Raw genomic sequence first — 54,382 nt, 5'->3', positions numbered from 1 at the left:
CGGGCCAGGACAGAGAGCCCGCGGTCGGTGTGTCCAGCCCGGCGAACAGGTGCAGCAGCGTCGACTTCCCCGAACCCGACGGCCCGGTCAGCGCCACCCGCATGCCGGGGGTGACCGTGCAGGTCGTCGGCCGCACCGCGGCGACCGCGATCCCGCCCCGGGTGAAGGTGCGGCTCACCGCGTCGGCGGAGACCAGCGGCGTCGTCGCGATGCTGTCGAGGATCGGGTCGTGGGTCCTGATCTGTCCGGCGCTCACGCGGCCACCCGGCCGTCGTCGAGACGCACGATCCGGTCCGCGGCCGCGGCGACCGCCGGGCTGTGGCTCGCCACGATCACCGCGACCCCGTTCCGGGCGGCAGCAGCCAGCAGGGCCAGCACCTCGGCCTCGGTGGCGGTGTCGAGCTCGCCGGTCGGTTCGTCGGCCAGCACCACGACCGGGTCCCCGGCCAGCGCCACCGCCAGGCCTGCACGCGCGGCCTCCCCACCGGAGAGCTCGTCGGGGTACGCCGCGCTCCGGGCGTCCAGCCCGACCCGATGCAGGAGATCGAGGTCGGCCGGGCCCGACGGCGAGGGAGCCACGGCGCGCACGAAGGCGAGGTTGGCGCCGACCGTGAGGTGCTCGAACAGGTTCGACGACTGGGTAAGGATCCCGATCCGCTGCGCCCGCATCCGGGCCCGCACCGGCTCGGGCCGGTGACTCAGCCGGTGTCCGGCCACCAGCACCGTGCCCCCGTCCGGCTCGTCGAGCCCGGCCAGACACGCGAGCAACGTCGACTTCCCCGAACCCGACGGGCCCACGACCACGACCAGCTCGCCGGCCGCTACGGCCAGCGAGACGCCCTGCAGGGCCAGGGTCTCCTCCTCGCCGGCCCGGAAGAACCGGTACAGCGACCGGGCCTCGATCGCGAGGGCACCACCCTCGGAGGGCCCCGCCGCGGAGGACGCGGCGGTCACAGCTGCCACCGCAGCGAGTCGGTGATGGTGCGCCACGGGTCGACGTTGTCGGAGCCGTTCGGTCCCGACAGCGTCAGGATCGCCTCCTGGCCGTTCCCCCAGAACGCGTAGCGCTCCACCGCCTCGGTCACGGACTTGCCGGTGACGGGGTCGGTGGGGGAGTTCGCCGTGTAGGTGGCCAGCACAGCGGGCCCCGCTCTGCGCTGCACGGCCTGCACGTCGCCCAGCGCAAACCCGGGTGCCGATCGCTGCAGCTGGGGAACGTCCTCGGCCCGCACCGAGGCGACGTCCGGCGCGGCAGCCAGCGGCCGCGTCTCGATCCGGACGCTGTTGAACTTGTCGGTGAACACCGTCGCCCCCGCGTCGCTCGACCGTGCCCATCCCTGTGGGACCGACACCGTGAACGGCGCCCCGGCCGGGGTGACGGGGACGAACACCTGGTTGTCCGGGATGTCGCCCGCCGCGACGACCTCCGGGGCGTTGGGATCCGGAGCGCCGGCGGGCGCCGACGAGTCGGCCGCCGGTGCCGGCCCTGCGCTCGGGGAGGCCGGTGGTGCACCACACGCGGCTGCCGCCAGGACGACCCCCACCGCGGCGACGCCCACCACGAACCGGTCCCGGGCTGCCGCGGCGCGCGTGTCGGGTCCCCGGCGCCCGCTCGGCCGGCCGGGCGAGCGGGCGTCGGACCCGTGCTCTCTGCTCATGACGACCACACTGGCGCGGCGACGATGAGCTGCCGATGAGTACGGGATGAGGACGGACCTGCGCGTCCCAGAGGCACCGTCGCACTCTTGCGGATCGACGGTCAGCCGAGTGCTGTGATCAGTGCCGTGAGCGCGGCCTTCTCGCTGCCCGGGTCCGGACTCGTCGCCCGGAGCTCGCGCAGCACGGTGTCGATCCTGCCGTCGATCTCGGTCCAGGCGGCCTTGTCCTTCGGCTTCAGGCGTGCCTGGGCGTCGTCCCAGCCGAGTTCGAGGTCATCGACGCGGGCCGTGGCGCCGGACTGGTCGCCGGCGTTCAGGCGATCCAGGGTGTCCTGCGTGATCACACGGAAGGCCGAGAGGTCTCCGAGGGGCGAGGGGGGTGCGGGCCGGCTTCCGCCGGCAGCCGGCGCGGCGACCGCCGTGGCCGCCGCGCCCTGGGGCGTCGCGTCCTGCTGCAGCGAGGACGTGCGCAGGAAGTAGCCGGTCGCCGCGACGCCGACGAGGAGCGCCACCACGACGACCGTCTGCCACAGGCCTCCGCGTTCCCGCGCCTCGTCGCCGTCGCCGTCGCCGTCGCCGTCGGAGGTGCTCGGGATGACGTCGGCCTTGGTCACCGCCAGGTAGGTGACGATGCCGACGATGCCGGCGACGAAGATCAGACTCGTCACCGTCGCGCCCAGACCGAGCCCGCCCTGGGTCGGCGGCTGGGAGAGGTAGTCACCGATCGATGCCCCGAGGGGACGGGTCAGGATGTAGATGATCCAGAACGAGAGGACGGAGTTGAGTCCGACCCGCCAGGCGACCGCGGTGACGACGATCAGTGACGTCACGATCACCCCGGTCACCAGGTAGCCGAGCCCCAGCACCTCGGCCATGAGGTCGCCGGTGGCGGTACCGAGCGCGAAGGTGAAGAGGATCGCGAGCCAGTAGAACGCCTCACGTCGCCTGGTGACGACGGAATGGATGGAGAGCGTCTTCTCGCTCAGGTACCACGCGAGGAAGGTGAGGCCGAGCAGAACACCGAAGATCAGGGTGCTCGCCTCGAGCGGCAGGCCGACGTTGTCGGTGAGGTTGTCGGTCACCAGGGTGCCGAAGACGCTCACGAGGGTCACCGTCAGCCAGTACCTGCTCGGTATGTAGCGGTTCGCGCTGAACTGGAAGAACAGGGCGACGACGAGCAGCACGCCCGTGACGACGGAGACGCCGGTCAGGCCGAGGTTCAGGTTGATGTTCAGGAAGTCGGCGGCCGATTCCCCGACGGTGGTGCAGAGCACCTTGATGACCCAGAAGTAGACGGTGACTTCCGGGACCTTGTTGAGGAGCTGGCGGCTCGGTGCGAGGGCATGTGGGGAGGTCATGACGCTATCCGGGTCCGATCGCTTCGGCAGCAGAGTGGGCGGATGCGCCGGCATCCGACTGAACGCGACCGCGGCCCCGAGAACACCGCCGTAACGGGGAGGATCCGGGGTGGAAGGGGCAGCCGCGGCACGACGGGCAGGACGCTAACGAGACTCGGGTTAGCGACCGGTCGGAGGAAGGTGAGCGGACGGCAAACTCTGTCGACGGGCGCTCAGCCCGAGTCCGACGGCGCGTCCTGCTGCGCCCCGGGGCGGGAGTTCCGGGGGTCGAGGAGGGGAGCGCTCTCCGGTTCGAGTCCTCGCGCAGGGTCGGCCGAGGGCCTGCGGCTCTCGCGGCGCCAGGTGTTGAACAGAGCGATCATCGACGCGACCCAGGCTGCCCCGAGGACGTAGCCGGCGAGCACGTCGGACACGTAGTGCACGCCCAACGCGACCCGGGAGAATCCGATCGCCAGCACCATCAGGGCAGCGACGACGATCGCGACGGGCCGCGCGGGACCGCGCAGAACCGGGAGGAACACCAGCAGCAACACCGAGTACCCGACCATGGCGGCCTGGGCGTGGCCGCTGGGGAAGCTCGCGCCGTTGGCGTGCACGACCGGGTCGGTCAGCACCGGCCGGGCGCGGTGTACGGCCACCTTCACGAGCTCGTTGAGCAACGGGTTCACCGCCACGGTGACGGCCACGAACACCGCGAGCCGGGTCAGCCGCCGCCACAGCAACCACCCCGTCACGGCGGTGAAGCCGAGCAGGTACACCCACCAGGACCCGATCGTGCTCAACGCCTCCATGGCCACGACGAAGGCGCGGTTGCCGACCGCCAGGCCGTGCAGACCGTCCCGCGCCGCCTCGTCGGCCTGCAGCAGCGGTGGCCACTTCTCCTCGACGAGGAACAGCAGCAGCCCGAACGGCACGGCGACCAGGCCGAGCGCGACGCCGGCGAGAACCGCCCCCACCCCGAACCGGGCCCCGCGCGTCGGTTCCTTCGTGTCCATGGGCTCAGTCACTTGCTCAGGTCCCCCGGAACGGCCCCGGCCAACCCCGCGACGCGAAGCAGTCGTCGGAGGATCACCGGTCGCGGGGGGAGCCCGCGTCGAGCACTCTGTCGAACCCCTCCGAGAAGGCGGCCCATTCTCGACGCCGCGTGTCCAACACGCGTTCGCCCAGCGGGGTCAACAGGTAGCGGCGGGTTCCGTCCTCCCAGCTGACCCGCATCAACCTGTTGTTCCTGAGTCGATGAAGCGCGTGATAGACGCTGTGCTCCGAGAGCGAGAAGATCCCACCGCTGAGCCGGCGGATGACATCGATCAGACGGGCCGCGTTCCCCGGACTGTGTCCCGCCGCCGCGAGGAGTAGGACGGCCATGTCCTCGCGGTGCCGGACCGGCACGGTGCGAAACCGCGGGCGAGGCGTCGCGGCAGGGACAGCGTGGCCTGGACGTTGCGGGTCCGCCGCGGCGGGTGCACGGGTTCTCGTCGATCTACGCACATCGTCCTCCATCGCTTCCGGCTCCTGCGAACGGGATTCCGGATCCGGGTCAGCGGCGCGCGGCCCTTCCGAATCCTGTTCTCCCTCCTCGACTTCCTCCCTGATATCCCGGCGGCTCCGGGCGGAACCGTGAAGTGAAGTGGTTGTCCGGTCCGACCGCAGTTCCGGCCACACCGTTGTGCGCACGGCAACGTACTCACCGCCGAGCACCGGTCGCCCCGTTTCGGAGCCTGAGGGCCACTAGCACCGATTACCGGCCGTCCTGCGAGAGCATTGTCCGGCAGATGTCCTAATGCCGTCTAGGCCGTGCGGCGTCGACAGTTCGCCAGGGGCGAGAATGGTCCCTCCCTCACCTGGCCGTACGGATTCTCGCAGACGGGGAGGAAGCTGCGGCAGATGGCGTATTTCGGCGTGGAACGGCGTACTCGGCAGGTCCCGGCAGCGGGATGCGGGTATTGATGACCCACCGGCGTCGCGTGAGGGCGCGACTCGAGCCGACGAGGAGGAACCCGGGTGGACCTCGACATCCGCTGGCGTCCGGAGCCGCGCCAGGATCTCGGCCGAGCGGGATGGTTGTCGTCCTCCGCCGGTGCGGGTGCCCGTTGACCGCCGCGGCGAACGACGCCACGGTCCGCGGTCTTCGCGCTCTGCCGCACGAGCCTCGGGCGGACCCGGTCGAGAGGCTCAAGACGAGCCTGAAGGAGCTGCTCCGCGCTCTGCTCCGACGTGCCGTGGGCGTGGCCCTCGAGCAGGTCGAGCACCTCGCGACGTCGTTCGACGCGATGGCGGCGTCGGGCGGGTTCGCGCTGAGCGGCGTTCTGGGAGGTATCCGGGCGCGCCTCGCCGGGAAGAACCCGCTGTGGGGTGCCCTGAAGGCGGCCGTCGGTTCGCTCAGCCCGGGCGTCCGGGTGGCCCTCGTCCTCGCTCTCGTCCTGGCCCTCGTCCTGCTCCCGGTGACCGTCGTCCTCCTGTTGATCGCGCTCATCGTCGTGATCATCGTCGCGGCGTCGAAGTCCTAGGACGGACCCCGAAGCGCGTCCTCCCAGGAGCCGGTTTCACGGGAGTTCGGCTCATCGAGGGCGGCTTCAGGGTTCCTGAGCGGCGCTGCTTCCTGCATTGTGGAGAAGGGTGAGGAGAGCTCTTCGCACCCATCACCCCCTTTGCTCTTCGGTGATCGGATCGGGGATGGGTGGGCGCCGACGTCCAGGTGGTGCTTCATGCATCGGCCGATCGGGCATTTTCTGCGAGCATTCAGGCCGAACAGGTGAATATTCGACCCCGGTCGCCCGGATGACGATGGTGAATCTGGACCGCCTGGCAGGATGATCTGCGCCGAACGGCGCAACTCTCCTGGATCTTCGCCGTTCCGGTGTGCGAACTAATGGCAGCGGGTAGAAGCTGACGACCCCGGTTCGCGTCCGACACCGGTCCCCACTACACGACGCATGATCGACGATCACGACGGTTCGACACGGAGCGGGCACTACACCAGGAGGCACCATGAAATGCGGCGCACGAGTAGCCATGGGAGTGGCCGGCGGCTATCTCCTGGGACGAACGAAGAAGATGAAGCTCGCCCTCATGCTCGGTGGCATGGCGGCCGGTCGCCGTGCGGGTGGGCCGGGTGAGCTCCTGGCCCAGGGCAGCAAGCTCCTCGAGCGTTCGCCCGAGCTGGCCGCGTTGACCGACCAGGTGCGCGGCCGTCTCCTCGACGCGGGCAAGGGGGCCGCCATGGCGGTCGCCGCACGGCAGGTCGAGTCCCTGACCGACAGGGTCGGCAAGCGGGTCGAGTCCCTCGGCGATCTCGGCGCGCCGAAGCGCCGCCCCGCCGAGGCCCCGGACGACGCCGAGGAGGCCGACGACGTCGCCGACGAGACCCACGACTCCTACGCGGACGAGGAGACCGGCGACGAGCCGGACGCCCGGGACGGGGCTGCCGACGCGGAGGACGCGGGTGCGGACGTGGAGGCGGAGGAGCCGCCGGCGGAGGAGTCGGCGCCTCCGCGTCGACGGCGCACCGCCAGGGCCGCGGGCAACGCCGGTGGCGCGGGTGGCGCGGGTGGCGCCGGTGGCAAGGCCACGGCCGGGCGGGCCGCTGCGGCGGGCACGAAGGCCGCACGTGGTGCGGCGTCGAAGGCCAAGGCGGGCCGGAGGACCAGCAATGCCTGACGGGACGACGAAGCTCGCCGACGCACTTCCGGCCGACGCCCTGAAGGGCGCGGGACAGCGACTTCTCGGGCTGGTGGTACAGCGGGCTGCGGACGCTGCGACGGAACGGGTGACGAGCTTGACCGACCGGCTCAACGACGTCTCCGAGAACGGCGGGCAGGGCCTTCGGGCCGCGCTCGGGGGTAGGTCGCAGGACGAGCGCGACGAGGACGACGACAGGGCCGAGGGCGACGAGGACGGCGACCGGGACGGCGGGGGCGGAGGCTTCCTCTCCCGTCTGAAGGAGAAGGTCAAGGGCGTCTTCGGGGGCGGCGGGGGCGACGGGGACGGCCCCGGCGGGGGCAGGGGCTCCAGCGGCAAGAAACTCAAGGTCACCAACATCGTCGAGCACCTCGACGTCGGCCTGCCGTTGCGGACGACGTACGACCTGTGGACGCGGTTCGGCGACTTCCCGACCTTCATGAAGAAGGTCGAGACCGTCGACACGATGTCGGACGAGAAGACCCAGTGGCAGGCGAAGATCTTCATCTCGCGTCGCCAGTGGGAGGCCACGATCCTCGAGCAGGTCCCGGACTCCCACATCGTGTGGCGCTCGAAGGGTGCCAAGGGACACGTCGACGGCGGGGTCAGCTTCACCGCGATCGGGCCGAACGCGACGAGGGTGCTCCTGGTGCTGGAGTACTGGCCCAAGGGTCTGTTCGAGTACACGGGCAACCTCTGGCGTGCCCAGGGCCGCCGTGCCCGGCTGGAGTTCAAGCACTTCCGCCGGCACGCGATGACGACCGTCCTGCTGCACCCGGAGGAGGTCGAGGGCTGGCGCGGCGAGATCCACGACGGCGAGGTCGTGAAGACGCACGAGGAGGCACTCGAGGAGGAGCAGCGCGCCGGCGAGGAGGGCGAGGAGGAGTCCTTCGACGAGACCGGCGACGAGTCCCGCGACATGGAGGCCGTCGAGGACGAGACGGCGGAGGAGGAGCGGCCGGAGGACGAGGACCTCGAGGACGTCGACGACGAGTACGACCTCGAGGACGTGTCCGGGGACGAGGACGAGGAGGACGAGGACCTGCCCGAGTACGAGAGCGACGAAGCGGTGGACGAGGCGGACGAGGAGCCCGCCGCCGAGGAGCCCACCGACGACGAGCTCGCCGACGAGGGTGAGCCGGCCGAGGAGGAGCCGGCCGAGGAGGACGAGGCACCGGCTCCCGCGCGCCGCGGTCGGGGGCGCAGGGAGCCGGCCGGTGCCGGCGGGCGACGGGGGCGCTGACCCATGACGGTAGCCACGCAGCAGGGCGGCGGCGGGTACGTCGAGCGAGGGGGAGGGGGCGGCGGTTCGAGCGGTCTCGCCGACGTCGTCGAGCTCATCCTCGACAAGGGCCTCGTCATCGACGTGTTCGTCCGGGTCTCGCTCGTCGGGATCGAGATCCTGACGATCGACGCGCGCATCGTCGTCGCGAGCGTCGACACGTTCCTCCGGTTCGCCGAGGCGACCAACCGCCTGGACCTGTACGGGAAGGGCAAGGGCGGGAAGGACCTGACCCAGCTCACCCAGGGGGTGATGGAGGGCGGCGCGAAGGGCAAGACCTCCGGCATGCTCGATGCCGCCGTGGACAAGTTCGAGGAGGTCATGAGCAGCCGGCGTGAGGAGCGCGAGGAAGCGCCGCGGCGGCGGCCGAGGCAGCGTTCCAGGGAGGAAGACGGGTGAGCGCCACGTATGTCTACGGCCTGATCGCGGCCGACGCCGACCTGCCCGAGGACCTGGTCGGGCTGGGCCCGTCCGGGTCGGTGAGCACCGTCGCCCACGGGAAGCTCGCCGCCATCGTCAGCGACGTGCCGATGGACCGTCCGCTCGGCACCCGGGACGATCTCCTGGCGCACGAGCGCGTCGTGGACTCGGTTGTCAACCACACGACGGTCCTCCCGATGCGCTTCCCCGCGGTCGTCGAGGAGGAGGGCCTGGTCGAGGAGCTGCTCGGGCCACACCAGGAGCACTTCCTCGCCATCCTCGACCGGCTCGACGGAAAGGTGCAGTACACCCTCAAGGCCCGCTACGAGCAGGACGTCCTGCTCCAGGAGATCCTCGAGGAGGACGAGCAGATCCGTCGGCTGCACGAGCAGGTCCGGGAACTGCCGGAGGACGCGGCCTACTACGACCGGGTCAAGCTCGGTGAGCTGATCGTCCGGGCCCTGGAGAAGCGGCGCGAGGTGGATGCCGCCGACATCGTGGAACGTCTCGAGCCGTTCGCCGCGGACGTCTCGACCACCACGCCGTCGCAGCCGGAGGACGTGGTGCTCGCCGCCTTCCTGGTCGAACGGGATGCGGTGCCGGCGTTCGACGAGGCCGTCGAGGACCTGGGCCGGGACACCCACGAGTGGTTGCGCCTGCGCCTCCTCGGACCGCTGGCCCCCTACGACTTCATCCCGCAGGAGTGACGGCGGTGGGAATCGTGTCCGGGCTGCTGGGCCTCCCGCTGGCGCCGGTCCGCGGGGTCCTGTGGCTGGCCCAGCAGATCCAGGAACAGGCCGAGGAGCAGTACTACGACCCCGCACGCATCCGGGCGCAGCTGGAACAGGTGGACGAGGCGCGCCGGTCCGGGGAGCTCTCCGAGGAGGAATGTGCCGAGATCGAGAACGAACTTCTGCAGCGCCTGATGACGCGCCGGGTCAGACCGGGCTAGGACGGCCGTGGCAGCGGACGACGAGCAACGGCGACCGGCGGAACGGCGCCGTCCCGAGCGTGCGGGATCCACCTCCCGCTCGGGTGCGGCGTCCCGTTCGGCTCGGGCACGCACCTCGCCCGACGACGGTGACGACCCGGCGGAGTCGTCCCGCGCGTCCAACGGAAGACCGGACCGGATCTCGGCCGCTGCTGCGGCCCGCCGGGCCGCCGAGCAGGTGGTGGCGCTCACGGGACGCGACTTCGAGAGCGTGATCTCGATCGAACGCACCGAGGACGGGTGGTGTGTCGGGGTGGAGGTGGTCGAGACGCACCGCATCCCGGACTCGGCGGACATCCTGGCGTCGTTCGAGGTGAACGTGGACCGCCGGGGCGAACTCACCGGCTACCGCCGGACCCGTCGGTACAGCCGCGGACAGCTCCAGCAGGGAGGACGATGACGTCCGGAGGAATCCCGGTACCCGGCCGCGCACGCCCGCCGGAGCACAGGCAGGAGTCGACGAACCTCGCCGACATCCTAGAACGCGTCCTGGACAAGGGCATCGTGATCGCGGGCGACATCCGCGTGAACTTGCTCGACATCGAGCTCCTGACGATCAAGATCCGGCTGCTCGTCGCGTCCGTGGACAAGGCGCGGGAGATGGGGATCGACTGGTGGGAGCACGATCCGAGCCTGAGCTCCGGACAACCCGACCTGCGCGAGGAGAACAAGCAGCTGCGCGCGCGGGTGGAGGCCCTCGAGGCCGGTCGGAACGGCCAGGAGGAGGCGGGGCAGGCCGACGAGCAGCCGGAGCCGGCCGCGTCGGAACGGAGGAGGCGATGACCCCGGGCACCCTGACCTACCTGTACGCGGTTCGAACCGCGACGGGCCCCGGGGCGAGCTCGGTGCCGGGAGTGGACGGCGAACGGCCACGGCTCGTCGTCGAGGGTGAGCTGGCCGCCGTCGTGGGGTCGGTCGACGCGTCGCGCTTCGACGAGGAGGCCCTGGCCCGCGACCTGGAGGACCTCGGCCGGCTGGAGTCGCTGGCCCGCGCGCACCACGCCGTGGTGGCGGAGGCCGCGCGCACGCAGCCGACCGCCCCGATCCGTCTGGCGACCCTCTACCGCGACGACGACGCGGTCCGGCACCTCCTCACGGACCGGGCCGCGGAGTTCACTGCGATCCTGGAGCGGATCGAGGGCCGATGGGAGTGGGGCGTCAAGGCCTACGTGAAGCCGACGACCCGGCCGGAGGAGCACGAAGCGGGCTCGCCCTCGACGTCGGACCGGCCGGGCACGTCCTACCTGCTGCGCCGCCGGGCGGACCGGGACCGCGGGGAGCGGGAACGCGAGCGGGCGCGCACCGCGGCCGACGACCTGCACCGGACGCTGCGCACCCACGCGGCCGCCGGCCGGCTGTTCCCGCTCCAGGACGCGCGGCTGAGCGGTCGCTCCGAGGAGATGGTGCTCAACGCGACCTACCTGGTGGACGCGGGGAAGGAGGACGGCTTCCGCAGCGCGGTGGACTCCGCCGACGGTGCGGCGGTGGAGCTGACGGGCCCGTGGCCACCGTTCTCCTTCGCCTCCCTGGAGAGCACATGACCCTCGTCCGGCCGGACGACGAGCTCTCCCTCGTCGACCTCCTCGACCGGCTGCTCGCCGGCGGGGTGATGATCACCGGGGACATCACCATCTCGCTGGCGGACGTCGACCTCGTGCACGTGTCCTTGCGAGCCCTCATCAGCTCGGTCCAGACACTGCTGGAACCCGGGAGCGCCGATGCCTGAGCTGCCCCGCCGCATCGAGGCACAGCCGGACACGGTCGGCCGTGACCTCGGTCGTCTCGTCCTGACGATCGTGGAACTGCTCCGCCAGCTCATGGAGCGGCAGGCGCTGCGCCGGGTGGAGGTGGGTGACCTGTCCGACGAGACCGTCGAACGCCTCGGCCTCGGCCTGATGCGGCTGGAGGAGGCCATGATCGAGCTGAGGGAGCATTTCGGCCTCGAGCCCGGTGACCTCGACATCGACCTCGGTCCGCTCGGGCATCTCCTGGGGCCGGAGGCAGGACAGCGCTGAGGGACCCGGTGCCCTCGCTCAGGCCGGGGTGGCGCGTGCCGGTGCTCCCGGAGCCACGCCCAGCGCGGCGAGCGCCTCGTCGATGCCGGCGTGCAGGTCGAACAGCTCGCGCAACCCCGCCCCCGCGATCGCCGCCAGCACCGCATCCGACGGGACGGGGCAGAGCCCGACGTCGAGCCGGCCCGCCCGCACAGCCGCCCGTACCAGCATCTCCACCCCGGCCGGGCTCATCTCGTCGACCCCGGACAGGTCGAGCACGACGCCCCACGGATGCCGGTCCAGCGTTTCGTCGAGGACGTCCCCCAGCTGTTCGGCCGCGGCGTCGTCGAGCGGACCCGGCGCGGCAGCCAGCAACGGGATTCCGGGCCGCAGGTCCGCGGCCCGGGCCGGGCCGGCGCTGGAGGCGGTGTTCATCGCTCCACCCAAGCGGGCGAGCTTTCCTCGGGTCGATCCGGTTCGCGCAGTGTTCGGGACGATCGACGCGGGCGATCCGGGGGGTTCATCGCTGTGACCGTCCCCGCAGCGTGGCCGAGGGGGCCACGCGGTGACGGGCCTGATACGTCGCGGCGAAGCGGCCGGTGTGGACGAACCCCCATCGCCGAGCGACCCGGCTGACGGTGGTCGCGGCGGGGCCGGCCTCCACCGCATCGACCACCCGCCGCAGCGTTCACCGCGAGGGAGTCGTAGTCGTCGCTGGTGGTCATGACGACCGTCCCGGTCGGCCGGAAGACCGCGGCCCTGCTCGGGTCGATGTCCACCGCGCCGTCGCGGTGCTCGGCGAACATCGTGCCGCGGGACGGGAGGTCGACGTAGACCGCGCCGACCTCCTCGATGCCGATCCGCATCGCCGAGGTGTACCAGGCGTGGCCCAGCGTGACCGTGTCGTGCGCGTGGCCGTCGAACCGGAACTCGTACGGCGAAGGCGCCGAGCACAGCGCGAGCGTGGTGGGGAAGTAGTTCCTCGCGATCGCGTCGCGGGCGTCGGTGAGGTCGAACTCGTGGAACGAGAACGGGACAGGGACTGACACCGGTGGGCCTCCTCGGGTCGCGCACCGCCCGCGGTCGGCACGATCGGGGCGCCGAGGTTACGCCGCGGAACTTCCGGAACGTCTCGCGCCGACCGGGCCGAGTCGTGCCGGACCGCCCGGCCCGGCAAACCCCGCCCCGGCCGGACGGTTGCGCTCGTCAGACCCACGCGTCACCTGCCGCTCGCCGTCGATCCTGGTTCCGGACGAGATCACCCGAGGGCGTCGGTCGACGCGGCGTTCGGTCGAGCGAGGGAGAGGGAGGAAGAACATGGCTGTGACCGTGGGATCGTTGGTGACCTGCGAGGCGAAACCGGGCAGGGAGGCCGCCGCGCCCGTCAGGCGCGCCCGCCTCGGCCGGCGGTTCCGGGCGCGCGGACCACCCGGGCGCGGCGTGGGTTCGGCCGGCTTCGGTCCCGGGTGCCCTCGGCAGGGTCACAGCACCTCGAGGGGTTGCCGTCGCCGCGGCGGGGGGAACGCCTCGTCCGGCAGTTCGAGGTCGGCCGGCTCGAGCCGCACGTCGAGCGCCGCGGCGTCGTCGCGGACGTGCGCGGTCGGCCCGGCCCTGGGAACGGCGATGACTCCGCCGGACCGCAACACCCAGGCCGGTGCGGCGCGGGCGGGGGTGATCCCGTGCCCGCGCGCGACCTCGGCCAGCACGGGGTGGCCCAGCGGCCTGCCCTGTTCCACGGGCGAGTACGCCATCACCGGCAGGCCACGGTCGCGGCACAGCGGAAGCAGGGCGTACTCGGGTCCGCGCCGCTGCAGGTTGTAGAGGATCTGGTCAATGGCCACGTTCCCAGTCCGAGCACAGGCACCGGCTCGCCCGACGGGAGCGGCAGCGTCCGCGGCGCGGTTCTGCTCACGGAACGCCCTTTCTCCGTGTCGTCCTCGGTCACCGCCGAGCGTGCCCCGGCTCCACGGGTGGTGCCTCGGCCTCGCGGAGCCATTGCCGGGTCATCGGACCGGCCCACCGGGACGCCTGACGGCGGTGGGGAAGGATGCCGGATCCGTCACTCAGGTTCCGAGGTGCGTGGCGCGGTCGTGAAGGCCCTGGGCGGCGGCAGCTTCGCCGGGTCCTCGGCTGCCGGCCTTGTCAGCGGAGGCGGGAAGGAGTAAACCGTCTCTCACGGGAACCGGCAGGCCAAGGCCGAAACGGAAGAGAAGGTTCGACCTCCCCGGCCGGAGCCCTTCGACTCGAGTATCGGGCACCCACGCGAAGCACGCCGCGAAAAGGTATCGGGCCCCTGGGGTCTGCGCCAGCGGGCGATCATCGCCTCCTGCCGCCGAGACCACTCACCACGGCGCCCTGTGCACGCTTGGTAACCCGATCTCGAGTCCTCGGGGGCCCGCTCCGCGGGGCGCGTGGGGCGGGCCTTCGGGCCAGTACGCGGGCCTGATGACGATGGTCTCCGTCTCGCTGCCGTAGGGCTCGAGGGTCCGTCGAGGATCCCGGAGGTCGTCCGGTTCCGCGGCGGCGGTGGCGGCGATGCGGTGACGACCTTCGACGGCGCCGGTGATGCGGGCGGCCACCCGGCGGTCGTCGGTCGTTCCGTTGCGGCGGTGCCGGCCGCCGAGGACCCGGGCGACGGGCCCGCAGCCCTCACCGAGGGGGAACCTGCGGAAGGTGCGCCACATCGTGAGGTCGTAGGCGATGGCCAGGCCGCCGCCCAGGAGCAGGGGTGCGCCGCAGGCGATGAGCGGTCCGCTGAGCATCAGGCTGGAGGTCAGCGGGCTGGCCGAGACGGCGACGCTGCGCGCGACGGTGGTCAGGCTGGCGGCCGCGGTGCGTTCCTCGGGCGTGACGATCGCTGCGGTGAAGGCCTGTCGAGCGGGGACGTCGATCTTCGACAGCGTCTGCCGGGCCAACAGCACCGCGGCAGCCAGCCCGAACGTCGGGGCCACCGGCACACACAACAGCAGGACGTTGGACAGGAAGTGGGGGACGAGCATCGCGGTCAGCAGACCGCGGCGTCTCGCCAGCGCCGGTGCGACGGCCTGGCTCAGCGCGGGCAGCAGGTTCGTCGCGAAGAACAGCAGGCCCAGCTCGGTGCTGGACACCCCGTACCGCTGCTGGAACCACAGGGCGAGGATGGCCTGCACCGCCAGCCCACCGGCGAACGCGTCGACCGCGAAGAGCCCGGCGAGGCGCACGACCGGTCCCGAGGGCAGCCGTTTCCGGTCGCGGGCCGGGTCTCCGGCGGCGTTCTCGGGCGGCGTGGCCTCCGGCTCCGCCGCCGGGGTCAGGCCGAGGAACAACACGGCGGTCAGAACTGCGACGACCGTGTAGAGCAGGAACGCCGCGTCGCCCGGCTCCGGGGAGGACAGCAACCCGAGACCGGCAGCCGCCAGCCCGCCCGCGGCACCGGACAGCAGCGCGGCCATGCTGTAGCCGGCGAAGAGGGCCGTGTGCCGCTCCGCCGGGCACGTCTGGGCCAGGATGGCCTGCTCCACGCCGCTGAACGGGCTGTTGTCGTTGGTCGACGGCGAGATCGTGCCGATGAACGCCGCAGCGAGGAGGAGTGGGAACGACTCGGAGAAGGCGAACACGAGCCCGGCCGTGCCCATCAGCCCGGCGGTGAAGATCAATGACGTCCGACGGCCGACGCGGTCCGCGAACAGGCCCATCAGGATGCTGGCCAGCACCGAACCGACCGCCGCCAGGGCCAGCAGCAGACCGACGAGATCCGGGGTGGCCCCGTCCGCGGTGAGCATCCCCGCCAACAGGACGCTGGTGCAGCCGTAGCCGAACGTGCGCAACGCACGAGCGGCGATCACCACACGCGCGTCGTGACTCAACCATCGCGGTCCGAGCATCGCCGGCACCGGGCGATCACCGTGCCCTTCGTAGGCAGTCGGGGCCACCTTCGACCGCATCCAGAAATGCCCGACGGCCCAGGAAGTCGAGGAACGGTCCGGACGCTAGCGGCCCGTTCGCCCCGGGCGTTCACCGCCCGTACCCCTGTTGTTACCCAACGTGTCAGACTCGGATCACGATCGAGCATGCCGAAGGGAAGGCGGATCGCTCTATCAGGACGATCGCGGCTCAGGACGGGAAGGCGCCGGCCTCGGATTTCTCGACGACGCCGATCGGCGGTCGGGAATCTGCGATTGGCCGGATATGTCCGGCGGGAGGCGATGACGAGCGCCCCGGCAAGGAGCGCGGAGACACCTTCGAGTGATTCGCGGGCAGGCAGCGGGCACGACGCTCGGCCGCTTCACGCGGAGGACTCGAGTACCTCCGGCGTCACGCCTGTCGCACGGGTGCGGCCGCGTTGGTCAGGGCGAGCTGGTCCGTCGTGCGACGCTGCAGCTCGTCCCGCTGCTCCGGGGTGAGGCGGTCGCACACCCAGTCCCAGTGCAGGGACACCATGTCCCCGGGCACCACCGCGGCCAGCAGCGATCGCCCGGCCTGCGCCCACCGCGCCCGCTCCTCGACGGGCTCGCCGAGGCCCAGCTCCCGGCCGGACCACGTCAGCGGGCGGGACCGGACCACCACCTCGTCGCCCTCGACCGCGAGCACCGTGCCGTCGCGGATCCGGCACCGGTCCAGGATGTGGAGCGCCGGGCCACCCGCGGTGTTCGTGGCACCTCGGCCGAGCAGCCCCACCCAGGGGTAGACGGTGAAGACCTGGAAGCTGTGGTGCGCGACCGCGGGAAGCCCGCCGGCGAGAACCTCCCAGTTCGCGCCCGTCTCGCCCGCGAACCTCACCCGGATGTCCTTCGCAAACTGCGCCGGGTCCACCCGGTCGAGCAGCTCGTTGCCCACCCAGTAGGCCTCCACCACCCGGGGGTCGAGCGGCGGCAGGGCGGCGGCGGCCGCGATGACCTCGAGGTAGGCGACGGCGCCGTCGAACGCCTGCACGCGCTCGATCATGCCCCCGGCGGCGGCCGCGGCGACGTCGAGGACCGCGTCGGCGTCGGCCGGACCGCAGTAGCCCAGCTCGTTGGGCGGGTAGGCGTAGCGGGCGAACAGCACCTCGCCCGCGGTGGCGGTCGTCGCCATTCAGCAGATCCGGGGGAGCTGCTCGCCGAGGGGCAGGTCGACCACCCGGGTGCCGCCCAGCCCCGTCCTCGCCACCACCATGCCGGGGTGGGCCTCGACGCAGCGGCCGATGGCCACGGCCTCCTTGCCGAGCTCGTGGGCCTGCATGGCGGCGAGCACCTGCTCCGCCTCGCCCGGGGGGACGAACGCGACGAGCTTGCCCTCGTTGGCCACGTAGAGCGGGTCGAGGCCGAGCAGGCTGCAGGCGTTGGCGACCCCTTCAGGCACGGGCAGGTCGCGTTCGACCAGCTCGACGCCCACGCGCGCGACGCGAGCGATCTCGTTGAGGGAGGCGGCCACGCCACCGCGGGTGGGGTCGCGCAGCACGTGCACGTCCGCTCCCGTGGCCAGCATCGCGGCGACCAGGCCGTTCAGCGCGGCACAGTCGCTCTCGACCGTGGTCCCGAACTGCAGCCCCTCCCGGCAGCTGAGGACGGCCACGCCGTGCACCCCGATCGGCCCGCTGACGATCACCACGTCGCCCACCGCGGCGCGGGTCGCCCGGATGTCGACGCCGTCGTCGAGGACACCCACCCCGGCGGTATTGACGTAGATCCCGTCACCGTGCCCCGCGTCGACGACCTTGGTGTCGCCGGTGACCAGCCGGACCCCGGCGACCGACGCCGCGGAACCCATGGCCGTGGCCACCCGCCCGATGTCGCGGAGCGGGGTGCCCTCCTCGAGGATGAACGCCGTCGAGAGGAAGAGCGGGCGCGCGCCGGACATGGCCAGGTCGTTGACCGTCCCGTTGACGGCGAGGTCGCCGATGCTGCCGCCGGGGAAGAACAACGGCTTGACGACGAACGAGTCGGTGGAGAACGCGAGCCGGCCGGGCCCGACGTCGAGCACGGCCGAGTCGCCCAGCTCGGCCTGCGCGGCGTCGCCGAAGGCCGGCAGGAAGAGGTGCTCGACGAGCTCGGCCGACAGCGTGCCACCGCCGCCGTGGCCCATCACCACCGTCGGCGAGTCGCGCAGCGGCACCGGGCACGTCCAGCTGTCCATGTCGATGGTCGGCCGCTCAGGCACCGGCCGCCTCCGTCAGCTCGAGGCGCCGGTAGGTGTAGTACGCGGCGCAGGCGCCCTCGGACGAGACCATGGTGGCGCCCAACGGGTTCCGCGGCGTGCACTCCCTGCCGAACGCGGCGCACTCGTGCGGTTTGATCAGACCCTGCAGCACCTCGCCGGAGCGGCAGATCGCCGACTCGGCGGTGTGGATCCCCCGGACGTCGAACCGGATCTCGGCGTCGAAATCCCGGTAGCGCTCCGAGAGCCGCCACCCGCTGTCCGGGATCATGCCGATGCCGCGCCACGCCCGGTCGGTGACCTCGAAGACGTCCTGCAGCATGGCCTTGGCCGGCGGGTTCCCCTCGGCGGGGACGGCGCGGGTGTAGGCGTTCTCCAGCTCGTGTCGCCCCGACTCGAGCTGGAGCACGGTGCGCCGGATGCCCTCGAGGATGTCCAGCGGCTCGAACCCGGTGACCACGATCGGCACGCCGTAGCGCTCGGCCAGCGGCGGGTACTCGGCCGTGCCCATGACGCTGCAGACGTGGCCCGCGGCCAGGAACCCCTGGACCCGGCAGGTGGGCGACTCCATGATCGCCGCGACCGCCGGGGGGACGAGGACGTGCGAGACCAGCAGCGAGAAGTTCGGCACCCCCATGCGCTTCGCCTGGTAGACCGTCATCGCGTTGGCCGGGGCGGTGGTCTCGAAGCCGATGCCGAAGAACACCACCTCCTTGTCCGGGTTCTCCCGGGCGAGCTTCAGCGCGTCCAGCGGGGAGTAGACGACCCGGACGTCGCCGCCCTCGCTCTTGATCCGGAACAGGTCGTGGCTGCTGCCGGGGACCCGGAGCATGTCCCCGAACGAGCAGAAGACGACGTCGGGCCGGGCCGCGATGGCCAGCGCCCGGTCGATGATCTCCAGCGGGGTGACGCAGACGGGGCAGCCGGGGCCGTGGATCATCTCCACGTCGTCGGGCAGCAGCTGGTCGATGCCGTGCCGGATGATCGAGTGCGTCTGGCCGCCGCACACCTCCATGATCGCCCACGGCCTGGTGGTCGCGGCGTGGATCTGCTCGAGCAGCCGGGCCGCGAGATCGGGATCGCTGAACTCGTCCAGGTACTTCATCGTGCTGCGCCTTCCGTCGTCGTCTCCGGCTGCTGCACGGCCCGTGCCGCGCGCTCGAACCCGTCGCCGAACTCCTCCTCGAGGACCCCCATGCCCGCGAAGGTGCGCAGCGTGTCCAGGGCCGACGCCTCGTCGAGCCGCTGGATCGCGAAACCGACGTGCACGATCACGTACTCGCCGACGACGGCGTCCGGGACGTACTGCAGGCACACCTCCTTGCCGACGCCGCCGAAGTCGACCTCGGCCATCGGGGTCAGGTCCTGTTCGTAGGTGCGGACGATGCGGCCCGGTACGGCTAGGCACATGGGAGACCCCTCGAGCGGTGGGCGGCGATCATGAGTTGTCCCAGCGCGATCCCGCCGTCGTTGGGCGGCACCACGCGGTGGCGGAGAACGGTGAAGTCGTTGCGGCGCAGAGCCCGGCAGACCCCGGCCAGCAGGGTCGGGTTCTGGAACACCCCGCCGCTCAGCGCCACCGTGGACAGGCCGGTGGCCGCGTGGGCGGTCGCGACGACGCCGGTGACCAGGTCGACGACGGCGGCGTGGAAGCGGGCGCTGACGACGGCGCCCGCCACCCCGGCCCGGACGTCGGCGGCGACGGCCCGGACCACCGGGGCAGGGTCCATGGCTTCGCCGAACCGGTAGCCGTCGGGGGCGGGGACCCCGCGGCCGGCCCCTTCGAGCTCGACGGCGGCCTGTCCCTCGTGGTCGGCGACCTGGCAGACCCCGGCCAGCGCGCTGACGGCGTCGAACAGCCGGCCCATGCTCGACGTGGGGACGCAGCCGAGGCCGGTGGACAGCTGGTGGTCGAGGACCTCGCGCTCGGGGACGGGGCAGGCGGCGACACAGGGCAGGTCGTCGGTCCACTCGACCCCCGCGGCACGCAGGTGGGCCATGGCCATCCGGTAGGGGCGGCGCACGCTCGCGTCCCCGCCGGGCAGCGCCACGTAGCCCAGGTGGCCGATCCGCTCGAAGCCCGTGTAGTCGGCGACCAGCACCTCCCCGCCCCACACCGCGCCGTCGGTTCCGTACCCGGTCCCGTCGAAGGCGACCCCGATGACCGGGCTCGTCCCGTCGAGGCCGTGCTCGGCCATCACCGACGCGACGTGGGCGTGGTGGTGCTGCACCCCGCTCAGCACGCGCCCGCCCTGCTCGCGGCGCGCCCATCCCGTGGACCGGTAGAGCGGGTGCTCGTCGGCGACGAGGTGGGTGGGGGCGACGCCGGTGAGCATCCGCAGGTGCTCCTGGGTGGCGCCGAACGCGTCGAGGGTCCGCAGGTCGTCCATGTCGCCGACGTGCTGGGAGAGCCAGGCGTAGCGACCCGCGCCGACCGCGCAGGTGTTCTTCAGGTCGGCCCCGACGGCCAGGGTCGGGGGGATCGCCACGGGCAGCGACACAGGGAGCGGCGCGTACCCGCGGGAGCGGCGGATCGGCAGCTCCTCGCCGTCGACGACGCGGGCCACCGAGTCGTCGCAGGGGACCCGGATGGGCCGGTCGTGGCGCAGCCAGGCGTCGGCCAGCCCGGCCAGGCGCACCAGCGCGTCCGCGTCGTCGGTGACGATGGGCTCGCCCGCGAGGTTGCCCGAGGTCATCACCAGTGCCCGCGGGCCCGGCTCGTCGCCCGGCAGGCCCAGCAGCAGCGTGTGCACCGGCGTGTAGGGCAGTAGCAGGCCGAGGTCCGGGTTGCCGGGGGAGACCGACGGCGCGGACCAGGCCCCGGGCCGGCGCTCGACGAGGACGACGGGACGCCGCGGGCCGGTGAGCAGCGCGGCGTCGAGATCGCCGAGGACGGCCAGCTCCCGGGCGGTGCCCAGGTTTGGCACCATCACCGCGAACGGCTTGGCGCCGCGGGCCTTCCTGCGGCGCAGGGTGGCCACGGCGTCCTCGTTCGTGGCGTCGCAGGCCAGGTGGTAGCCGCCGAGGCCCTTGACCGCGACGACCGCGCCGGCGGCGAGCAGCGCGCGGGCCCCGGCCAGCGCGGCCTCGCCGTGGCCCCGGGCGCCGCCGTCGACGAGCTCCAGCCGCGGCCCGCAGCCGGGACACGCGATGGGCTGGGCGTGGAACCTGCGGTCGGCCGGGTCGGCGTACTCCCGGGCGCAGTCCGCACACATCGGGAAGCCGGACATGGTCGTGGCCGGCCGGTCGTAGGGCAGGTCGGTGATGATCGTGAAGCGCGGCCCGCAGTTCGTGCAGGTGATGAACGGGTGCCGGTACCGCCGGTCGCCGGGATCGGCGAGCTCGCGCAGGCAGTCGTCGCAGGTCGCGACGTCGGCGGAGGCGAGGGTGCGGCCGCCGGCGACACGTTGCGATTCGGCGATCCGGAACCCGGTGCCGCCCGTGGGGGCCACGGCGGCGGACTCGACCCGTTCGACCACCGCGAGGGGCGGGGCGTCCCGGCTCAGGGCCGCGCCCAGCGCCGCCACGGCGACCGGGTCACCCTCGGCCTCGACCACGACGCCGGCCGAGTCGTTGGCGACCGTCCCGGTGAGCCCGAGCGCCGTCGCGGTGGCGTGCACGAAGGGCCGGAAGCCCACGCCCTGCACCAGGCCCACGACCCGGTACCGGCACCGGACGCGGGCGGGGACCGCGGGGGCCGGGGTGGTCGAGGCGCGGGTGAGCGTCATGGCGGGCCCTCCGGTCCGACTTCCTCCCGCGGACGCCCCATCAGCTCCAGGCCGGTCATCGCCCGCTCGGCCCCGGCCGCGTCGACCCGCTCGACGGCGAACCCCATGTGGATGAGCACCCAGTCACCGACGGCGAGCACCTGGTCCTCGTCCGCCAGCATGCCGATGTTGACCTTGCGGTGGGCGCCCTCGACGTCGACGAGGACGAGCTGGCCGCCGTAGCCCTCGACGTGCCCGACGACCCGGCCCGGGATCCCGAGGCACATCTCAGGCCTCCGGCCGTGGCCTGGTGCCGGCCGCGTGGGGTGTCGGCAGGTCCGCCACGAGGCGCCCGACCCGCTCCTCCACCTCGGCGACCGCCCCCGCTACCGCCCTGCTGACGACCGGGGTCAGCCCGATCCCCGGTCCGACGTCGAGCGGCCGGCAGCCGACGACGATCGTCGGCGGGAGCTGCCCGCCCAGCGAACCCAGGCTCGCGAGCACGGCGACCGGGCTCATGGCGTGGGCGTCGAAGGGGGCGTCCCCGATGTCGTCGGGACCCACCTGCAGCACCGTCAGCTCGCCGGGTTCGCCCGCGCCGGGCAGCGCGTCGACGAGGACGAGCGCGTCGACGCCGTCGAGCAGGTCGAAGGCCAGGTGCATGCCGCGGATGCCGTAGTCGACGACGCGCACGGCGGGGTGCCGAGGGCGCCCGTGGAGCCGCCCGGCCACCGCGGGCCCGAACCCGTCGTCCTGGCAGAAGATGTTCCCGATCCCTGCGACCAGGATCCGCGGTTCCACCGTGCCCGTCCCGTCCCGCATCTAGCCGCCTTCCCCCTGGTCGTGCGGGTCACGGCTCTTGGCCTCCCCGCGGCCCGTCCCGGCCCGGTGGGCCGGGCCCACCGACGCCTCGCCGGGCTCGTCCTCGGGCCCCTCGGCCGCCGGCCGCTCCTGCGCCGGCGAGGCGACGGCCCCGCGCTCGGTGTCCTCGGGTGTGGGGGCCTTCTGCTCCTCCTGGTTCTCGACCGGGCCCGTGGCACCCCCGACGGCCGCGCCGTCGCGGCGCAGCTTCTCCTCGCCGTCGACGTCCGCGCTCTCCCGCCGTCCCTCGTACGGGGGGACCGCGCTGCCGGCCGCCGGATCGGCGGTCCCGGGATCGTTCGGTGTGCTGGTCATCTCTTCTCCTCTTCTGCTCCTCCTCGTCGCGCTGCGACCGGTGACCGGTGGCCGGTGGCCGGTGGCTAGTGGTCGCCGGTCGGCAGCTCGGGCGCTTCCGGGTCGTTCGCCGACTGCGGGTCGACCGAGTCGTCGCTGTCCTCGTCCGATCTGCCCGCCGGCCGGTCGACCGGGCCCCCCGCAGGGTCGTCCGAGCCGGTGTCCCGCGAGCCCGCGGCTCCGCGCTCGCTCTGTGGTTCCTCCGACAGGTGTCCGCCCGCCGGTCCGCTCTCGTCCACGGCGTCGTTGTCCACTGGGTCCTCCTCGGTGAGTGGGTTCGGGGCCGTGCGCTACATCCGGCGAATCTCGAGGTAGCGCTTGATGTCGGGGATCGAGCGCACGCCGAGCACGACCGCGCCCGCCAGGGCGGCCGCCATCACCACCGTGGTCAGCACTCCGAGCGTTCTCATGGCGTGGTCTCCTCTTCTCGGTCGGGATCTGCGGCCCCGAGCGGTTCGAGCTCGTCGGGGGCGAAGTACAGGTAGCGGCCGTACCAGTCGTGCAGGTCGGCGGCGGGATCGTCGAGCAGGGTGACGGCCACGTGGGTCTCGCCGTCGAGGTCGACGTGGACGCCGCTGACCCGGGCCTCCCGGTCGGCGAAGAACAGGTCCTGGGCGTCGGCCCGGCGGGAGGGGTGCAACCGGACCAGGCTGCCCCGAGCGACAGGCACGCCGGCGACGACGACGGTGTCGGTCTCGGGGGTGATGTCGGCGGCGGCCTCGGCCGCCCACCAGTCGTCGCCGGTCAGGGTGGACGTGCTGGCGCGGGGGTCGCGCAGGATGCCGTGCAGGCCCTGCATCTCCTGCGGGCTCATCTGCTCGCAGCGGTCGATGATGGCCGCGGCGTGCGGGTCGGTGGCCCGGGCCTGCGCCTTCTCCTCGTCGGTCAAGGTCATCACCCGCAAGGTCAGGATCTCGTCGATCTCGCATGAGTCGAACAGCGCCCCGGCGCTCTGCGGGGCCACCTCGGGGTGGTCGTAGAGGATGATCGGCAGCCCGAGCACCACGTCGGTCTGTCCGGGCGCGCCGGCCAGCACGGGCCAGCAGCGCCGCTGCGTGCACCGGCGGGCGGCCGCGGCGGCGTGCTCGGGCGGGTCGATGACGGAGAGGAACGCCGCGTCCTGCGCCGTGAGGAGCAGGTGCGTCCCGATGAACGAGCGGCCGATCGCCTCGTTCTTGTCCCGCGCGCCGTCCGCGGTGTTGTCGACCGCGGCCGTGAGCCGGACGAGACCGTCGTCGGACTCGGCCGAGACCCGCAGCGTCGCGGTCAGCGGGCGGCGTCGGCGGACAACCCGGCCGGCCACGGTGCCCGCGGCGTCGAGCAGGGTCTCCCGATCCTCGCCGCCGTCGATCCCGACCGGCACCGTGACGCCCGCGGAGAGCTCGGCGAGGGTGAACGGCCCGAACCCGACCTCGTGCTCGACCGCCTCGTCCCAGCTCAGCCAGCTCGTCCCGTCGACCACGAGCTCGCGGACCGGGGTGAACCGGCCGTCGGCGCCGGCCTGCTCGACACCGCGTGCCTGCAGCTGCAGGCACCGCACGGCGACCTGCACGGCGGCGGCGGGCCCGGGGCTCAGCAGGGTCTGCACGACGAGACCCGACTCCTCGCCCAGCCCCGCGGCGGCCGCACCCGCGGGTGCCAGCACCCCGAACTGCCAGCGCGCCTGGTTCTTCCCCGACGTCGCCCGGTAGGGGTAGAGGAGGTAGCCCTCGTAGAGCACCGCGTCCGCCACGAGCCGGGCCTGGTCCACGGTCATCGCGCCGCCTCCTCCGCCTCGGCCAGCAGCTGCCCCAGCGCCGCCTCCCACGTGGTGAGCCCGCGGGTGGACTTGTACGAGGAGAGCGCGTCGAGCGTGTCGCGGTCGAGCCGCACCCAGCCGGCGCCCGGGAAGTACTGGTCCATCAGCTCGCGCCACACCGCCACCGGCATCTCGTGGCGGGCCTCGCGGTCCCACGGGATCTGGGTGACGGAGAATCCCGTCTCGCCCCGGGCGAACACGGTGCCGCTGAACAGCAGTTCCAACGGGACGGTGCCGTTGCGCAGCGCGTGCAGGTACTTCGCGCCGGCCACGTCGAAGTCGTAGGTGCAGGGCAGCACCAGGTCGACGTCGGTCGAGCCGCTGAAGCCCTGGACCACGGCGGTGGCGTGCATCCACAGGAACGGTTTGAGGGTGTCGGCCCAGCGGCTGCGCGGGCCGAACAGGTCGAGCAGCCCCTGCGCTTCGGCCGGTTCGTAGGGGCGGCGGTGCGCGTCGATACGGACCTGGGCCCGCAGGACCAGGGCGTGCACCGGCTCGTCGGAGGTCTCCTCGATCCGGAGCTTGGCCACCAGGTTCGGTGCGGCGCTGTAGGGCTCGGCGACGACGTCGAGGACGGTGAACTCGAGCTCCGTCACGGCCGGGCCCCGGGTGGCGCGGCCCGGCTGCGGGCGGCCGCGGTCGCGAAGAACCGGTCGATCAGGGCACGGGCGTCCTGGCCGCCGTCGAAGCCGCGCCACACCTGCCGCAGCCCGCCCACGAGCTCGTAGCAGGCGTCGATCGGGACCAGGAAGCACTCGAAGCCGGTTCGCCCTCCGTCCGGGCCGCGGACGATGATCGCCTCGACGTCGGGGACGAGCGCGCGCAGCTGCGGGTTGGCCGCGACGACGTCGTCCCAGGCCCCCATCGGCAGTTCGGACTCGGCCGCGCCCGCCGGCCCGGGGTAGAAGGCGACGGTGCGGTCCATCACCGAGTTGCGGAAGAAGAACGCCAGCCCGACGGGGATCTCCAGGGCGTCCCACAGCGGCCGCTCGAGGCGGAAGCCCGGGAAGGAGAGGAACCGGTCGGGAACCGACCGATACCGGAGCTCGGCGTGCTCGTCGGTGAACAGCAGATAGCACGCCCGGCAGGTGCACAGCAGGCTGCGGGCGGCGACGTTGACGACGTGGGAGTGGGCCTCGCCGATGGCCTCGGCGCACATCTCGCAACGCTCGCCGTCGACCTGAGACGGCCTGCGGGCCCTGATGCGCCCGAGGACGGCGATCGGCGAACCCCCGGCCTGGGGCGCGGGTCCCCTCATGCGCGCACCGGCCCCGGAGTCGGCAGCGCGAGGGACACCACGTCGTCGCGCACCAGCAGGGGCAGCGGTTCCAGGTGGCCGTCGCCGTCAAGGGCCGCGCCCGCACGCCGGACGTCGAAGTGCGTCCGGCAGGTGGGGCACCGCAGCACGGCCTCGTCGACCGCACCGCCGAGGCGGCGGGCCAGCGCCGTTCCCCCCAGGCCGCCGGTGCAGAGGGGACACCCGTCGCGGTAGGCGAACAGGTCCGCTCCCACCCGGGCGACGACCACGGGCGCGCCCGCCACGGCGAGACCCCGCACCTCGCCGTCCGCGACGTCGGCCAGCTCGGGCACCGGGTGCCAGGCGGAGCCGCCCGCCTGGCCTTCGGCCTCCGCGGCGTCGAGCTCGTCGAGCCGCACCCGCAGGGCGCTGAGGGGGATGACCGCGCCGGTCGCACCGTGGTCGCCCCCGGTGTCGACCTCGATCCCGGTGATCTCGGGGGCCGCGGCCTCCACCGCCCCCTCGACGGCGAGCTTGAGGGTGACCGACGACGACGCGCAGCCGTCGCAGCTGCCCAGCAGCCGGAGCCGGACCACGCCCGCCCCGGTGACCCCGAGCAGCTCGACGTCGCCGCCGTGCGTGCCCAGGTAGGGCCGGACCTCGTCGAGCGCGCGCTCGATCCGGGTCCCGACGTCGTAGGGGTGCAGCCCGTGCACCAGCAGGAGGCTGGCGACGAGATCGTCCGCGGCGAGCGCGTCGAGGACCTGTTCGTCGAGCCGGCCCTGGTCGTGGACGATGTCGAGGATCCTGCCGAGCCCGGCCCCGTAGAGGTCGGCGACGAGGCGGACGAGCTCCTCACTCCGCTCACGGGCCATGGCCCCGTGGGCCGAGCTGGCGTCGAGCAGCATCTCGATCCGCTCGCCGGCGGCCCGCAGATCGGACTCCGGCGCCGCACCGACGTCCGTCACCTCGTCCGCCGCGTGAGACATCTAGTCGCCCGTGACCGACTGGGTCGGCGAGTGCAGCAGGTCGAGCTTCTTGCCGTCGCCGAGGTACATGTGCACGCCACAGGGCAGGCACGGGTCGAAGCTGCGGACCGTGCGCATGATGTCGATGCCCTTGAAGTGATCCCGGTCGTTCTCCTCGAAGAGGGGCTGGCCCTGCACCGCGTCCTCGTAGGGGCCCGGCGTGCCGTAGGAGTCCCGCGGGCTGGCGTTCCACGGGGTCGGCGGGTAGGGGTGGTAGTTCGCGATCTTGCCGTCCCTGATGACCATGTGGTGGGAGAGCACGCCGCGCACGGCCTCGGTGAAGCCGCAGCCGATCCCCTCGTCGGGGACCTCGAACGTCTCCCAGGTCTTGGTGTGCCCGGCGCGGATCTCGATGAGTGCCTTCTCGGCGAAGTGCAGCGCGCAGGCCGCCGCGTAGGCCTGGAAGTAGGTACGGGCCCGGTTGCGCTCCAGGGTGTTCGACCCGGCGCTGGGAATCTTCCATTCCAGCTCCACGGGGCCCTTCAACGCGGTCTTCGGCAAGTTGATCTTCACGCTCCGGCCCGTCGACTGCACGTACCCGATGTCGACCAGGCCGGCCAGCGCGGTGGACCACAGCCGGGCCAGGGGGCCGCCGCCGGTGTCGAGCGCGAGGTAGTCCTTGCCGTCGTACCAGCGGGGGGACATCACCCAGCTGTACTTGTCGTCGAGGTCCCGCTTCTGCGGCACCGGGTTGGTGTGCTGGTTCCACGGGTGCCGGCTGTCGACGGGGTTGCCGAGCGGATCGTTCTTGACGAACATCTCCTGGCCCTGCCAGTCCTCGTAGTAGGAGGAGCCGAGCAGGATCCGGATGCCCAGGTTGATGTCGACCAGGTCGGTGGTGACGAGCTTGCCGTCCACGACGACGCCCGGGGTGACGAACATCTTGCGTCCCCAGTCGGTCATGTCCTTGTACTCGAAGTTGCAGTACTCCGGGTCCTGGAAGGAGCCCCAGCAGCCCAGCAGGGTGCGGCGCAGGCCGACCTTCTCGTAGCCGGGCAGCGCCTCGTAGAAGAAGTCGAAGAGGTCGTCGTGCATCGGCACGACCTTCTTCATGAACTCGACGTAGCGCATGAGCCGCGTCATGTAGTCGGTCATGAGCTGGATGGTGGCGACCGTCCCGACGCCGCCCGGGTACAGCGTGGAGGGGTGGACGTGGCGCCCCTCCATCAGGCAGAACATCTCCCGGGTCATCCGGCTGACCTGCAGCGCCTCGCGGTAGAACTCGCCGGTGAACGGGTTGAGGGACCGCATGATGTCGCCGACGGTCCGGTAGCCGTGCTCGCCGGCGTGCGGGGCCTCGGTGCGGTTGGCCATCTCCAACACACCGGGGTTGGTCTCGGCGACCATCTTCTCGCAGTAGTCGACCCCGACCAGGTTCTCCTGGAAGATGTTGTGGTCGAACATGTACTCGGCGGCCTCACCGAGGTTGACGATCCACTCGCCGAGGTGCGGCGGCTTCACCCCGTAGGCCATGTTCTGCGCGTAGCAGGAGCACGTGGCGTGGTTGTCGCCGCAGATCCCGCAGATGCGGCTGGTGATGAAGTGCGCGTCGCGCGGGTCCTTGCCCTTCATGAAGATCGAGTAGCCGCGGAAGATCGAGGACGTGCTGTGGCACTCCACGACCTCCCGCTGCTTGAAGTCGATCTTGGTGTAGATCCCGAGGCTGCCGACGATGCGGGTGATCGGGTCCCACGCCATGTCGACCAGCTCGCGGCCGGGCGTCGTGCCGGACTTGGACGGTTTCGGGACGGTCGACGTCATCGGGTCGCCAATCTGAGCTTCCGGTGGAGGACGGCGGAACGCGCGGAGGCGCGAAGTACGAGGACGAAGCGGCCGGGCGGGGAGTCCCGCCCCGCCTCTACCAGGTGCGGCGGGCCCCGGTGGTGAGCTCGCGGCCGCGCTTGCGCCAGCGGGGTTCCTTGTCCACCGTCTTCGTCGTGACCGCGCGCAGGTTGCGGATCACCGAGCCGTACATGCCGGACGCCGTCGTGGAGAGCTTGCCGCCGGGTGGCTCGTCCATGAACGGCATGAACTTGTCCGGGAAGCCGGGCATGGTGCACCCGATGCAGATCCCGCCCACGTTCGGGCAGCCGCCGACGCCGTTGATCCAGCCCCGCTTGGGGACGTTGCACTTGACGACGGGACCCCAGCATCCGAGCTTGACGATGCACTTGGGCGAGCCGTACTCGGTGGCGAAGTCGCCCTGCTCGTAGTACCCCGCCCGGTCGCAGCCCTCGTGCACGGTCCGACCGAAGAGCCAGGTGGGCCGCAGCGCGTCGTCCAGAGGGATCATGGGCGCCTGGCCGGTCGCCATGTACAGCAGGTAGGTCAGGGTCTCGGAGAGATTGTCGGGCTGCACCGGACACCCGGGCACACACACGATCGGGATGCCCGCCTTCGACTTCCAGTCCCAGCCGAGGTAGTCGGGGACGCCCATCGCCCCGGTCGGGTTGCCCGCCATGGCGTGGATGCCGCCGTAGGTCGCACAGGTCCCGGCCGCCACGATCGCCGTCGCCTTGGGTGCGAGCCGGTCCAGCCACTCGCTGGTGGTGACGGGCTGACCGGTGGCCGGATCGTTGCCGAACCCGCACCAGTAGCCCTCGTCGTGCAGCTGCTCGTTCGGGATCGAACCCTCGACCACCAGGACGAACGGCTCGAGCTCGCCGCGGTCGGCCTTGAAGAACCACTCGAGGAAGTCGTCCGCGCCGCCGTTGGGCCCGCACTCGAAGTCGATCAACGGCCAATGGACCGCGACCTGCGGCAGCCCGGGCAGAGCACCCAGCGCGATCTCCTCGATGCTGGGTTGCGTGGCCGCGGTGAGCGCGACGGAGTCCCCGTCACAGCTCAGCCCGGCGTTGATCCACAGAACGTGGATCAGCGTCTCCTCGGCCTTGATTCCTTCGGCAGAGAGCATGACGTCCCTCCTCAGAGGAGTCGCGCCGCTGCGGCTCCGGCCGCGTCCTCGGGCCTGAAGGAACCAGTGACGCACATCACTTGCTACGCCTCTTGGTGGATCAGTGTCAAGTGCCGACGGCGATTGGAGTCGCGCCGTGTTCTCGCAGCTAGAGGCACTGAACACCTATAATCCGAAGCACTCTATGAACGCCTCGGGTCTTCGACCGACCATCCCGGCGGACAGCCCGTGACCCGTCTGCCGCGTGCCGGCGGTATTCGTCGTGCGTTCACCCCGCCGGGTGCCGCTCGTCGATCACGGGAGACGCCAGCCGCTCCAGCCAGCGGTACCAGTGGGTCATCCCCTCGCCCCGGGTCGCGGACACGGGCAGGAGCCCGGCCGTGGGCGCGACGGCCCGGACGTTCGTGACGATCTGGTCGAGGGTGACGTCGAGGTGGGGCAGCAGGTCGACCTTGTTGATCAGCACCAGGTGGGCGCCGACGAACATCTGCGGGTACTTGAGGGGCTTGTCCGGGCCCTCCGTCGTGGACATGATCACCACCCGTCGCGTCTCCCCGAGGTCGAACAGCGCGGGACACACCAGGTTCCCCACGTTCTCGACGACGACGACCGAGCCGGGCCGGGGGTCGAGGGCGCGCAGTCCCCGGGCGGTCATGTCGGCGTCGAGATGACAACCCGCACCGGTGTTGATCTGTACCACCGGGCAGCCGGCCGCCTCGATGCGCTGCGCGTCGACGAGGGTCTCCTGGTCGCCCTCGATGACCCCCAGCGGCAACGCGGCCTCGGCGATCGTGCGCTCCAGCAGGCTCGTCTTGCCCGAGCCCGGAGCGCTCATCAGGTTGACCAGGACGCAGCTCCGCGCGGCCAGCCAGGTGCGGTTGTGCTCGGCGAGGTGGTCGTTCTTGGCCAGGATCCGTTGTTCGAGGACGACCGTGCGGGCGCGGTCCGGGTCGTCGGGATGGTCGTGACCGTTGTCAGGGGCGTGGCTGTGCCCGTCGTGCCCGACGGTCGTCACCCGCACGCCCGCGTCGTCTCCGCACCCGCAGGTCGCGCACATCTCAGGCCACCTCCACCGATCTGATCCGGAGCTCGTGGCCACTGCGGACGCGGACGTCGGCACTGCCGCAGTCGCACAGCAGGATGAGAGCGTCGAGTTCGAAGTCCGAGCCGCACTCCGCGCAGTGGGCCCGCCCGGGTGGCTCGGCGATGACGAGCGCGGCCCCGTCGAGGTCCGTTCCCGCCGCCACCAGCTCGAAGCAGAAGCGCAGCGCCTCCGGCTCGACCCCCGAGAGCTTGCCGATGTCCAGGTTGACCAGCGTGACGCGGCGACCCGGAAGCCGGTCGACGACGGACTCGACGATGCTCCGGGTGATGGACAGCTCGTGCATCGCCGCCTCCCGAGGATGGGTGGGGCGACCGTACGCCGACCGTCGTCGAGCGGAAAGGGTCGGCGGGCCGTCCGGGCCGCTACCGGGTGATCCCGGTGTGCCCGAGGGAGTAGCGGCCGGGCTGGGGCCAGATGCACAGGCCGTGCGGCCCGTTGCCGACGCCGATCTTGTGGATCAGGTGGCCGTCGGCCGTCGAGAGGACGTAGACGGCGCGGTCGTAGCGGCCGGAGAGCCACAGCTGGGTGCCGTCCGCGGTCACGTTGCCCATGTCCGGGCTCCCGCCGCCCGGGATCTGCCACTTGGTGACCGGCGCGCCGGTGTAGGCGTCGAGGACGCTGACACTGCCCTCGTGCCGGTTGGTCACGTAGAGCTTCGTGGCGTCGCGGGAGAGGTAGAGACCGTGGGCACCCCGGCCGGTGGGGATCGTCCGCTCGACCTTCGTGGCCGCCCCGTCGAGCACCCAGAGGCCGTTCTGGTCGCTGTCGGCGATGTAGAAGACCGAGCCGTCCGGGGCGAGCTTGATGTCCTGCGGGCCCATCCTGGTGTTGCGGTGCGGCATGTCGATCGTGCGGAGCAGGTGATGCGTCGCGACGTCGACCACGGCGACGCGCCCGGCGAATTCGCAGGTGAACACGGCGGTGCGGCCGTCGGCGGTGAAGTCCGCGTGGTCGATGCCGGCGCAGTCGGGGGTCTTCAGCGTGTCCTGGACGGCCCAGGTGTGCGGGTCGTAGAAGACGAGTTCCTTGCGTTGCTCGGCCACCGAGATCGCGGAGTGCCCATCGGGGGTGAAGTAGAGGTTGTAGGGGTCGGTGACCGGGATCGGGGTGCCGGGCCTGCCCGTCGTCGCATCGAAGGGGGTGAGCCTGTCCCGGGTGTCGTCGCTGGCGTAGAGCGTCTTCATGTCCCACGACGGGACCACGTGCTGGAGCTCGCCGGCGCCGAGGGGGTACTTCGCCACCACGGCGAACGTCGCGGGGTCGATCACCCAGACGTCCCGGGACGTCGTGTGCGGTACGTAGACCAGCGGTTTCGCGGTCCTGGCCACGTCGGAGAGCATGTTCGCCCCGGCCCCGGCGTAGACGTTGTGCGGGTCGAGGACCGGCGCCATCCCGGGTAGTCCCGGGTCTGCAACCGGGCGCGCGGCCTGCGGGGCCGGAGCGGTGACCGCGGGCGCGGGATCGGCGGTCGAGCATCCGGCGGCGAGCAGGAGGGCGAGGGCGAGCAGGAGCGCGGCGGAATGCCGGGGTCGGGCCGTCACGGGCGGGTCCTCTCAGCCGAACAGCGTGCTGGCGGTGACGGGCGTGAGACCGCGGGTGGCCAGGTCGTCGAGGAGGCCGGGAAGGGCCTCGAGGGTGCCGGGATGGCCGAGATGCAGACTCACGACGCTACCGGCGACGGCGCTCCGCGCGTTCCGCCGGATGGCGCTCGCGCCGGGATCGGTGAAGTCCTTGGAGTCGACGTCGTAGGACAGCACGGCGGGATACCCGGCGGCCGCGGCGATGCGGCGGACCTCGGGGGTGGCGTGCTGCGCCTGCGAGGGCCGGAAGAAGGCGCCGGGGCCCCCGGTCGCCGTGGCGATGCGGTCCCGGCACCGCTCGATCTCCGCACGAATCCCGGCCTCGTCGAGCGCGGTGAGGTCCGGGTGCGACCAGGTGTGGTTGCCGATCTCGTGGCCGAGGTCCGTGACGAGCCGGGGGGCGTCCGGGTACTGCTGCAACCACGTCCCGACGGCCAGCACGGTGACGGCCGCACCACGGTCGTGCAGCGTCGTGAGCACGCGACGGGCCAGGGCTTCGTCGCCCGCGCCGTGGAAGGTGAGCGCCACCTGCGGGCGTCCGGTGTCGGAGTGCTGGACCTCGCCCACCGGACGCGGGGCCGCCGTCGGTGCGGCGGCCGGTGGGCTCGTCGTGGCCGGCGCGGGCGTGGCCGCCGGGGGGCCCGGCGCGGCCGCACACGCGGTCACACCGAGCAGCGGGAGCAGCCCGGCGGCCTTGAGGAAGGCTCGCCGCGACGGCGGGACCGCGGGGTCGGAGGGCATGACGCGACAGGGTAGACCAGTCATGACCTGGTGAATCCTTTACCTGGCGGACGGGACTCGGGCCCGTCGACGTCACCAGGGATGGTTACCGACGGCTCCTGACGGGAACGCTGCGCTCGACCAGCATCGGTGTTCGATCGGAAGGTGGCAGTCATGGGACTGATCGTCGGGTTGCTCGTGCTCTGGCTGATCGTCGCGATCATCGGCTTCACCGTGAAATCGCTGCTGTGGCTGGCCATCATCGGAATCGTGCTCTTCGTGGCGACCGGAATCGTCGGCGCGGTCCGACGGCGCGCCGTCCGGTAGCCGGCCCGGTTGCGCCCGAGGGTCCCCGGACCCGGTGATGGCGAGCAGCCCCGACGCCGCCTGCCGGCACTGCCCGGCTGAACGGACGGCGGGCTGCCTCTCCGCCGCGCAGGTCGCGGTCGTCGCCTGTGCGCCCCTGTTGCTCACGCTCGCGTGGACGACCGCGGCGCTGGTGCAGGCCCGTCCCTACGACAGGACGGCCCAGACCATCAGCGTCCTGGCCGGCCGCGGGGCCACCCACTCCTGGATCATGGCGGCCGGGCTCCTGCTGGCCGGCGGCACGTACCTCGGTCTGGCGGTGCAGCTCCGGGTGCTGACGGCCCGGTCCCGGGCCGTCCTCGCCGCCGCCGGTACCGGGGTGGTCGTGGCGGCGCTCGCTCCCCAGCCGGTCCAGGGGAGCTCTCCTGTCCACATGGGCGCCGCGGCCTGCGCGTGGGTCGCGCTGACGGTGTGGCCGCTCACCGCGAACCTGCACACCGCGGCGCAGCCGCTCCCGCGGTTCAGGGTCGCCGTCACGGGCGTGCTGTTGGTTCAGCTCGCCTGGTTCTTCCTGCAGCTGATCGACGACGGCGCGTTCCTGGGCGCCGTCGAGCGGTTGCTCATGCTCAGCCAGATGGCCTACCCGACGTATGTCGCCCGGCATCTGCGCCGCCCCGGCCACCCTGGCTCCCGGCGGCGGCAGCCTCACCAGGGGCGTGCTTCTGAGGCGGTGCCGCGGCCCGCGGTGTGACCGCTTCACGCGCGCAGGACCTTCCACGGCGTCGCGACGGCGGCGACGACCGTCTGCGCCACCAGCCATCCGATGGCGGCGCCGACGACACCCAGCACCGGCATCAGGAACAGGCCGAGCGCGATCGTGATCACCGAGATCGAGCCCGGTATCGCGACGAGCGGGCCCCACCGTCGCCGGGCCCGGGCCAGGTTGACCGCGGCGTTGGTGAACACGTTGGGAAGTGCCGAGAGGGCCGCGACGACCAGGACGCTGCCGCCCGCCTGCTCGTAGAGGGTGCCGAACTGCCGGAGCAGCAGGGACGAGCCCGCCACGACGACCACCACCGGTACCCCGACGATCACCAGCGCCCGCCGGACGACCGCACGGAGTGCGGCGTCCACGTCGTCCGGGGTGCGGGCGGCGTGGGCGACGAAGGACTGGCCGGTGCCGGACGCGGCCATGTACAGGGCGAACGCGATGGTCCAGGCCACGCCGTACACGGCCGCGCCGTCCGGTCCGGTCACGTGCAGAACGGCGATCGGGAGCCCGAACACCGCCGCGCCCCAGGCGACCGATCCGGCGTACTCGGCAGCGGCGTAGCGGCCGAGGCCGGTTCCCCGCGCGACCGCGGCGGTGGACGCGGAGGGTCCGTCGGCCTCGGCGTTCGTGGTGACCCGGGGGAGGACCCGGAGGAGGAGATAGCCGCTCATCACGACGACGGTGACGCCCGTGGCGACCAGCCAGGCCCAGGCGATGCCGAGGGCCGCGACACCGCCGATCGCCATCAGCAGCACCATCTTGAGGATCGAGAAGGCGACGTTCTCCAGCGGTACGACGACCGCGCGGCCCAGCGCGGTGAGGACGAAGTCCTGCAACGCGAACACGGTCCACACGGCCACGCCGGGCAGGAGGAAGGCCAGCAGGCCCGTGCCGCCCACGTGGTCGAGGAGATCCGGTGCCCAGATCCGTGCACCGAGGACGAACAGCCCCGCCACCAGGAGCGATGCGATGCCGCTCACCCCGTACGACGCCAGGACGAGCCTGCGGGTCCGCGTGCCGGCGACCGGCAGGAACCGCAGGAGGAGGTAGGAGAGGTTGAGCTGCGCGAGCCCGCTGAGCAGCGTCATCGTCGAGATCGCGACGGAGTTCAGGCCCACGACGGCCGGCGGATACAGGCGCGCGGCGACGACCCAGAACACCAGGCCGAGCACGCCGGTGGCCGCGGTGCTGGCCACGAGGGCCAGACCGTCCCGGTGAACCGGCTCCCGCCAGGCCTGCAGCCACGCGAGGGCGTCCGATCCCGCACGCGTCACCGGAGGGCTCGCGCCGCGATGCCGAGCCGCACGGCCGCCAGGAGCAGGCCGCGTCGCCCCGACCGGGGGGCGTCCAGCACCGTCGACAACGCTCGCGCTCCGGCATCGGCGCCGGGCGTCGGGCGACAGACGGCACAGCGCCCCGGGCGGTGGCCGAGAACGCGGTCCACCGCCTTCTCCACTCCCGCGGCGTGGGGAGCGCCCAGGACCACGACGCCGGCGTCCCGCACGCCGGAGGTGGCGTTGGCGGGCGCGAACCCGGCGTCGGCGATCCTGAGCATGGGCAGGTCCTCGTCGGTGTCCCCGATCGCCATCGCCACCGGGGCCGGAGACCCGTCGTCGCCGAGGACGGTGGCGAGCGCGCGCAGGCCGGTCCCCTTGGTGACCGCCGCGGCGACGATGTCGGTCTGGTACCGGCCGGTGATCACCCGCAGCCGGGTACGGCCCGCTCCGAGGCGGTCGAGTGCCGGGTCCAGCACGGCCGGGGGAAGGCGCCGGCCCCGGCCCTCGTCGCGGACGTACCGGGCGCGGATGCCGAACCGGTAGCCGTCGTCGATCTCGACGTGCGGTGCGGCGGCGAGCGCCGAGCGGAGCTGATCGAGCAGCGCGAGGTCGGACGGATCCACCTGGGGCAGGATCCGCCCGGCTCGGTGGTCGTAGACGACGGAGCCGTACTCGGCCACCCCGCCGGCGAGCCCGAGGATCGTGCAGCGGTCGCGGACCTCGGCCAACGACCGGCCCGTGACGGGCACGGCCCGGTAGCCGTGCGCACCGAGCGCGCGTACCGCCTGCCACCCGGTCGGGGTCGGGGCGCTGAAGCCGAGCACCTGGGTCTCGAGCACGCCGTCGAGGTCCAGCGCGCAGAGCGGCCCGCCGGCCGGCGGCGGCGGCGGTTGCCGCTCGGCGAGGTACCGGAGCACCGCTCGTGAGCAGGCGTGCTCGTCGCTGGGACGACCGGTCGCCGGTTCCTGCAGGTGGACGAGCTCGTAGAGCAGATACCGCTCCGGGTCGGAGGGGCAGGCGGCCCGCAGCCCGCGGACCAGGTCGCCGTCCGCCGCACCGGGGGCGATACCGGCGAGGTCGTAGATCCGGTCGTAACAGGCCCGGTCCCAGTTGCCGAAGGCGAGGTCGTCCGCCCGGTCCTTCCGCAGCGTGCCGCCGTCGCGGAACCAGTGGCCGAGGCCGGTGGAGCCGTCCACGACCGACGGGTGCCGGACGGCGCACAGGTCCCGGATCAGCTGGTCCAGGAACGGCAGCCGGAGGAGCACGCCGATCCGGCCGTAGGCCGCCGACAGGAGCCGCGCCGCCAGCTCCCAGACCGGTTCCCGACCCGCGAGCCCCACGGCGCGGTCGACGTCGACGGGCAACGCCGCGGCCCGCTCGCGGACGTAGCGGGCCATCGCGGCGACGTCGGCCGGAGTGATCTCGGCACCGTCCACCGGAGAGGACATCCGAGGCCGGAACACCAGCCCGTCCTGGAACCCGTGGGCCGCCACCACGTGCCGCGGCAGGGCCTCGGCGACGGCGAGCGCGTGCCGCCCGAGGAATCCGGCCCCCGCTCCCGCCGCGACGACCTGGTGTTCCCGGCCGTCGGCCGTCCGTACCAGCACGGCCGTCTCGACGTGGTGCCGGTGCGCGGGCGCCGACCTCGGTGTTCCGGCCTGCTCGGCCGCGACCACGGGCACGCCCCAGATCGCGGCCAGCGCCCGGCCGACCGCAGCCGGCTCGAGCAACCGGTGGACGCTCCACTCGGAGTACGGCAGCTCGACCCTGTGCAGGTCGGCCAGGCCCGCGGGCGATCGGTCCCCGAACAGCGGTACCAGCAGTGTGACGGCGTCGACCGGTACCCCGAGGGCCCGCACGAGGTCGACGGTCCGGCGGAGCGACGCCCCGCTCCGCGGTGCGTCGTCGACGATCGCCACCCGCGCGCCCCGGGACACCGCTGCGCGCAGCGCGTCGGCATCGGCCGGGAAGAGCGGATGTCCCGGGCGCGACGACAGGGCCGGCGCCCGCATCCCGCGCGCCCGCAGCGCGGCGGCCACGAGGGGGGCGAGGTAACTGCCCGAGGTGCGGAGGCCGACGACGAGGACCTCCGCGCCCTCGTCGAGCGTGCGCGCATGGCGGTGGGCGAGTGTCACCGCGTCCTCCGGGAGGAGGTCGTGTCCGCGGAAGCAGGCCGGTAGCCGCATCAGGGCGGTCGGAGTGACGCGATCGAGTTCGCCCTGGCGGGAGGCCAGGTCGGCGACGACGCGGAGCAGACCGGCTGGGTCCCGGAAACCGCCCCCGTCCGCAACGACGGCGTCGGCGCACACGTCGCGCAGTGCACGGGCGTGCGCACACCACGCTGTCGACCGGCGCCGGGAGGCGCTCCAGCCCTGTCCGAGCTCGACGGCCCGGGCGGCTCCGCCCAGTGCTGTCGCAACCGGTCCGCCGAGGAACTTCGCAGCCCGCCGCAAGGAGAGCGGATCCCGCTGGAGGACGTCCTCCACGATCTGGACGGCTGCCGCGGACAGCAGGAACGCGTCCAGCTCGTCCCCGGATCGCAGGCAGGTTCCCAGGTGTTCGAGCACCTCGTCGAGTCTGAGCAGCAGATCCGGCAGGAGGAGCGGGCCCGGCTCGATCGGTGGAACCTCCGGTACGGCCGCGGCGGGCCCGGACGGAACGACCACCGGGCGTCGGGACCGGTCGGAGGAGCGGGACGGCACTGTCGAATCCACGGGGAGGACTCCGATCCATGCTGGTCGGCGCGTCCCACCGAGCAGGGCGGATCCGTTCGTGCCCGTCCTTCTGCGGACGGGCCGCTCGAACAGGGAGCTGTCAGCTCGGACGGCCGAGACCGTGTGTGGTGGTTGGTTCCCGGGGGAGCAGGGGAGGTTTGTGATACACCCGGAAGCTAGTGGCCGCAAGGCAAACAGACGGTTAACGGAGGCATCGCCGCCGGCTGACAGGGGACAGCAGCGCCTTCCCCCGGACGTGCGGGATCGGCGGAGCGAGTCGGAGGATGCACCGGGCGGGCGGGCGGCCGACGACGGCTTCGCTACTGCAGGTTCGCGCTCGGGCCGCGCGTCAGACGTCGGCAGAACGTTGCGGAGGCGTCAGGCCGGGGGGACGTCGAGCCGGTAGCCGTGGCCCCGGAGGGTGACGATGACGGGGACCGTGGTGTCGTCCTCGGCCTCCGCCAGCCGACGGCGCAGCGCGGCGACGTGGACGTCGAGGGTCTTCGTGGAGCCGAACCAGTGCTCGTCCCACACGTCGGACATCAGGGTCTCGCGGCTGATCGCGACGCCCGGTTCGGCGGCGAGCCGGGCGAGGAGCTCGTACTCCTTGGCGCGCAGCGGCAGGTCGCTCCCGGCGAGGGTGACCCTTCTGCTGGACGGGTCCAGCACCAGGTCGCCCAGCTTCAGCGGGTCGTTGATCTCGGCCCGGGTCACGGACTCGACGCGGCGGAGGTGGGCCCGGATGCGCGCGTGCAGCTCGGCGAGCCGGACGGGCTTGGTCAGGTAGTCGTCCGCGCCGGCCTCGAGGCCGATGATCACGTCCATCTCCTCGTCCCGGGCGGTGAGGATGACGACCACGGCGTCCGGCTGCGCGACCCGCAGCTCGCGGCAGACCGCGACGCCGTCGAGATCGGGCAACCCGAGGTCGAGCAGGACGAGATCGAGCGGATCGCCGGCCGCCGCGCGCAGCGCCCCGCGCCCGGTCGTCTCCCAGGCCACGCCGTGTCCGTGAGCGGTGAGGCTGCTGCGCAGCGCCTGGCCGATCGTCTCGTCGTCCTCCACCAGGAGCAGCCGCGTCATGGCGGCGAGGGTACGGGGAGGCGCCGTCGGCGCGAGGTCAGGTGTGCTGCTCGGCGGTCCGCCTGATCACGCCGCGGGCCACGAGCTCGACGGTCACCAGGACGGCGACGGTCTCGGCGGCGAGCAGCCCGACGAGGACCAGGACCTGCGCGGCCCCGGCGCGGACGGGGTCGCCGCTGCCGAGCAGGACGCCCACGAACGCCCCGGGAAGGGTGACGAGTCCGACGGTGCGGGTCTGGTCCAGCGCGGGCACCAGGGCGTCGTGCGCGGAGGGACGGACGACGATCAACGCGGCGTCGCGGTCCATGAACCCGAGCGAGAGCGCGGCCTCGTACTCGCCGCGGCGAGCGCTGAGCTGGTCGAGGGCACGGCGGCCGGCGACCGAGGTGGCCGTCATCGCGCCGCCGATGACGATCCCGCCGATCGGGACGACCGCGATGCCGGTCAGCGGTACGGCGCCGGAGCCGAGGACGACGGCCAGCACGGGCGCGACGCCGGCGAGGATGGCCGCCCCGGCGTGGAAGCCGCAGCGGTCGCGGGTCATCCGCCTCGCCGACGTCCAGGTGGCCACCGCGAACATGACCAGGACGAACAGCACGGTCGCCCACCAGGAGCGGACCACCGCGAGGATGACCGCCGAGACGGCGGCGAGCTGGGCCACGGCCCGCAGTGCCGCGACCACGGACGCCGACGCCGTGCCCAGCCGGCCCAGCACCGCCGTGACCACGGTCAGGGCGACCAGCGCGACGAGGGCGACCGCGAGCTGCCAGCCGACCACGACGGTCGATCCGCCCAAGACGACCTCCGGTGTGTGCGGCAGTCGACGATCGTCGCGCCGGGGATCCCCGGCACCAGACACGTCGTGACGCGACCGCGGCAGAAGATCGGATCAGATCGCGCCGAGGTTACCCAGACGCAGGACGTGCCCGTCGCACAGGACTTCCACAGGCCCTTTTGCCGTCCGCTCACCGTCGTCTGGCCGAATCGAAGCGCGCGGGTTCCTAACCTGGCTCCCCGGTGACGTCGACCGCCGCGTCGCCGGGATCCCCGAGGCGGGGCCGCCCCTGCTCAGCTCCGCGCATGACCGCCCGTTCAGGACAGGACGAACCCGATGACCGCATCCCACCAGGAGACGCCCGTGCAGCGTCGCGCCGACGAGACCGTCGTGCAGCCGGCGGACTCGCTGCGCTGCTCCGACGCGGAACGCGAGCGGACGAGCACCGCCCTGCACGAGGCGGCGGGCGAGGGCCGGCTGACCATGGAGGAGACGGAGACCCGCCTCGCCGAGGTCTACGCCGCCCGGTACCGCCATGAGCTCGACGCGCTCACCGCCGACCTGCCCGCACCGGACGTCCGCACCGGGTGGGGCCTGGTGGTCGCGCTCGCCTGCCGGCAGCTGATCGACGACCTCGCCGCCCTCGCGGGACGCGGGGACCGGGGCGGGATCAGCCGGCGCAGGAGGCTGCTGCTCGCGCTCGCCGCGCTGCTGACCGTCCTCGCCGTCGTGGCGATGACCGTCCTCGTCCTGCACGGGATCGTCGGCGAAGGCCCGGAGCAGCACGTCCACGGCTTCGAGTGACCGGCCGGCCCGGACCGGGCCTGCAGCCGAAGGTAAGAGCCGGGCCAAAACTTGGCCATCGTCCGGTTCACGGTGATACGTTTCGCCGCCGCGGAACGGTTGAACGGGCATGCCGAATACGTCTGTGAGGAATCTGCCGTGAGCGGGCTGAGCTGGGCCGAGGCGATCGTCGTCGGTGCGCTGCAGGGGGTGGCGGAGCTCTTCCCGGTCTCCAGCCTGGGACACAGCATCCTGCTGCCTGCGGTGGTCGGCGGCAGCTGGGCACAGGACCTGGACGTCAGCTCGCCGGAGTCGCCGTACCTGGCGTTCGTCGTCGGCCTGCACGTCGCCACCGCGGTCGCGCTGTTGATCTACTTCCGCCGGGACTGGGTCCGGATCGTGCGGGGGCTGGTGACCAGCATCGCCCGCCGCGAGGTACGGACCCCGGACCAGCGTCTGGGCTGGCTGCTGGTGCTGGCGACGATCCCGGTCGGGGTGGCCGGGCTGCTGCTGGAACACCTGTTCCGCACGGTGTTCAGCAAGCCCGTGCCGACCGCGGTGTTCCTGGTGCTGAACGGGATCCTGCTGCTGGTGGGGGAACGGATGCGCTCGCGCGGGGACACCCGCGAGGCCGCGCTCGCAGCCGCCGTCCCCGCCTCGGACTCCCCGACGGTGGCGCTACCCGCGGCCGCCGGCGGTCCCGAGGCCGGGGTGGCCGTCGACCGCAGGCTCTCCCGGCTCCCGGTCGGCCGGGCCGTGCTGATCGGGGCCGCGCAGATCGCGGCGCTGCTGCCGGGGATCAGCCGTTCGGGCAGCGCGATGGTCGCCGGGCTCGGGCAGGGGCTGTCCCGGACGGACTCGGCCCGGTTCTCGTTCCTGCTGGCCACGCCGGTGATCCTCGCGGCGGGGGTGCTGAAGCTGGGTGACCTGGCCGGTCCGCTGGGGGACGGGATCCGGCCGCAGATCCTGGTCGGCAGCCTGCTGTCCGGCGTCGGGGCCTACCTGTCGGTGCGGTTCCTGACCCGGTACCTCGAGGACCGGTCGCTGAGGCCCTTCGGGATCTACTGCATCGCCGCCGGGGCGGCGTGCCTGGTGTGGTTCGCGGTGCGCTGAGCAGGACAGACCCCTATGCGCCGAGCGCGGCGAGCAGCTCGCCCCGGCTGGGCTGGCGGACCGGTTGCGCCCCGTGGGTGGCGAGGACGTCGCGGACGCGGGCGACGAGTGTCGGGTCGCGGTAGACCGCCTCCGGCGGCCGCAGCATGCCCATGATCGTCCAGAACGCGCGGAACGCGAGGGGGTCGTGCGGAGCCGCGGCGCGCAGCTGGGCGTAGGTGACCCGGTCCCCGCCGGGGTCCGGCGCCGCCGGTGGCGGTCCGCCGAGGACCGTGTGCCGCAGGGCGGCGAGGCGGGCGGCGTCGATGCCGGCCTGGTCGGTATAGAACGGCGCGACGTGGTCGGTGACGGCCAGGTCCATCGCCTCGGCCTGGGCGGGCGGGTCGTCGGGGTGCACGGCGAGGACGTCGGCCAGGTCGAGGGCCCCCTGCACGGCGAGGCTCAGGCCGCGCCCGAGAGTGGGGTTGGTGGTGCACACCGTGTCGCCGACGGCGTGCAGACCGGTGACGACCGGCTGCCCGTCGACGACCAGGCGGCGCAGCGTGTTGTGCAGCCCGGCCATCGGGAAGACGTCGCTGATCGGCTCGAGGACCTCCAACCACGCGGCGAGGAACGGCACGGTCCGCAGTACCGCGGTGAAGACTTCGGGGCGCCGTGCCGGACGGAACCGGTGGTCGGCCGCAAGCGGGCAGATCGCGAGCAGCATCGTGTCGTGGTCCGCGCCCCAGACCCCGGCGGCGAACTCGTCGAGCGCTGCGACGACCCGGGTCGTCTTCGGGCCGGGGAGGCCGGCGCCGTCCCGGAGGCGGTAATGCCTGCTGAAATAGGAGACGCCGCACTCGGCGAACTCGCCGGCGGTCCGGCGGGCGCCGGCGTCGTCGAGCCACCGGTCGAGCGGCGAGCGCCGCCCGCCCGCGTCGACCACCACGTCGGCGGTGATCGCGCCGCCGTCGGTGTGGACGCCGGTGACGTGGGGCGGGGCGCCCGGCTCGGTGAGCAGGCCGACGACGCGGACCCCGTCGCGCACCGTGACGCCGGGTTCGGCCGCGGCGCGCAGGCCGAGCACCCAGTCCACGGTCGAGCGCCGGGTCATCAGCAGTGACAGCCGGGCGTCGCCGGGCCGTTCCGCGCGGTCGGCGAGGGTCGGGGCCATCTGGCTGGCGAGATCGGCTTCGACGACGCCCGCGTCGAGCAGGCCGGCGTAGACGTCGGGGAGCCGACTCCGCAGCAGTTCCCGGCACAGCGCGAGCACGACGTGCGGCTGGACGAGCTGGGGAGCGTTCCCCCGGAAGGCCGCGGCCGCCGCCTCCTCGACGCCCGGCGCCGACGCCAGCCGGTCACGCTCGAGGACAACCAGATCGTGTCCCTCGCGGGCGAGCAGCATGGCCGCGGTCAGCCCGGCCGCGCCACCACCGATCACGACGATCTTCATCGGTCACGCCTTTCGCGGAGCGGAACCCGTCGACACACCCGCCGCGGCGGGCGGTGAGCTCCGTTGTCGGAGGACGGTCGAGCGGCGAGCCCCGGGCACGGCGCTGCGCGGAGACCGCCGCAACCAGTATTGCGGCCCGCGGACCCGGACGGGCCGGTTCGAGGCCGCCGCTCACCCGCGTTCGCGTTCGCCCGGGGCGCGGACCGCGGGCCGTTGGCGGAACGCGGCGGGAACGGCCCGTTGGAACGCCACGGGCACACCGAGGCCGCGGTGGATCTCGCCCGGCCGGCCGGTCTCGCCCCGCCGGGGTCATCTTCGAGATCCTCGCCGCGGACGGGTCGATGGCCCGCGGGCCGCAACTCGCCGAGGTCGCCCGGAGGTACCGCATACCGCTGATCTCGGTGGCGGACCTGGTCGCCCATCGGCTCTCCGCAGCCGGCGTCCCGATGCTCGCAGGCACCGTCCCCCGCCATGAGCGCGCTGCACCCGACGGCCGGCTCGCTCCGGCGACGGCGCGCGAGACGGTCGAACTACGGCTCATCGCCACCACGACCGCCGCGAACACCGGATCGTCACCCCACTCGACGCTCGGTGATGGTGACCGTCACGGATGTGTCCTCTCGTCAGGGTGTCGGCGCAGGGGTGTGCCCGGTCGCCAGATATCCGGTGCCGAAGGCGAGCTCGCGCACGTTCAGGTCGGGGACGTGCGCGGCGAGCAGCCGCCAGGGCCGGTCGAAGCCGGTGAAGTCGTCGATGTAGGGGCTGTGCAGGCTCCGGATCCAGCCCCGCAGACCCCACGCCCAGATCGGCGGTCGTTTGCCCCCGGCTGCCGCGACGGGTGCGCCGGGCCGTAGGTGCTCGAGGACCTGGGTCAGGACGGCCGGGGACTGGAGGACGTCGTGCACCGCGCAGAACAGGGCTCCGTCGGCCCGGACGTCCTGCAGCGCCGCGGGTTCGGAAGCGGAGAGGAGCCGGACGTTGTGCCAGTCGTTGTTGGTGGCACGTTCGCGGGCGAGCCCGAGCATCTCGTCGGACGCGTCGATCCCGACGATCGTGCCGCTGGGGCCGACCTTGTCGTGGAGCGCGCTCATGCACAGTCCGGTGCCACAGCCTACGTCGAGGACGGTGTCACCGGTTCCGACGTCCAGCTTCGCGACGACCGCGTCGCGCCATCGTTGGTAGGCGGTGGTGCGGCGGTCGTACCGGTTCGCCTCGGGCCCGTAGGTGCGGGCGGTCTTGTGCGGGTCAGGTGTGGCGGGCGGTTCGTCTGTCGGCATCGCTGCCTTCTTCGGTAGGCGGAGGGTTCGGGCCGGTCGGCTGTCGGTGGACGGCTCGCTGCTCCGCGAGCCATCCGGCGAGCTCCGTGCTGAACCGGTCGGGGTGTTCCACGTGGGGGAGATGCCCGCAGTCAGGAAACACGCTCACCCGGGCGTCGGGCAGACGGTCGGCCGCGGCGCCCGCCTGGCTGGCGGGCAGGACGTAGTCGCGATCGCCCCAGATGACCAGAGTCGGAACCGTCACGGCGGCGAGGCGGTCGAGCATGACCTCGCGCTGTCCCGTGGCGTCGAACAGCGCTCGGGCCATGGTTGTGGAGTTCTCGAGCTGCCCCGGCCGGCGGGCGAGGGCGTGCTGCTCGGCGACGAAGTCGCCGGGTGCCCGCCAGGGCCTCGCGAACAACATTCCCACGGACAGGACGGTGCGCGCGAGGGCTCCACCGGGTGTCCGGCTGAGCAGGATCGCGAGTTCGCCGAGTCCCGGGACCGTGTCGAGCGCGAGCAGCGGGTCGACCTGGCGGCCGAGACCGGCACTGGCCACCAGGGTCAGGCTCCGCAGCCGCCTCGTCGAGCCCGCGTTCGTCGAGCCCGCGTTCGTCGAGCATCGGGGGACCGGTGGCGGGTTCCGCAACGTCATGCGTCTCCACCCCGGCCGGGGTCTCGGGGTCGTGATCACGGCGAAAACCACCCGCTCCTACAACCAGGACGTCCTGATGCGCGCGGTCCTCGACAGCGTGAACCCGTGAGCACGAGGAGGCCCAGGTGTCGCGTTCGCCCCGACCCACGTCCTGCCCGGGCCCGGTCGCCATGGCGATGTTCGCCGTCGCGGCGATCGTCGTGCACGAGCGCACCCGCCGGGCGTCGCCTCCCGCGGGGGTCGTGGCATCCGACCCCGGATACGGCGGGAGCCCGCCTCCCTGACGGGAAGCGGGCTCCTGACGTGCTGGTGAAGAGTTCGGATCAGATGACGCGGACGCCCTGGGCCTGGGGGCCCTTCTGGCCCTGGCCGATCTCGAACTCCACGCGCTGACCCTCGTCGAGGCTGCGGAAGCCGCTGCCGTCGATCTCGGAGTAGTGAACGAAGACGTCGGTGCCGCCGCCGTCCTGGGCGATGAAGCCGAAGCCCTTCTCGCCGTTGAACCACTTCACAGTTCCCTGTGCCATGTCTCTGCTCCTCGCAGGTGCTGGGCCTCCGCACTGTGCGGGCCCGGCCGACCCCGGTAGGGCGGACACGACGTCCTCGTGACGTCGTGTCCGCTTCCACCGCTTGTTCCCGCGAGCGTGCAGTACACGAACACTGAAAACCGAACGACCTGTCCCGTACAACTGTGGAGCCGCGCTGCTTGTTCCCGTCCGGCCCGGGTCACACCTGCAGGCCGGCGGGCCGGGTGCGGTCATCCGTCGATGGTCACGGCGTCCGGCCGGGACACTGCCGTCAGCCATGTCCGCGGCCGCGGACGACACCACTCGATCGGGTCATCTCGGTGGTCTACCCGTTCAGCCGCCGGGCAGCCCGCCGCCGCGGCCACCGCGGTTCGGAAGAACGTACGCGGCGACGAGCCCGCGCCCGGAGCCCGTGGGCCGGGCGCGGGAGCGCCGCGTGCTCAGATGACGCGAACGTGCTCCGCCTGCGGCCCCTTCTGGCCCTGGCCGACGTCGAACTCGACCCGCTGACCCTCGTCGAGGCTGCGGAACCCGCTCGCCTCGATCTGGGAGTAGTGGACGAAGACGTCCGGCCCACCGCCGTCCTGGGCGATGAAGCCGAAGCCCTTCTCGCCGTTGAACCACTTCACGGTTCCCTGTGCCATGTGCGTTCCTTCTCCATAGGGCGAGATCAACGGCGCCGGATTCGTGCTCGCGCCGCTACTCGAACAGTAGCGAGGTGGCATGCCCTTGTCCCGCAACCGCGGTGCCGCGCTGCGCGGGCGTCCCCCGGGCCGGACCGAGTCGCCTCGCCGGCACAAGTGTGGAACGGCGTTCGGGCGGTACTTTCCGCGCTTGGTGCAGTCCCTCCCGCCTGCAACGGGCCGTGTCGACCGGTCGCTGACCCTGCGGACGGGCCGGTGTCACGTGCAGCGGTACATGACGCCGCTGCTGCGGCGGATCGAGCTCGGCGAGCTCGACCCGACACGGATCACCACCCACCGGCTGCCCTTGGACGAAGCACCGCGTGGCTACGACATCTTCAAGAACAAGGAGGAGGACTGCGAGAAGGTGGTCCTCACGCCCTGAGGGGCCGCCGCTCGGGAGGGGTGGTGGCCGTGTCAGCCCGGCCACCACCTCACATTCGTCCCGGCGCGATCGGGTGTTCCACAATGGTGTGGTTCGGTCCCCGCCGTGGGGTACGGGTGTTTGCCGGCACCGGGGAGCGGATAGACGGCGTGGTGACCGGCGCCGACCTCTCGCTCCGTCCTGCCGGGAGCGACCGCCCGACCACGGTCCTCGCTCCCGGGCAGGACCCGCCGCCGTCGGGGGATCGGCAGGAGTACGCGGAGTTCCTTCCGCTGCTCGACCGGTACGCCGCCCTGCCCGACCACCACCCGGACCGCGGGCCGTTGCGCGACGAGCTCGTCGTCGCGTTCCTCCCGGTGGTGCGCAACCTCGCTCGCCGCTACAGCCGAGGGGGGATCGTCGAGGACCTCGAACAGGTCGGCACGATCGGACTGATCAACGCCCTCGACCGGTACGACCCAGCCCGCGGGCCCGGGGCGTTCCTCGGCTACCTCATCCCGACGGTGACCGGGGAAATCCGCCGCCACTTCCGCGACCGCACCTGGTCGACACGGGTGCCTCGGTCGCTCAAGGAGCTCGCGGTCAGGATCGACCGTTGCACCGAGCCGCTGTCGCACCGCCTCGGCCGCGCCCCGAAGCCGAGCGAGCTCGCCGCGGAACTCGGCGTCGGCAAGAACGAGATCATCGACGCGCTGGCCGCGCGGGAGAGCCGCCACGGCCGGCCCCTGGACAGCCCCTACGGAGACGAGGGTCTGGCGCTGTCGGAGACCCTCGGCGAGCTGGCCGCGGACTTCGAGCAAGTCGAGCGCCACGAGCTCCTGCGGCCGTTCGTCGAAGCACTCCCGGCGCGGGAACGCGCGATCCTGATGCTGCGGTTCTTCGAGGACCGCACCCAGACCGAGATCGCCGACCGGCTCGGGATCTCCCAGATGCACGTCTCACGCCTGCTGTCCCGGACGTTGGCCCAGCTCCGGCAGCAGCTCCGGGACGCCGGGCAACCGACGATGCCCTGACCGGCCACCGGAGCCTCGCGCGGGCGGCGGTCGTCCTCGGTCACCGCAGCAGCACCAGCAGGCCGAGTACGAGAACCCGGCGACGAGCCAGGACGAGCCGGCCGATGTCCCGGCACCACCGCGAGCGGTCTCCCGGGTCGGGGGTTCGACGGCGCGACGTGGGGAATCCGGGGCCGTGACAGCGTTCGTGCGGCTCCTGCTCGATGCCCGACCGGATGCCCCTGACATCGTCGTGCGGGCGTTGACGGAATGGAGCAGGAGCGTGGGCTGGCCGGCGGCGGAGGCGCGGGACCTGCTGTTCGCGGTGCGGGAGGCCGTGTGCAACAGCGTGACCCACGCGTACCGGGGAGGACCGGCGGGCCGGATCGGGGTCGAGGCCGTCGTCCGGCACGGTGCGCGGGACGGCGACCACATCGAGCTGACCGTGTCGGACACCGGACGCTGGAGACCCCGTCCCGACTCCGCCCGCCCGGGCTACGGGATCCCGCTGATGCGGGCCGCCACGGCGGGCCTCGTGATCAGCACCGGCGTCTCGGGCACCGAGGTGCGCCTGCGCAGCGCGACCGTGCCGCGGGCCGCCCCGGCGTTCGGCCGCGTCAGCTTCCTCATCGGGCCGCAGTGATCGGGACCTCGCCGAGGGGGTGCCGTCCCGTCCGCGCCGGAGGCCCGGTGATCACGCCACGACGCGGAGGGTGCCGAGACCGGGGTCGGCGGGGTCCGGCAGGACCATGCCGGCGCGGACGCCGCTGGTGAGGTAGTCGGCGATCTCCTCGCTGACCCGCTCCCCGGGAAGCAGCACCGGGATCCCCGGCGGGTAGGGCGTGACCTGCTCGGCACACACGCGACCGACGGCCCGGTCGACCGGTACGTCCTCCGTGCGGGCGAAGAAGGCGACGCGGGGCGGCATCGCCACGTCGAGCTCGAGCGCCCGCGGCGAGGGGAGGTTCACCCGGGGCGGGTCCGGGAGGTCCGCGGCCGCCTCGGCCATCGCGCCGAGGGCGTCGAGGAGGAGGTTCGCGGTGCCGGCGTCGTCGGCGAAGGTCAGCTGCGCCTCGATCCGCCGGTGGTCGGAGAGCCCGACGTCGACGGCGCGGTGTTCCCGCAGCCAGTCGGCGGCCTGGTAGCCGCTGATGCCGAGCGCGGAGACGTCGACGAGGATCTTCAGCTCGTCGAGCTCGTGCGAGGCCTCGGCTCCGACGAGGGCGTCGTGCAGGGGATCGAGGCCGGGGATCTTCGCGATGTGCTCGCGGACGTCGGCGGCGAGGTCGAGGGCGCCGGTCAGCAGGTCGTGTCCGTGCTGCACCATCTGCCGGCGCCACCCGTCCATCGCCGCGTAGATCAAGGTGTTGGGGCTGGTGGTGGACAGCATGTCGGCGCAGGCCGCGAGGAAGGTCGGGTCGACGCGGTCGCCCTGGAGATGGAAGACCGAGCCCTGCTCCAGCCCGGCGCCCATCTTGTGGATGCTGACGACGCACAGGTCGGCGCCGGCGTCCATCGCCCAGGTGGGCAGCCGCTCGTGGAACGGCAGGTGTGCGCCCCACGCCTCGTCGACCAGCAGCGGCAGTCCCCGCTCGTGGCAGAGGTCGGCGATGGCGGTGATGTCGGCGCAGGTGCCGTACGGGGTGGGGCTGGTGATCAGCACCCCGGCGACGTCGGAGTCCCGGTCCAGGGCGGCACGTACGTCGTCGGGTGCGGGGGGATGGGCGAGGTGGAGCTCGGCGTCGTAGCGCGGGTGGACCCACGTCGGTCGAAGGCCGGAGAGGACGAGGCCGGAGACGACGGACTTGTGCACGTCGCGGCTGACGAGGATGCGGCCGTGCCTACCGGCGACGGCCAGCATCGCCGACTTCACCGAGAGCGAGCTGCCGCAGGTGGAGAAGAAGGCGTGGTCGGCGCCGACGGCGTCCGCCATGAGGGTCTGCGCCCTCTCGACGACGTGGCCGGACTTGGCCCGGTCGTCCAGGCCGGCGTTGGCGAGCAGGTCACCCCGGAACACATCGTCGCCCAGGACCGCCCGGACCCGCGGGTCGGCACCGCGGCCCTGCTTGTGCCCGGGCGGGCTGAACGGGGTGTGGCCGCGCCGGTGATAGGCGTCGAGGGCCTCGAGCACGGGGCCTCGTCGTGGTCCATCTCACACTCTCCAACAATGCTCGGCGGCGGTGACCGGGCCGCATACCCGCCCGGGCTCCGCCGGCAAACCCGGCCGCCCCCGGTCGTGATCCGTCACGTGAGGACACCACCGGGTGCGGCGTGCCGCCGCTGGCGCCGGTAGTTTTCTTCCGGTGAGCGAGGAACGGCGCCAGGGACCGGGATCCACGGATGCGTGCACGCTGACGACGAGCGACCGCGGCGAGGTGGTGGTCGTGCACCTCCGCGGTGCTCTCGACTACACGGTCGTGGCATCCGTCCGGGACGATCTCCAGTCCGCGTTGCGGCGGTTGCGGGACCGGGCGCTGGTGCTGGACCTGGCCGAGGTGGACTTTCTGGACTCGGTCGGGATCTCGGCGCTGATCGACACGGCCCGCACCGCCGGAAAGGTGTCCGAGAACAGCGAGCCGCTGCGCCTGGTTGTCGATCACGCCCGGGCCGTGACCCGGCCCATCCAGGTGGCCGGCCTGGACGGGTTCTTCATGCTCTACGAGACGCTCTCCGACGCGCTCGCACCCTGATCGACCCGAACCGGCGGCCCCGGGTCAGTAGCGCTGGGCCGCCGATCCGAACGCCGTCCCGAGCGCGGTGGCGCGGCGGGCGGGGAAGGAGACGTGGGCGGGGTCGCCGTCGGAGGTGTAGCGGGAGACCTCGCCGCTCGCGAGGCGGTCGAGCCAGGTGGCGGAGACGTACTGCGCGTCCGCCCCGGTCGCGGCCTGGGACCGGATCCGCGGGATGTTCTCCGGGTCGAACCCCGTGCTGTAGGGGGAGGGCGCCGGATCGGCACCGACGAGCATCGCCGCGGCGAGGTCGTAGGTCGTGCCGCCGGACGCCCCGTGCAGGGCGAGCTCCTCCGACTCGGGGTGGGCGCCGAACGGCAGCGCGATCGTCGTCACCGCCGCCTCGGGCACGGCCTGCCGGATCATCGTCAGGTTGTCGACGATGTCGCTCTGGACCTCCTCCGCCGACGCCGCGGAGAGATTCGTGTGGCTCGCGGTGTGGAGGCCGATCTCGAAGCCGTGGGCGTGCAGCCAGGGCAGTGTGGTCGTCCCGCCCGGCTCGCCGAACGGCTCGGCATTCACGTACAGGGTCGCGACCGGGCGGAACCCGGGATGCGCGGCCGCGACGTCGAGCAGGATCCCGATCGCGCTGTCCGGCGTGGGTCGTCCGTCGGGGCCGAGGGCGAACTGGCTGGGGGCGCCGTCGTCGAAGGTCAGCACGACGGGGTGGGCGCCCGCCGGGACGTCGATCCGGCCCGCGGCGAGATCGGCCGCGGTGATGGGTACGTAGTTCTCCGCCGCGAGCCGTTCGAGCTCGGCCCGGAAGTCCGCCGGCGTGCGGTCGTAGACCGAGACCGCCTCGGCGACGATCCGGTGGTACATCAGCACGGGGATGTGCCCGAGCTCGTCGGCCCCGACCTCGCCGGGCGGGGGCGGCGCCTGTGCACTCGGCGGAGCCGGCGCGGCCGGTGCGGCGGGCGGCGCCGAGCCACAACCGGCCAGACCCGCCATCGCGGCCAGGGCCGCGACCGCCAGCATCGTGCTCGTTCTCGGTGCGCGCCCGTACATCCACATCTCCCCGACCGGTCCCTCCCGCGGGCTGCTGCCCGCCTCTGCGACGACCATGGCGCCGCGCAACCACTGCGGCAACCAGCCGATCGAATGTGCACCGGAAGGGGGACAGCGGTTGGCCCGAAGGGTCGCGATGCGCATGGTTGTGTCCAGAGCGATCACCGAGTCGGGGGGCAGCCTTGTTGGAGCAGCGGGTGAGCTGGGAGCAGGCGGGCCAGCAGGGGGTGGTGCGGTCACGGGCCCGGAGGCAACGCGGCGCGGGGCTCCTGGCCACGACCACGGTGCTGGTCGTGCTGCTGCTGGCCGGCATGATCGTGGTCGTGCTGTCCGAGGGTCCTCGGATCGCCGGTCCCGAGGACGGCGCGGTACTGGCGGCCGCCGACACGGCCCCCGAGTTCGTGCTCTCCGGGGTGCCGGCCGGCGCCGCCGGGGGAGCGGAGCTCGACGGCGCCCCGGTCGACCCCACCGCGCAGCCCGACGGGCGGCAGTCGGTGGCGCTGCCTCCCCTCGCCGAAGGGGAGCACCGGTTCGAGTGGACCGTGCCCCGGGCCTGGCCGCTGCCGTCCGCCACGGCGCGCCGGGACTTCGCCGTGGACACCACGCCCCCGCAGGTCGCCCTGGACGGGCCGCTGCGGGCCGAGGCGCTCGACCGGCCCCTGACCGTGCGCGGCAACGCCGGCGACGCGGTCGACCTGCGGATCCAGGACGAGAGCATCCCGCTCGACGACGACGGCGCCTTCAGTGTCGACCTGCCCGCGCCGCCGGCGTCCGTGCACCTGGTGGCGACCGACCGGGCCGGCAACACCACGGACAGGACGGTGCCCGTACCGGTCGCGCAGGCGCCGATGCGTGCGGTGCACATGAGCGCGCTGGCCTGGTCCTCGCCGACCCTGCGGGATCCGGTGCTGGCGATGGTGCGGGAGGGCCGGATCAACGCCGTCCAGCTCGACATCAAGGACGAGAGCGGCGAGATCGGCTACGCCTCGCAGGTCCCGCTGGCCCAGGAGATCGGCGCGGTCAAGGGTTACTACGACGCCGCGCAGGCCCTCGACGAGCTGCATGCCCTCGGCGTACGGGTCGTCGGCCGGCTGGTCGCGTTCCGTGATCCCGTCCTGGCCACGCACGCGTGGCAGACCGGGCGGCACGACATGGTCGCCCAGACCACCGCGGGGCAGCCGTGGGCCGGCGGGTACGGGTCCTACGCCTTCACCAACTTCGCGGACCCGGACGTGCGCCGGTACAACATCGACCTCGCCACCGAAGCGGCCGGGCTCGGGTTCGACGACATCCTCTACGACTACGTCCGCCGCCCGGACGGCTCCCTGAGCGCGATGCACTTCCCCGGTCTGCAGGTCACCCCGGAGGCGAGCATCGCCTCGTTCCTGCACGACACCCGGGCCGCCGTCCGCCCCCGGGGTGCGTTGGTGGGTGCCTCCGTCTTCGGGATAGCGGCATCGCGTCCGGAACAGATCGCCCAGGACATCCCCGCGATCGCGCAGGGTGCCGACTACATCGCCCCGATGGTGTACCCGTCGCACTGGGGCGCAGGAGAGTACGGCGTCGCCGCCCCCGAGTCCCAGCCGTACGACATCACCCAGCGCTCCGTGGCGGACTTCCACGCCAAGCTGGGTGACAGCGGCGCCACCGTCGTCCCCTGGCTGCAGGCCTTCTCCCTGCGCGTGACCTACGGCGCCGAACAGGTACGGCAACAGATCGCCGCCTCCGCGGACGCCGGCAGCGACTCGTTCGTGCTCTGGAACGCCGCCTGCCGCTACGACCCCGCCGCCCTACCCGTGGCCACCGGGGGCTGAGCCACGGTGCGCGGCATCCGGCGGCTCGGTCTCGTCCTCGCCGCACCCTGCGCCGTGACCATGCTGCTCGCCGTCACGGTCCCGGGTGACGCGCGCGCGGCCGGGCCCCTCTACGGGCACGACGTCTCCTGGCCGCAGTGCCCGACCTCGGCCGGCGGGGTCGGCCTGCCCATGCCGCCCGAGACCAGCCAGTTCGTCGTCCTCGGGCTCACCCGGGGGCTGCCGTTCACCGACAACCCGTGCCTGGCGGACCAGCTGGGCTGGACGCGTGCCCACGGCCTGCCCGCGCACGCCTACACCATCCCCGCGTTCCCGACCCCCACCCAGCTGGAGGCCAACGGCGGAACCGGTCCCTGGGCGGCGGACGAACCCGGCGCCCGGCTGCGGAACGCCGGCCACGCCCAGGCGCGGCACGCCCTCGCCACGCTCGCCCGCGTCGGGTTCTCCCCGCCGACGGTCTGGATCGACGTCGAGGCCCGTCCCGCGCAACCCTGGCCGGCCGCGACCGAGCAACAGCAACTGGACAACCGCGCCGTGCTCGACGGCGTGATCCGGGGGCTGGCCGACGCACACCTCGCGTACGGCTTCTACGCGAGCAGCGCCGGCTGGCGCTCGATCACCGGATCCTGGCAGCTTCCCGGAACCCCGGTCTGGGCGACCGCGGGCAGGCTCGACCACCCCGAGGAGGCCCGCGATCTCTGCACCTCGCCGAGCTTCTCGGGCGGTCCGGTCCTGATCGCGCAGTGGTTCGACGACGAGCGCGACTACGACCTCACCTGCACCCCGGACGTCTTCCCCTAGCCGACGATGTTGGAGTGGTGGCCCTAGCCCCGGCGCCGGGTCGAGACCGGGCAGCAGGGTCGAGGTGGGCGCGTCGGTGGCGGACTGCCACCGCTGCCACGGCGAGGTACCCCCACGCCATACGGCCGGATCGGAAGACGCGAGGCCGGTCGAGATCGACGAGCGCGCCCTCGACGACGTCGGTCAGTGTCAGGAACGTCCGCCGGCTCGCGCAGCGCCTCCGGGCTGCGGCACCTCGACGGCACCCTCGCTTCTGCTGCACCGGCCGGTTTCGACGCCTACGCGCGGGCCGCCAGGTGCAACGCCTGGTCGAGGTCGCCGTGCCGCGCCTGCAGGGCGGGACGGCCGTCCTTCGCGCTGACCCTGCTGAGCTGGCCCTCGGCGGCCTGCAACTCGATGCGCGCCGCCCGATCGTCCCCGGCCACCATCGCCGCGGCGGCGGCGTCGAGCCGACGGGTGACCTGGTCCGCCGCGTCGACCG

General features: G+C 72.7%; 63 protein-coding genes (1 of these 63 cut by a window edge). 22 read left to right on the top strand and 41 right to left on the bottom strand.

Annotated features, from left to right (window positions below; genetic code table 11):
• From JWP64_RS23800 to JWP64_RS23775, 6 genes are all read right to left on the bottom strand, one after another.
• Window positions 1–256, bottom strand: the 5' end (the start) of a protein-coding gene (locus JWP64_RS23800; protein WP_297501193.1) for an ABC transporter ATP-binding protein. The gene continues 461 nt to the left of window position 1, outside the view; 256 of the gene's 717 nt are visible here — the first part of the coding sequence; it begins with the start codon at window positions 254–256; the stop codon falls past the left edge of the window.
• On the bottom strand, window positions 253–954 hold the full coding sequence (locus tag JWP64_RS23795; RefSeq protein WP_297501190.1) for an ATP-binding cassette domain-containing protein: 702 nt from the start codon (window positions 952–954) through the stop codon (window positions 253–255). The genes JWP64_RS23800 and JWP64_RS23795 overlap by 4 nt, the downstream gene beginning before the upstream one ends.
• The gene (locus JWP64_RS23790) at window positions 951–1,658 is read right to left on the bottom strand and encodes a hypothetical protein (protein WP_297501187.1); all 708 of its coding nucleotides are present in this window, start codon (window positions 1,656–1,658) and stop codon (window positions 951–953) included. The genes JWP64_RS23795 and JWP64_RS23790 overlap by 4 nt, the downstream gene beginning before the upstream one ends.
• Before the next feature lie 101 nt (window positions 1,659–1,759).
• Entirely contained in the window at window positions 1,760–3,016 is a 1,257-nt protein-coding gene (locus JWP64_RS23785) for a hypothetical protein (RefSeq protein ID WP_297501184.1), read from the bottom strand.
• Window positions 3,017–3,228: 212 nt separating this feature from the next.
• Complete coding sequence (locus JWP64_RS23780; protein ID WP_297501181.1) at window positions 3,229–4,011, bottom strand: phosphatase PAP2 family protein; 783 nt, start codon at window positions 4,009–4,011, stop codon at window positions 3,229–3,231.
• A gap of 73 nt (window positions 4,012–4,084) precedes the next feature.
• Complete coding sequence (locus tag JWP64_RS23775) at window positions 4,085–4,381, bottom strand: PadR family transcriptional regulator (protein ID WP_297501178.1); 297 nt, start codon at window positions 4,379–4,381, stop codon at window positions 4,085–4,087.
• 725 nt (window positions 4,382–5,106) lie between these two features.
• Here JWP64_RS23775 and JWP64_RS23770 point away from each other — a divergent pair.
• The 11 genes from JWP64_RS23770 (at window position 5,107) to JWP64_RS23720 (ending at window position 11,402) form a co-directional block, all read left to right on the top strand.
• Entirely contained in the window at window positions 5,107–5,523 is a 417-nt protein-coding gene (locus JWP64_RS23770) for a hypothetical protein (RefSeq protein ID WP_297501176.1), read from the top strand.
• Window positions 5,524–6,028: 505 nt separating this feature from the next.
• Window positions 6,029–6,673 carry a hypothetical protein gene (locus JWP64_RS23765; RefSeq protein ID WP_297501173.1) on the top strand — a complete coding sequence of 215 codons (645 nt, stop codon included), beginning with the start codon at window positions 6,029–6,031 and terminating at the stop codon, window positions 6,671–6,673.
• The gene (locus JWP64_RS23760) at window positions 6,666–7,937 is read left to right on the top strand and encodes an SRPBCC family protein (RefSeq protein ID WP_297501170.1); all 1,272 of its coding nucleotides are present in this window, start codon (window positions 6,666–6,668) and stop codon (window positions 7,935–7,937) included. Before JWP64_RS23765 ends, JWP64_RS23760 begins: the two co-directional genes overlap by 8 nt.
• A 3-nt stretch (window positions 7,938–7,940) precedes the next feature.
• Entirely contained in the window at window positions 7,941–8,375 is a 435-nt protein-coding gene (gene gvpJ / locus JWP64_RS23755; protein WP_297501167.1) for a gas vesicle protein GvpJ, read from the top strand.
• Window positions 8,372–9,103 (top strand): GvpL/GvpF family gas vesicle protein, encoded by a 732-nt coding sequence (locus tag JWP64_RS23750; RefSeq protein ID WP_297501163.1) that lies wholly within the window; start codon window positions 8,372–8,374, stop codon window positions 9,101–9,103. The genes gvpJ and JWP64_RS23750 overlap by 4 nt, the downstream gene beginning before the upstream one ends.
• A gap of 5 nt (window positions 9,104–9,108) precedes the next feature.
• On the top strand, window positions 9,109–9,348 hold the full coding sequence (locus JWP64_RS23745) for a gas vesicle protein GvpG (RefSeq protein ID WP_297501161.1): 240 nt from the start codon (window positions 9,109–9,111) through the stop codon (window positions 9,346–9,348).
• A gap of 7 nt (window positions 9,349–9,355) precedes the next feature.
• Window positions 9,356–9,787 carry a gas vesicle protein gene (locus JWP64_RS23740; protein ID WP_297501158.1) on the top strand — a complete coding sequence of 144 codons (432 nt, stop codon included), beginning with the start codon at window positions 9,356–9,358 and terminating at the stop codon, window positions 9,785–9,787.
• A complete protein-coding gene (locus JWP64_RS23735; RefSeq protein ID WP_297501155.1) occupies window positions 9,784–10,170 on the top strand; it encodes a gas vesicle protein in 387 nt (128 codons plus the stop codon). Before JWP64_RS23740 ends, JWP64_RS23735 begins: the two co-directional genes overlap by 4 nt.
• Entirely contained in the window at window positions 10,167–10,928 is a 762-nt protein-coding gene (locus tag JWP64_RS23730; protein WP_297501152.1) for a GvpL/GvpF family gas vesicle protein, read from the top strand. The genes JWP64_RS23735 and JWP64_RS23730 overlap by 4 nt, the downstream gene beginning before the upstream one ends.
• Window positions 10,925–11,113 (top strand): gas vesicle protein, encoded by a 189-nt coding sequence (locus JWP64_RS23725; RefSeq protein ID WP_297501149.1) that lies wholly within the window; start codon window positions 10,925–10,927, stop codon window positions 11,111–11,113. Before JWP64_RS23730 ends, JWP64_RS23725 begins: the two co-directional genes overlap by 4 nt.
• A complete protein-coding gene (locus JWP64_RS23720) occupies window positions 11,106–11,402 on the top strand; it encodes a gas vesicle protein K (RefSeq protein WP_297501147.1) in 297 nt (98 codons plus the stop codon). The genes JWP64_RS23725 and JWP64_RS23720 overlap by 8 nt, the downstream gene beginning before the upstream one ends.
• An 18-nt stretch (window positions 11,403–11,420) precedes the next feature.
• Here the strand turns inward: JWP64_RS23720 and JWP64_RS23715 are convergent, their stop codons facing one another.
• From JWP64_RS23715 to JWP64_RS23605, 23 genes are all read right to left on the bottom strand, one after another.
• Window positions 11,421–11,816: an STAS domain-containing protein gene (locus JWP64_RS23715; protein ID WP_297501144.1), complete on the bottom strand. Its 396-nt coding sequence runs from the start codon at window positions 11,814–11,816 to the stop codon at window positions 11,421–11,423.
• On the bottom strand, window positions 11,813–12,430 hold the full coding sequence (locus JWP64_RS23710) for a hypothetical protein (protein WP_297501141.1): 618 nt from the start codon (window positions 12,428–12,430) through the stop codon (window positions 11,813–11,815). Before JWP64_RS23710 ends, JWP64_RS23715 begins: the two co-directional genes overlap by 4 nt.
• 432 nt (window positions 12,431–12,862) lie before the next feature.
• A complete protein-coding gene (locus JWP64_RS23705) occupies window positions 12,863–13,222 on the bottom strand; it encodes an aldo/keto reductase (RefSeq protein ID WP_297501138.1) in 360 nt (119 codons plus the stop codon).
• Between the two features lie 501 nt (window positions 13,223–13,723).
• The gene (locus tag JWP64_RS23700) at window positions 13,724–15,205 is read right to left on the bottom strand and encodes an MFS transporter (RefSeq protein WP_297501135.1); all 1,482 of its coding nucleotides are present in this window, start codon (window positions 15,203–15,205) and stop codon (window positions 13,724–13,726) included.
• Window positions 15,206–15,674: 469 nt separating this feature from the next.
• A complete protein-coding gene (locus JWP64_RS23695; RefSeq protein ID WP_297501132.1) occupies window positions 15,675–16,433 on the bottom strand; it encodes a DUF6390 family protein in 759 nt (252 codons plus the stop codon).
• The gene (gene hypE / locus JWP64_RS23690) at window positions 16,434–17,498 is read right to left on the bottom strand and encodes a hydrogenase expression/formation protein HypE (protein WP_297501129.1); all 1,065 of its coding nucleotides are present in this window, start codon (window positions 17,496–17,498) and stop codon (window positions 16,434–16,436) included. It lies immediately after the preceding gene.
• A complete protein-coding gene (gene hypD / locus JWP64_RS23685) occupies window positions 17,491–18,600 on the bottom strand; it encodes a hydrogenase formation protein HypD (RefSeq protein WP_297501126.1) in 1,110 nt (369 codons plus the stop codon). The genes hypE and hypD overlap by 8 nt, the downstream gene beginning before the upstream one ends.
• Entirely contained in the window at window positions 18,597–18,905 is a 309-nt protein-coding gene (locus JWP64_RS23680) for a HypC/HybG/HupF family hydrogenase formation chaperone (protein WP_297501124.1), read from the bottom strand. The genes hypD and JWP64_RS23680 overlap by 4 nt, the downstream gene beginning before the upstream one ends.
• Window positions 18,896–21,223: a carbamoyltransferase HypF gene (gene hypF / locus JWP64_RS23675; protein WP_297501122.1), complete on the bottom strand. Its 2,328-nt coding sequence runs from the start codon at window positions 21,221–21,223 to the stop codon at window positions 18,896–18,898. Before hypF ends, JWP64_RS23680 begins: the two co-directional genes overlap by 10 nt.
• A complete protein-coding gene (locus JWP64_RS23670; protein ID WP_297501120.1) occupies window positions 21,220–21,489 on the bottom strand; it encodes a HypC/HybG/HupF family hydrogenase formation chaperone in 270 nt (89 codons plus the stop codon). The genes hypF and JWP64_RS23670 overlap by 4 nt, the downstream gene beginning before the upstream one ends.
• Window position 21,490: 1 nt before the next feature.
• A complete protein-coding gene (locus JWP64_RS23665) occupies window positions 21,491–22,024 on the bottom strand; it encodes a hydrogenase maturation protease (protein ID WP_297501118.1) in 534 nt (177 codons plus the stop codon).
• Complete coding sequence (locus JWP64_RS23660; protein WP_297501116.1) at window positions 22,025–22,378, bottom strand: hypothetical protein; 354 nt, start codon at window positions 22,376–22,378, stop codon at window positions 22,025–22,027. It abuts the gene before it with no gap.
• 65 nt (window positions 22,379–22,443) lie between these two features.
• Complete coding sequence (locus JWP64_RS23655; RefSeq protein ID WP_297501114.1) at window positions 22,444–22,671, bottom strand: hypothetical protein; 228 nt, start codon at window positions 22,669–22,671, stop codon at window positions 22,444–22,446.
• A gap of 152 nt (window positions 22,672–22,823) precedes the next feature.
• Window positions 22,824–24,173 carry a hypothetical protein gene (locus tag JWP64_RS23650; RefSeq protein WP_297501112.1) on the bottom strand — a complete coding sequence of 450 codons (1,350 nt, stop codon included), beginning with the start codon at window positions 24,171–24,173 and terminating at the stop codon, window positions 22,824–22,826.
• Window positions 24,170–24,811: a DUF6084 family protein gene (locus JWP64_RS23645; RefSeq protein ID WP_297501110.1), complete on the bottom strand. Its 642-nt coding sequence runs from the start codon at window positions 24,809–24,811 to the stop codon at window positions 24,170–24,172. Before JWP64_RS23645 ends, JWP64_RS23650 begins: the two co-directional genes overlap by 4 nt.
• On the bottom strand, window positions 24,808–25,374 hold the full coding sequence (locus JWP64_RS23640) for a DUF5947 family protein (protein ID WP_297501109.1): 567 nt from the start codon (window positions 25,372–25,374) through the stop codon (window positions 24,808–24,810). The genes JWP64_RS23645 and JWP64_RS23640 overlap by 4 nt, the downstream gene beginning before the upstream one ends.
• A gap of 95 nt (window positions 25,375–25,469) precedes the next feature.
• Window positions 25,470–26,441, bottom strand: a complete 972-nt coding sequence (locus JWP64_RS23635) for a NifU family protein (protein ID WP_297501108.1) — start codon at window positions 26,439–26,441, stop codon at window positions 25,470–25,472.
• Window positions 26,442–28,241 carry a nickel-dependent hydrogenase large subunit gene (locus JWP64_RS23630; RefSeq protein WP_297501107.1) on the bottom strand — a complete coding sequence of 600 codons (1,800 nt, stop codon included), beginning with the start codon at window positions 28,239–28,241 and terminating at the stop codon, window positions 26,442–26,444.
• 97 nt (window positions 28,242–28,338) lie between these two features.
• Window positions 28,339–29,394, bottom strand: a complete 1,056-nt coding sequence (locus tag JWP64_RS23625) for a hydrogenase expression protein HypE (protein ID WP_297501106.1) — start codon at window positions 29,392–29,394, stop codon at window positions 28,339–28,341.
• A 268-nt stretch (window positions 29,395–29,662) separates the two neighbouring features.
• On the bottom strand, window positions 29,663–30,451 hold the full coding sequence (gene hypB / locus JWP64_RS23620) for a hydrogenase nickel incorporation protein HypB (RefSeq protein ID WP_297501105.1): 789 nt from the start codon (window positions 30,449–30,451) through the stop codon (window positions 29,663–29,665).
• 1 nt (window position 30,452) lies between these two features.
• Entirely contained in the window at window positions 30,453–30,782 is a 330-nt protein-coding gene (locus JWP64_RS23615; RefSeq protein ID WP_297501104.1) for a hydrogenase maturation nickel metallochaperone HypA, read from the bottom strand.
• A 79-nt stretch (window positions 30,783–30,861) separates the two neighbouring features.
• Window positions 30,862–32,040 carry a beta-propeller fold lactonase family protein gene (locus JWP64_RS23610; RefSeq protein WP_297501103.1) on the bottom strand — a complete coding sequence of 393 codons (1,179 nt, stop codon included), beginning with the start codon at window positions 32,038–32,040 and terminating at the stop codon, window positions 30,862–30,864.
• A 12-nt stretch (window positions 32,041–32,052) separates the two neighbouring features.
• A complete protein-coding gene (locus JWP64_RS23605; protein ID WP_297501102.1) occupies window positions 32,053–32,820 on the bottom strand; it encodes a polysaccharide deacetylase family protein in 768 nt (255 codons plus the stop codon).
• A gap of 153 nt (window positions 32,821–32,973) precedes the next feature.
• Between JWP64_RS23605 and JWP64_RS23600 the strand changes: the two genes are divergently transcribed.
• Window positions 32,974–33,126 carry a hypothetical protein gene (locus tag JWP64_RS23600; protein ID WP_297501101.1) on the top strand — a complete coding sequence of 51 codons (153 nt, stop codon included), beginning with the start codon at window positions 32,974–32,976 and terminating at the stop codon, window positions 33,124–33,126.
• Window positions 33,127–33,163: 37 nt separating this feature from the next.
• Window positions 33,164–33,856 carry a DUF998 domain-containing protein gene (locus tag JWP64_RS23595; RefSeq protein ID WP_297501100.1) on the top strand — a complete coding sequence of 231 codons (693 nt, stop codon included), beginning with the start codon at window positions 33,164–33,166 and terminating at the stop codon, window positions 33,854–33,856.
• Between the two features lie 5 nt (window positions 33,857–33,861).
• On the opposite strand, the gene JWP64_RS23590 is transcribed toward JWP64_RS23595, so the two are convergent.
• The 4 genes from JWP64_RS23590 to JWP64_RS23575 all read right to left on the bottom strand — a co-directional run bounded on the left by JWP64_RS23590 (window position 33,862) and on the right by JWP64_RS23575 (window position 39,744).
• Window positions 33,862–35,151 carry a hypothetical protein gene (locus JWP64_RS23590; RefSeq protein ID WP_297501099.1) on the bottom strand — a complete coding sequence of 430 codons (1,290 nt, stop codon included), beginning with the start codon at window positions 35,149–35,151 and terminating at the stop codon, window positions 33,862–33,864.
• Window positions 35,148–37,820, bottom strand: a complete 2,673-nt coding sequence (locus JWP64_RS23585; RefSeq protein WP_297501096.1) for an HAD hydrolase family protein — start codon at window positions 37,818–37,820, stop codon at window positions 35,148–35,150. Before JWP64_RS23585 ends, JWP64_RS23590 begins: the two co-directional genes overlap by 4 nt.
• Before the next feature lie 426 nt (window positions 37,821–38,246).
• Window positions 38,247–38,948: a response regulator transcription factor gene (locus JWP64_RS23580; protein ID WP_297501094.1), complete on the bottom strand. Its 702-nt coding sequence runs from the start codon at window positions 38,946–38,948 to the stop codon at window positions 38,247–38,249.
• A 37-nt stretch (window positions 38,949–38,985) separates the two neighbouring features.
• Window positions 38,986–39,744, bottom strand: coding sequence for an ABC transporter permease (locus JWP64_RS23575; protein WP_297501091.1), 759 nt, complete (start codon window positions 39,742–39,744; stop codon window positions 38,986–38,988).
• A gap of 315 nt (window positions 39,745–40,059) precedes the next feature.
• Between JWP64_RS23575 and JWP64_RS23570 the strand changes: the two genes are divergently transcribed.
• Window positions 40,060–40,527 carry a DUF1707 domain-containing protein gene (locus JWP64_RS23570; protein WP_297501088.1) on the top strand — a complete coding sequence of 156 codons (468 nt, stop codon included), beginning with the start codon at window positions 40,060–40,062 and terminating at the stop codon, window positions 40,525–40,527.
• 138 nt (window positions 40,528–40,665) lie between these two features.
• Window positions 40,666–41,619 carry an undecaprenyl-diphosphate phosphatase gene (locus JWP64_RS23565; RefSeq protein WP_297501085.1) on the top strand — a complete coding sequence of 318 codons (954 nt, stop codon included), beginning with the start codon at window positions 40,666–40,668 and terminating at the stop codon, window positions 41,617–41,619.
• Between the two features lie 13 nt (window positions 41,620–41,632).
• Here JWP64_RS23565 and JWP64_RS23560 read toward each other — a convergent pair whose 3' ends face one another.
• The 3 genes from JWP64_RS23560 to JWP64_RS23550 all read right to left on the bottom strand — a co-directional run bounded on the left by JWP64_RS23560 (window position 41,633) and on the right by JWP64_RS23550 (window position 44,962).
• Window positions 41,633–43,051 (bottom strand): FAD-dependent oxidoreductase, encoded by a 1,419-nt coding sequence (locus JWP64_RS23560; RefSeq protein ID WP_297501081.1) that lies wholly within the window; start codon window positions 43,049–43,051, stop codon window positions 41,633–41,635.
• Between the two features lie 623 nt (window positions 43,052–43,674).
• Window positions 43,675–44,328, bottom strand: coding sequence for a methyltransferase domain-containing protein (locus JWP64_RS23555; protein WP_297501079.1), 654 nt, complete (start codon window positions 44,326–44,328; stop codon window positions 43,675–43,677).
• Window positions 44,297–44,962 carry an alpha/beta fold hydrolase gene (locus JWP64_RS23550; protein WP_297501076.1) on the bottom strand — a complete coding sequence of 222 codons (666 nt, stop codon included), beginning with the start codon at window positions 44,960–44,962 and terminating at the stop codon, window positions 44,297–44,299. Before JWP64_RS23550 ends, JWP64_RS23555 begins: the two co-directional genes overlap by 32 nt.
• 125 nt (window positions 44,963–45,087) lie before the next feature.
• Between JWP64_RS23550 and JWP64_RS23545 the strand changes: the two genes are divergently transcribed.
• Entirely contained in the window at window positions 45,088–45,246 is a 159-nt protein-coding gene (locus JWP64_RS23545) for a hypothetical protein (protein WP_297501073.1), read from the top strand.
• Between the two features lie 39 nt (window positions 45,247–45,285).
• Here JWP64_RS23545 and JWP64_RS23540 read toward each other — a convergent pair whose 3' ends face one another.
• Both JWP64_RS23540 and JWP64_RS23535 read right to left on the bottom strand, forming a co-directional pair.
• A complete protein-coding gene (locus JWP64_RS23540; RefSeq protein ID WP_297501071.1) occupies window positions 45,286–45,489 on the bottom strand; it encodes a cold-shock protein in 204 nt (67 codons plus the stop codon).
• A 440-nt stretch (window positions 45,490–45,929) separates the two neighbouring features.
• On the bottom strand, window positions 45,930–46,133 hold the full coding sequence (locus tag JWP64_RS23535) for a cold-shock protein (RefSeq protein ID WP_297501068.1): 204 nt from the start codon (window positions 46,131–46,133) through the stop codon (window positions 45,930–45,932).
• A gap of 274 nt (window positions 46,134–46,407) precedes the next feature.
• On the opposite strand from JWP64_RS23535, the gene JWP64_RS23530 reads away from it, so the two are divergent.
• From JWP64_RS23530 to JWP64_RS23520, 3 genes are all read left to right on the top strand, one after another.
• Window positions 46,408–46,557 carry a hypothetical protein gene (locus tag JWP64_RS23530; RefSeq protein WP_297501065.1) on the top strand — a complete coding sequence of 50 codons (150 nt, stop codon included), beginning with the start codon at window positions 46,408–46,410 and terminating at the stop codon, window positions 46,555–46,557.
• A gap of 152 nt (window positions 46,558–46,709) precedes the next feature.
• On the top strand, window positions 46,710–47,570 hold the full coding sequence (locus JWP64_RS23525; RefSeq protein WP_297501061.1) for a SigB/SigF/SigG family RNA polymerase sigma factor: 861 nt from the start codon (window positions 46,710–46,712) through the stop codon (window positions 47,568–47,570).
• A 175-nt stretch (window positions 47,571–47,745) separates the two neighbouring features.
• Window positions 47,746–48,192 carry an ATP-binding protein gene (locus JWP64_RS23520; protein WP_297501058.1) on the top strand — a complete coding sequence of 149 codons (447 nt, stop codon included), beginning with the start codon at window positions 47,746–47,748 and terminating at the stop codon, window positions 48,190–48,192.
• A gap of 51 nt (window positions 48,193–48,243) precedes the next feature.
• On the opposite strand, the gene JWP64_RS23515 is transcribed toward JWP64_RS23520, so the two are convergent.
• Window positions 48,244–49,680 (bottom strand): ornithine decarboxylase, encoded by a 1,437-nt coding sequence (locus tag JWP64_RS23515; RefSeq protein ID WP_297501055.1) that lies wholly within the window; start codon window positions 49,678–49,680, stop codon window positions 48,244–48,246.
• A gap of 172 nt (window positions 49,681–49,852) precedes the next feature.
• Between JWP64_RS23515 and JWP64_RS23510 the strand changes: the two genes are divergently transcribed.
• Window positions 49,853–50,239: an STAS domain-containing protein gene (locus JWP64_RS23510; RefSeq protein WP_297501052.1), complete on the top strand. Its 387-nt coding sequence runs from the start codon at window positions 49,853–49,855 to the stop codon at window positions 50,237–50,239.
• Between the two features lie 24 nt (window positions 50,240–50,263).
• On the opposite strand, the gene JWP64_RS23505 is transcribed toward JWP64_RS23510, so the two are convergent.
• A complete protein-coding gene (locus JWP64_RS23505) occupies window positions 50,264–51,256 on the bottom strand; it encodes a polysaccharide deacetylase family protein (RefSeq protein WP_297501223.1) in 993 nt (330 codons plus the stop codon).
• Between the two features lie 227 nt (window positions 51,257–51,483).
• Between JWP64_RS23505 and JWP64_RS23500 the strand changes: the two genes are divergently transcribed.
• Together JWP64_RS23500 and JWP64_RS23495 are read left to right on the top strand one after the other, a co-directional pair.
• Window positions 51,484–53,100 (top strand): putative glycoside hydrolase, encoded by a 1,617-nt coding sequence (locus JWP64_RS23500; protein ID WP_366890469.1) that lies wholly within the window; start codon window positions 51,484–51,486, stop codon window positions 53,098–53,100.
• A 6-nt stretch (window positions 53,101–53,106) separates the two neighbouring features.
• Entirely contained in the window at window positions 53,107–53,901 is a 795-nt protein-coding gene (locus JWP64_RS23495) for a hypothetical protein (RefSeq protein ID WP_297501049.1), read from the top strand.
• A gap of 278 nt (window positions 53,902–54,179) precedes the next feature.
• Here JWP64_RS23495 and JWP64_RS23490 read toward each other — a convergent pair.
• On the bottom strand, window positions 54,180–54,382 hold a 203-nt coding region (locus tag JWP64_RS23490), incomplete at its 5' end, for a hypothetical protein (protein ID WP_297501046.1).

Source organism: Pseudonocardia sp. (assembly GCF_025465255.1).
Classification (GTDB): domain Bacteria; phylum Actinomycetota; class Actinomycetes; order Mycobacteriales; family Pseudonocardiaceae; genus Pseudonocardia.
The sequence above is the reverse complement of the archived record's forward strand: the minus strand, read 5'-3'. Positions and strand labels throughout refer to the sequence as shown.

Bases quoted from the DNA above. Each gene is read 5' to 3' on its own strand.
- JWP64_RS23790 (WP_297501187.1), bottom strand. From the start codon at position 1,658: ATGAGCAGAGAGCACGGGTCCGACGCCCGCTCGCCCGGCCGGCCGAGC.
- JWP64_RS23785 (WP_297501184.1), bottom strand. From the start codon at position 3,016: ATGACCTCCCCACATGCCCTCGCACCGAGCCGCCAGCTCCTCAACAAG.
- JWP64_RS23780 (WP_297501181.1), bottom strand. From the start codon at position 4,011: ATGGACACGAAGGAACCGACGCGCGGGGCCCGGTTCGGGGTGGGGGCG.
- JWP64_RS23775 (WP_297501178.1), bottom strand. From the start codon at position 4,381: ATGGCCGTCCTACTCCTCGCGGCGGCGGGACACAGTCCGGGGAACGCG.
- JWP64_RS23765 (WP_297501173.1), top strand. From the start codon at position 6,029: ATGGGAGTGGCCGGCGGCTATCTCCTGGGACGAACGAAGAAGATGAAG.
- JWP64_RS23760 (WP_297501170.1), top strand. From the start codon at position 6,666: ATGCCTGACGGGACGACGAAGCTCGCCGACGCACTTCCGGCCGACGCC.
- gvpJ (WP_297501167.1), top strand. From the start codon at position 7,941: ATGACGGTAGCCACGCAGCAGGGCGGCGGCGGGTACGTCGAGCGAGGG.
- JWP64_RS23735 (WP_297501155.1), top strand. From the start codon at position 9,784: ATGACGTCCGGAGGAATCCCGGTACCCGGCCGCGCACGCCCGCCGGAG.
- JWP64_RS23730 (WP_297501152.1), top strand. From the start codon at position 10,167: ATGACCCCGGGCACCCTGACCTACCTGTACGCGGTTCGAACCGCGACG.
- JWP64_RS23725 (WP_297501149.1), top strand. From the start codon at position 10,925: ATGACCCTCGTCCGGCCGGACGACGAGCTCTCCCTCGTCGACCTCCTC.
- JWP64_RS23720 (WP_297501147.1), top strand. From the start codon at position 11,106: ATGCCTGAGCTGCCCCGCCGCATCGAGGCACAGCCGGACACGGTCGGC.
- JWP64_RS23715 (WP_297501144.1), bottom strand. From the start codon at position 11,816: ATGAACACCGCCTCCAGCGCCGGCCCGGCCCGGGCCGCGGACCTGCGG.
- JWP64_RS23695 (WP_297501132.1), bottom strand. From the start codon at position 16,433: ATGGCGACGACCGCCACCGCGGGCGAGGTGCTGTTCGCCCGCTACGCC.
- hypD (WP_297501126.1), bottom strand. From the start codon at position 18,600: ATGAAGTACCTGGACGAGTTCAGCGATCCCGATCTCGCGGCCCGGCTG.
- JWP64_RS23680 (WP_297501124.1), bottom strand. From the start codon at position 18,905: ATGTGCCTAGCCGTACCGGGCCGCATCGTCCGCACCTACGAACAGGAC.
- hypF (WP_297501122.1), bottom strand. From the start codon at position 21,223: ATGACGCTCACCCGCGCCTCGACCACCCCGGCCCCCGCGGTCCCCGCC.
- JWP64_RS23670 (WP_297501120.1), bottom strand. From the start codon at position 21,489: ATGTGCCTCGGGATCCCGGGCCGGGTCGTCGGGCACGTCGAGGGCTAC.
- JWP64_RS23665 (WP_297501118.1), bottom strand. From the start codon at position 22,024: ATGCGGGACGGGACGGGCACGGTGGAACCGCGGATCCTGGTCGCAGGG.
- JWP64_RS23660 (WP_297501116.1), bottom strand. From the start codon at position 22,378: ATGACCAGCACACCGAACGATCCCGGGACCGCCGATCCGGCGGCCGGC.
- JWP64_RS23650 (WP_297501112.1), bottom strand. From the start codon at position 24,173: ATGACCGTGGACCAGGCCCGGCTCGTGGCGGACGCGGTGCTCTACGAG.
- JWP64_RS23640 (WP_297501109.1), bottom strand. From the start codon at position 25,374: ATGTGCGCCGAGGCCATCGGCGAGGCCCACTCCCACGTCGTCAACGTC.
- JWP64_RS23635 (WP_297501108.1), bottom strand. From the start codon at position 26,441: ATGTCTCACGCGGCGGACGAGGTGACGGACGTCGGTGCGGCGCCGGAG.
- JWP64_RS23630 (WP_297501107.1), bottom strand. From the start codon at position 28,241: ATGACGTCGACCGTCCCGAAACCGTCCAAGTCCGGCACGACGCCCGGC.
- JWP64_RS23625 (WP_297501106.1), bottom strand. From the start codon at position 29,394: ATGCTCTCTGCCGAAGGAATCAAGGCCGAGGAGACGCTGATCCACGTT.
- hypB (WP_297501105.1), bottom strand. From the start codon at position 30,451: ATGTGCGCGACCTGCGGGTGCGGAGACGACGCGGGCGTGCGGGTGACG.
- JWP64_RS23615 (WP_297501104.1), bottom strand. From the start codon at position 30,782: ATGCACGAGCTGTCCATCACCCGGAGCATCGTCGAGTCCGTCGTCGAC.
- JWP64_RS23605 (WP_297501102.1), bottom strand. From the start codon at position 32,820: ATGCCCTCCGACCCCGCGGTCCCGCCGTCGCGGCGAGCCTTCCTCAAG.
- JWP64_RS23600 (WP_297501101.1), top strand. From the start codon at position 32,974: ATGGGACTGATCGTCGGGTTGCTCGTGCTCTGGCTGATCGTCGCGATC.
- JWP64_RS23595 (WP_297501100.1), top strand. From the start codon at position 33,164: ATGGCGAGCAGCCCCGACGCCGCCTGCCGGCACTGCCCGGCTGAACGG.
- JWP64_RS23580 (WP_297501094.1), bottom strand. From the start codon at position 38,948: ATGACGCGGCTGCTCCTGGTGGAGGACGACGAGACGATCGGCCAGGCG.
- JWP64_RS23570 (WP_297501088.1), top strand. From the start codon at position 40,060: ATGACCGCATCCCACCAGGAGACGCCCGTGCAGCGTCGCGCCGACGAG.
- JWP64_RS23560 (WP_297501081.1), bottom strand. From the start codon at position 43,051: ATGAAGATCGTCGTGATCGGTGGTGGCGCGGCCGGGCTGACCGCGGCC.
- JWP64_RS23555 (WP_297501079.1), bottom strand. From the start codon at position 44,328: ATGCCGACAGACGAACCGCCCGCCACACCTGACCCGCACAAGACCGCC.
- JWP64_RS23550 (WP_297501076.1), bottom strand. From the start codon at position 44,962: ATGACGTTGCGGAACCCGCCACCGGTCCCCCGATGCTCGACGAACGCG.
- JWP64_RS23540 (WP_297501071.1), bottom strand. From the start codon at position 45,489: ATGGCACAGGGAACTGTGAAGTGGTTCAACGGCGAGAAGGGCTTCGGC.
- JWP64_RS23535 (WP_297501068.1), bottom strand. From the start codon at position 46,133: ATGGCACAGGGAACCGTGAAGTGGTTCAACGGCGAGAAGGGCTTCGGC.
- JWP64_RS23530 (WP_297501065.1), top strand. From the start codon at position 46,408: ATGACGCCGCTGCTGCGGCGGATCGAGCTCGGCGAGCTCGACCCGACA.
- JWP64_RS23505 (WP_297501223.1), bottom strand. From the start codon at position 51,256: ATGCTGGCGGTCGCGGCCCTGGCCGCGATGGCGGGTCTGGCCGGTTGT.